This is a genomic window from Vreelandella sp. L-15 (genome assembly GCF_056857635.1).
The window spans coordinates 1-48,427 of record NZ_JBSXNN010000080.1 but is presented as its reverse complement, the minus strand read 5'-3'; the positions used below and the strand labels follow the sequence as shown (position 1 = coordinate 48,427).

42 protein-coding genes, 1 pseudogene and 1 riboswitch are annotated in these 48,427 nt (G+C 58.9%); of the genes and pseudogenes, 24 read left to right on the top strand and 19 right to left on the bottom strand.

Features of this window, described 5'->3' with window-relative positions; genetic code table 11:
• The 3 genes and pseudogenes from AC13CY_RS12110 to AC13CY_RS12100 all read left to right on the top strand — a co-directional run.
• Positions 1-589, top strand: a pseudogene (locus tag AC13CY_RS12110) (transposase); the annotation flags it as partial.
• Between the two features lie 248 nt (positions 590-837).
• Positions 838-2,217 (top strand): L,D-transpeptidase scaffold domain-containing protein, encoded by a 1,380-nt coding sequence (locus tag AC13CY_RS12105; protein WP_332102944.1) that lies wholly within the window; start codon positions 838-840, stop codon positions 2,215-2,217.
• A gap of 11 nt (positions 2,218-2,228) precedes the next feature.
• Positions 2,229-2,468 (top strand): hypothetical protein, encoded by a 240-nt coding sequence (locus AC13CY_RS12100; RefSeq protein WP_332102945.1) that lies wholly within the window; start codon positions 2,229-2,231, stop codon positions 2,466-2,468.
• 101 nt (positions 2,469-2,569) lie between these two features.
• Here AC13CY_RS12100 and AC13CY_RS12095 read toward each other — a convergent pair whose 3' ends face one another.
• Complete coding sequence (locus AC13CY_RS12095) at positions 2,570-4,264, bottom strand: peptidoglycan DD-metalloendopeptidase family protein (protein ID WP_172515529.1); 1,695 nt, start codon at positions 4,262-4,264, stop codon at positions 2,570-2,572.
• 593 nt (positions 4,265-4,857) lie between these two features.
• On the opposite strand from AC13CY_RS12095, the gene AC13CY_RS12090 reads away from it, so the two are divergent.
• Together AC13CY_RS12090 and AC13CY_RS12085 are read left to right on the top strand one after the other, a co-directional pair.
• The gene (locus AC13CY_RS12090) at positions 4,858-5,778 is read left to right on the top strand and encodes a LysR family transcriptional regulator (RefSeq protein WP_044628989.1); all 921 of its coding nucleotides are present in this window, start codon (positions 4,858-4,860) and stop codon (positions 5,776-5,778) included.
• Between the two features lie 81 nt (positions 5,779-5,859).
• On the top strand, positions 5,860-6,852 hold the full coding sequence (locus AC13CY_RS12085) for a glutathione S-transferase family protein (protein WP_044628990.1): 993 nt from the start codon (positions 5,860-5,862) through the stop codon (positions 6,850-6,852).
• A gap of 81 nt (positions 6,853-6,933) precedes the next feature.
• Here AC13CY_RS12085 and AC13CY_RS12080 read toward each other — a convergent pair whose 3' ends face one another.
• Positions 6,934-7,416, bottom strand: coding sequence for a PRC-barrel domain-containing protein (locus AC13CY_RS12080; RefSeq protein ID WP_044628991.1), 483 nt, complete (start codon positions 7,414-7,416; stop codon positions 6,934-6,936).
• Positions 7,417-7,999: 583 nt separating this feature from the next.
• Here AC13CY_RS12080 and AC13CY_RS12075 point away from each other — a divergent pair.
• The gene (locus AC13CY_RS12075; RefSeq protein ID WP_289143355.1) at positions 8,000-9,712 is read left to right on the top strand and encodes a DEAD/DEAH box helicase; all 1,713 of its coding nucleotides are present in this window, start codon (positions 8,000-8,002) and stop codon (positions 9,710-9,712) included.
• Between the two features lie 144 nt (positions 9,713-9,856).
• Complete coding sequence (gene nfi, locus AC13CY_RS12070; protein WP_089675325.1) at positions 9,857-10,579, top strand: deoxyribonuclease V; 723 nt, start codon at positions 9,857-9,859, stop codon at positions 10,577-10,579.
• On the opposite strand, the gene AC13CY_RS12065 is transcribed toward nfi, so the two are convergent.
• Positions 10,563-11,273, bottom strand: a complete 711-nt coding sequence (locus tag AC13CY_RS12065) for a glutamine amidotransferase (protein ID WP_089675326.1) — start codon at positions 11,271-11,273, stop codon at positions 10,563-10,565. The two genes, nfi and AC13CY_RS12065, sit on opposite strands and share 17 nt — an antisense overlap.
• Before the next feature lie 112 nt (positions 11,274-11,385).
• Between AC13CY_RS12065 and tpx the strand changes: the two genes are divergently transcribed.
• Positions 11,386-11,889 (top strand): thiol peroxidase, encoded by a 504-nt coding sequence (tpx, locus tag AC13CY_RS12060; protein ID WP_044628995.1) that lies wholly within the window; start codon positions 11,386-11,388, stop codon positions 11,887-11,889.
• Here the strand turns inward: tpx and AC13CY_RS12055 are convergent.
• Positions 11,886-12,554 (bottom strand): gamma-glutamyl-gamma-aminobutyrate hydrolase family protein, encoded by a 669-nt coding sequence (locus tag AC13CY_RS12055; RefSeq protein ID WP_044628996.1) that lies wholly within the window; start codon positions 12,552-12,554, stop codon positions 11,886-11,888. The two genes, tpx and AC13CY_RS12055, sit on opposite strands and share 4 nt — an antisense overlap.
• Entirely contained in the window at positions 12,547-13,545 is a 999-nt protein-coding gene (locus AC13CY_RS12050) for an amidoligase family protein (RefSeq protein ID WP_044628997.1), read from the bottom strand. The genes AC13CY_RS12055 and AC13CY_RS12050 overlap by 8 nt, the downstream gene beginning before the upstream one ends.
• Before the next feature lie 126 nt (positions 13,546-13,671).
• Between AC13CY_RS12050 and AC13CY_RS12045 the strand changes: the two genes are divergently transcribed.
• The gene (locus AC13CY_RS12045) at positions 13,672-16,098 is read left to right on the top strand and encodes a mechanosensitive ion channel domain-containing protein (RefSeq protein WP_483052579.1); all 2,427 of its coding nucleotides are present in this window, start codon (positions 13,672-13,674) and stop codon (positions 16,096-16,098) included.
• Here the strand turns inward: AC13CY_RS12045 and AC13CY_RS12040 are convergent.
• On the bottom strand, positions 16,015-16,446 hold the full coding sequence (locus tag AC13CY_RS12040) for a hypothetical protein (protein ID WP_058575949.1): 432 nt from the start codon (positions 16,444-16,446) through the stop codon (positions 16,015-16,017). The genes AC13CY_RS12045 and AC13CY_RS12040 overlap by 84 nt on opposite strands.
• 31 nt (positions 16,447-16,477) lie before the next feature.
• Positions 16,478-17,452, bottom strand: coding sequence for a DnaJ domain-containing protein (locus tag AC13CY_RS12035; protein WP_273682440.1), 975 nt, complete (start codon positions 17,450-17,452; stop codon positions 16,478-16,480).
• Between the two features lie 111 nt (positions 17,453-17,563).
• Here AC13CY_RS12035 and AC13CY_RS12030 point away from each other — a divergent pair, with 111 nt between their 5' ends.
• From AC13CY_RS12030 to AC13CY_RS12010, 5 genes are all read left to right on the top strand, one after another.
• Positions 17,564-18,973, top strand: coding sequence for a hypothetical protein (locus AC13CY_RS12030; protein WP_483052578.1), 1,410 nt, complete (start codon positions 17,564-17,566; stop codon positions 18,971-18,973).
• A 119-nt stretch (positions 18,974-19,092) separates the two neighbouring features.
• The gene (locus AC13CY_RS12025; RefSeq protein WP_483052577.1) at positions 19,093-19,872 is read left to right on the top strand and encodes a ThuA domain-containing protein; all 780 of its coding nucleotides are present in this window, start codon (positions 19,093-19,095) and stop codon (positions 19,870-19,872) included.
• On the top strand, positions 19,869-20,918 hold the full coding sequence (locus tag AC13CY_RS12020; RefSeq protein WP_427721872.1) for a Gfo/Idh/MocA family protein: 1,050 nt from the start codon (positions 19,869-19,871) through the stop codon (positions 20,916-20,918). The genes AC13CY_RS12025 and AC13CY_RS12020 overlap by 4 nt, the downstream gene beginning before the upstream one ends.
• Positions 20,919-20,981: 63 nt before the next feature.
• Positions 20,982-22,244 carry an ABC transporter substrate-binding protein gene (locus AC13CY_RS12015; RefSeq protein ID WP_483052576.1) on the top strand — a complete coding sequence of 421 codons (1,263 nt, stop codon included), beginning with the start codon at positions 20,982-20,984 and terminating at the stop codon, positions 22,242-22,244.
• Between the two features lie 84 nt (positions 22,245-22,328).
• Positions 22,329-23,312 carry a LacI family DNA-binding transcriptional regulator gene (locus tag AC13CY_RS12010; RefSeq protein WP_483052575.1) on the top strand — a complete coding sequence of 328 codons (984 nt, stop codon included), beginning with the start codon at positions 22,329-22,331 and terminating at the stop codon, positions 23,310-23,312.
• Between the two features lie 139 nt (positions 23,313-23,451).
• Here AC13CY_RS12010 and cdd read toward each other — a convergent pair whose 3' ends face one another.
• From cdd to AC13CY_RS11975, 7 genes are all read right to left on the bottom strand, one after another.
• Entirely contained in the window at positions 23,452-23,859 is a 408-nt protein-coding gene (gene cdd, locus AC13CY_RS12005) for a cytidine deaminase (protein WP_044629006.1), read from the bottom strand.
• A gap of 37 nt (positions 23,860-23,896) precedes the next feature.
• Positions 23,897-24,622 carry a purine-nucleoside phosphorylase gene (gene deoD, locus AC13CY_RS12000; protein ID WP_089675334.1) on the bottom strand — a complete coding sequence of 242 codons (726 nt, stop codon included), beginning with the start codon at positions 24,620-24,622 and terminating at the stop codon, positions 23,897-23,899.
• A 93-nt stretch (positions 24,623-24,715) separates the two neighbouring features.
• Positions 24,716-25,960: a phosphopentomutase gene (locus AC13CY_RS11995; RefSeq protein ID WP_089675335.1), complete on the bottom strand. Its 1,245-nt coding sequence runs from the start codon at positions 25,958-25,960 to the stop codon at positions 24,716-24,718.
• On the bottom strand, positions 25,960-27,312 hold the full coding sequence (deoA, locus tag AC13CY_RS11990) for a thymidine phosphorylase (RefSeq protein WP_089675336.1): 1,353 nt from the start codon (positions 27,310-27,312) through the stop codon (positions 25,960-25,962). Before deoA ends, AC13CY_RS11995 begins: the two co-directional genes overlap by 1 nt.
• On the bottom strand, positions 27,313-28,119 hold the full coding sequence (gene deoC / locus AC13CY_RS11985; protein WP_089675337.1) for a deoxyribose-phosphate aldolase: 807 nt from the start codon (positions 28,117-28,119) through the stop codon (positions 27,313-27,315).
• An 83-nt stretch (positions 28,120-28,202) separates the two neighbouring features.
• Positions 28,203-29,486, bottom strand: a complete 1,284-nt coding sequence (locus tag AC13CY_RS11980) for a NupC/NupG family nucleoside CNT transporter (protein ID WP_289110625.1) — start codon at positions 29,484-29,486, stop codon at positions 28,203-28,205.
• A gap of 34 nt (positions 29,487-29,520) precedes the next feature.
• Positions 29,521-30,366, bottom strand: coding sequence for an outer membrane protein OmpK (locus AC13CY_RS11975; RefSeq protein ID WP_062361391.1), 846 nt, complete (start codon positions 30,364-30,366; stop codon positions 29,521-29,523).
• A gap of 280 nt (positions 30,367-30,646) precedes the next feature.
• Between AC13CY_RS11975 and AC13CY_RS11970 the strand changes: the two genes are divergently transcribed.
• The 6 genes from AC13CY_RS11970 to cyoE all read left to right on the top strand — a co-directional run bounded on the left by AC13CY_RS11970 (position 30,647) and on the right by cyoE (position 36,599).
• Positions 30,647-31,414 carry a DeoR/GlpR family DNA-binding transcription regulator gene (locus AC13CY_RS11970; RefSeq protein WP_044629013.1) on the top strand — a complete coding sequence of 256 codons (768 nt, stop codon included), beginning with the start codon at positions 30,647-30,649 and terminating at the stop codon, positions 31,412-31,414.
• Positions 31,415-31,702: 288 nt separating this feature from the next.
• Positions 31,703-32,749 carry a ubiquinol oxidase subunit II gene (cyoA, locus tag AC13CY_RS11965; RefSeq protein WP_483052574.1) on the top strand — a complete coding sequence of 349 codons (1,047 nt, stop codon included), beginning with the start codon at positions 31,703-31,705 and terminating at the stop codon, positions 32,747-32,749.
• Positions 32,750-32,751: 2 nt separating this feature from the next.
• Positions 32,752-34,779: a cytochrome o ubiquinol oxidase subunit I gene (cyoB, locus tag AC13CY_RS11960; protein ID WP_483052573.1), complete on the top strand. Its 2,028-nt coding sequence runs from the start codon at positions 32,752-32,754 to the stop codon at positions 34,777-34,779.
• Complete coding sequence (gene cyoC, locus AC13CY_RS11955) at positions 34,779-35,390, top strand: cytochrome o ubiquinol oxidase subunit III (RefSeq protein WP_044629016.1); 612 nt, start codon at positions 34,779-34,781, stop codon at positions 35,388-35,390. Before cyoB ends, cyoC begins: the two co-directional genes overlap by 1 nt.
• Position 35,391: 1 nt before the next feature.
• Complete coding sequence (cyoD, locus tag AC13CY_RS11950) at positions 35,392-35,718, top strand: cytochrome o ubiquinol oxidase subunit IV (RefSeq protein ID WP_044629017.1); 327 nt, start codon at positions 35,392-35,394, stop codon at positions 35,716-35,718.
• The gene (gene cyoE, locus AC13CY_RS11945) at positions 35,676-36,599 is read left to right on the top strand and encodes a heme o synthase (RefSeq protein ID WP_253016901.1); all 924 of its coding nucleotides are present in this window, start codon (positions 35,676-35,678) and stop codon (positions 36,597-36,599) included. Before cyoD ends, cyoE begins: the two co-directional genes overlap by 43 nt.
• Positions 36,600-36,694: 95 nt before the next feature.
• Here the strand turns inward: cyoE and pta are convergent, their stop codons facing one another.
• Both pta and AC13CY_RS11935 read right to left on the bottom strand, forming a co-directional pair.
• The gene (gene pta, locus AC13CY_RS11940; protein ID WP_483052572.1) at positions 36,695-38,878 is read right to left on the bottom strand and encodes a phosphate acetyltransferase; all 2,184 of its coding nucleotides are present in this window, start codon (positions 38,876-38,878) and stop codon (positions 36,695-36,697) included.
• On the bottom strand, positions 38,875-40,059 hold the full coding sequence (locus tag AC13CY_RS11935) for an acetate/propionate family kinase (protein WP_335589747.1): 1,185 nt from the start codon (positions 40,057-40,059) through the stop codon (positions 38,875-38,877). Before AC13CY_RS11935 ends, pta begins: the two co-directional genes overlap by 4 nt.
• 153 nt (positions 40,060-40,212) lie before the next feature.
• On the opposite strand from AC13CY_RS11935, the gene AC13CY_RS11930 reads away from it, so the two are divergent.
• The 4 genes from AC13CY_RS11930 to AC13CY_RS11915 all read left to right on the top strand — a co-directional run bounded on the left by AC13CY_RS11930 (position 40,213) and on the right by AC13CY_RS11915 (position 44,129).
• Positions 40,213-41,133: an EamA family transporter gene (locus AC13CY_RS11930; protein ID WP_058575965.1), complete on the top strand. Its 921-nt coding sequence runs from the start codon at positions 40,213-40,215 to the stop codon at positions 41,131-41,133.
• Between the two features lie 131 nt (positions 41,134-41,264).
• Complete coding sequence (locus tag AC13CY_RS11925) at positions 41,265-41,774, top strand: porin family protein (protein WP_058575966.1); 510 nt, start codon at positions 41,265-41,267, stop codon at positions 41,772-41,774.
• Positions 41,775-41,959: 185 nt separating this feature from the next.
• Positions 41,960-43,021 (top strand): HlyD family secretion protein, encoded by a 1,062-nt coding sequence (locus tag AC13CY_RS11920; protein ID WP_074210920.1) that lies wholly within the window; start codon positions 41,960-41,962, stop codon positions 43,019-43,021.
• Positions 43,011-44,129, top strand: coding sequence for a DUF2955 domain-containing protein (locus AC13CY_RS11915; RefSeq protein ID WP_483052571.1), 1,119 nt, complete (start codon positions 43,011-43,013; stop codon positions 44,127-44,129). The genes AC13CY_RS11920 and AC13CY_RS11915 overlap by 11 nt, the downstream gene beginning before the upstream one ends.
• A 213-nt stretch (positions 44,130-44,342) precedes the next feature.
• Here the strand turns inward: AC13CY_RS11915 and thiC are convergent, their stop codons facing one another.
• The 3 genes from thiC to AC13CY_RS11900 form a co-directional block, all read right to left on the bottom strand.
• Positions 44,343-46,259: a phosphomethylpyrimidine synthase ThiC gene (gene thiC / locus AC13CY_RS11910; protein WP_483052570.1), complete on the bottom strand. Its 1,917-nt coding sequence runs from the start codon at positions 46,257-46,259 to the stop codon at positions 44,343-44,345.
• Between the two features lie 25 nt (positions 46,260-46,284).
• Positions 46,285-46,953, bottom strand: a complete 669-nt coding sequence (tenA, locus tag AC13CY_RS11905; protein WP_483052569.1) for a thiaminase II — start codon at positions 46,951-46,953, stop codon at positions 46,285-46,287.
• Positions 46,954-47,039: 86 nt separating this feature from the next.
• Positions 47,040-47,171, bottom strand: a riboswitch (TPP riboswitch).
• 91 nt (positions 47,172-47,262) lie between these two features.
• Positions 47,263-48,207 carry an integron integrase gene (locus tag AC13CY_RS11900; protein WP_213262290.1) on the bottom strand — a complete coding sequence of 315 codons (945 nt, stop codon included), beginning with the start codon at positions 48,205-48,207 and terminating at the stop codon, positions 47,263-47,265.
• Positions 48,208-48,427 lie beyond the last annotated feature (220 nt).

Genomic DNA, 48,427 nt, shown 5'->3' with positions numbered 1-48,427 from the left:
GATCGCCAAGGCCGTGGAGGCGGAGTTGAGCACGTTTCTGGAGCAATATGCCGACAAGACGCTGGAAGACGGCCGCCGTGTCGTCGTCCGCAACGGCTACCTGCCGGAGCGCACCGTGCAAACCGGTATCGGCGGCGTCGGGATCAAGGTGCCCCGCGTCCGTGACCGCAGTGGCGACGGGGTGACCTTCAGCAGCGCGCTGTTGCCGCCCTACCTGAAGCGGGCCCGCAGGATCGAGGAGCTCATCCCCTCGCTCTACCTCAAGGCAGTCTCTACCGGCGACTACCAGGACGCCCTGTCGGTCCTGCTGGGTGATCAGGCGAAGGCACTCTCGGCCAACACCGTGTCGCGTCTCAAGAAGCAGTGGGAGGACGAGCATACCGACTGGCAGAAGCGCGACCTGGCAGACCAGCGTTACGTCTACTGGTGGGCTGACGGCGTGTACAGCAACGTGCGCATGGATGACCGTCTGCCTGGGCAGCAAGGCGCAGTGCCTCGGGCGTGGCCCCTGGTGCTAACTGGAGTAACTGGTGGTGAAGAGGAGAAACGCCTGCGGGTGGTGCTGTTGCCACCTGGGAGAAAAAACTCGCCGCTTGAAGCGGGTAAGAAAGTAACACGATAGGTAAAGAAAACAGTACAGTGGTTATGCGTGAGCGAAAAAACATGGGTGCAATCCTGACTAAAGTGGCGAAAAAAGGGTACACACGTAGAGTCATAACGAGTAAACGTAAACGGCTATGATAAAAAACGCGTATCGGTACGGGAACAGCTGATATGACGTTAAGCAAAAAGAGTGAAGCCACACCACAACGCTGCATAGTAACGCAAGGAGGGGCGATGAACGACAATCAGCCACTAAGACGATGGGCGATAGGGGCCGCGCTCTGTCTGACGCTAACCTACCCACTGATGGCCACCTCAAGCGAACCCGCTAGCGAAGCGTTACAGCAAGCGCTGACACAGCGCATTCAGCAAAGCGGAGAAACGCTGCCGGTAGAGTCGTTTTACCAACTGAGGGATGGGCAGCCTGCTTGGCAGGCTATCAACCGTGTTGAAGCGCTGGTCAGCGCATTGAATAGCCTCGTGGATGACGGTTTAACGCCGAGTGATTATCAAGCCGCTTCGCTGTTGGATGATTTTCAGCTTAGCCAGCAGCTAGACGCCCAAGCGAAAGCAAGCTTCGATGTGCGCGCTACCCGTTCGCTGCTGTTAGCACTGGATCATTTATCGCTAGGTAAAGTGAACCCTAAAGACGTCGAGCCCAACTGGGACTTACCACGCCCTGAGCGGAGTTATGTACTTCCTCGGGTAGTGCAGGCGGTTGAAGAGGGTGATGTGCATCAGGCGCTGGCTTTCGCTCGCCCCGCATCTCCTGAGTATGCTCAGCTGCGCGAAGCGTTGACGCATTACCGCCGTTTGGCAGAGCAGGGCAGCGTGCCTTACTTACCGGGGCGTGAGGAGTCGCTGCGTCCCGGCGATATTGATGACGACGTTCAAACGCTACGCCAGCGCCTGACGCTATGGGGCGAGCCCCACCTGCTGGCAGCAGATAGTAGCGCTTACCCCATGGTCGACGTGCAGGCGTCAGGAGCTGACCCTCGCAGCTTCGACCGAGAGTTAGCGCAAGCGGTCATGCGTTTTCAGCGACGCCACCAGTTGCAAGAAGATGGCGTAGTGGGAGAGCGCACACGACTGGCACTGAACATGCCCGTCTCCGCACGAGTGAACCAATTGCGCATCAACCTGGAGCGCGCCCGCTGGATTCGCCCTTCGCTGGAGCGGGCGCCCAACGTATGGGTCGATATTGCAGGCTATCGCTTGCATTATACGCGCCCCAATGGCCAGCATTGGGATACCCGAGTGGTGGTGGGCTCGCCCAGCCGTGAAACGCCGATTATTCACTCCTCCATCAGCCATTTAACGGTTAATCCGAGCTGGACGATTCCGCCTACGATTATGCGGGAAGATGTGCTACCACGGATCCGCCGGGACGAGCAGTATCTGGCGCGGCAGAACATTCAGGTAGTGAGCCTATCTGGAGAAACGCTGGATGCGAGCACGATCGATTGGCAGCGTCCTGGAGGCGTGATGCTTCGCCAAGTGGCAGGGAGCAGCAATCCTCTGGGACGTGTCGTGGTGCGTTTTCCCAATAACGACATGATTTACTTGCAGATACCCCGGCAAGAGGGCTCTTTCAGCGTGAGCACAGGGCGCTGAGCTCTGGCTGTGTGCGGGTTGAGGGGGTAACGGAATTTGCCCAGCTCCTACTGCATGACAGCGGCAGCCGTTATCAACTCAATACGCTGATCGCGAATGGCCGCAGCGATCAAAACGTGAACTTGCCTAACCGTATTCCGGTAGCGCTGCACTATCTGACTGCTTGGCCCAACGGGCAAGGCGATGTAGTGTTTAGAGAGGATATCTATCACCGCGATGCGGCGCTGCTCGCAGCGCTCAAAGCAGTGTAAGTCGCTCGTCATTCATCACTACTGTTCATCACTACGGGTAGTATCAAAAAAGCCGCCCCACGTCGTGTGGAGCGGCTTTTTCGTATCGCCGTGGAGAGTACTTATTGGAGGCTTTCGTCGCTGTCGTTATCGCGCTCGTAGTTAGCCACGCTAATGGTGCCGGTTTCGCCACTCTCCAGCGCGGCCAACATCGGCTCGGCTTGGCGTTGGAACGCGATCAGCGTGTCGCCGCTTAGGCTAGTGTTCTCGGGCAGTTCGACCGTCATCGCGTTCACCGGCGTGTTATTGACGATGACTTCATAATGCAGGTGGGGGCCTGTGCTGCGGCCGGTATTACCGGACAGCGCAATACGATCGCCCATCGTGACGCGCTCGCCCTGGCTGACCAATGGTTGCGACAAATGCAAATAGCGGGTGCGGTAGCCGTTGTCATGGCGCACGACGATGTAACGACCGGCAGCGTGGTGGTTGCCGACACGCTCGACACGGCCATTGGCTGGCGCGGTGATAGGGGTACCAATGGGCATCGCAAAGTCGGTGCCGTTGTGCGGGCTCACTCGACCGGTGACCGGGTGTAGGCGGCGTGGGTTGAAGTTGGAGCTAAGACGATAATTACCTTCGAAAGGATGACGCGCAAAGGCCGGATCGAGGCTGCTGCCTTCGGGCGTGTAAAAATTATCGTCGGTGGTATTGCGCACGACGGTCAGGTCCATACGTTCGCCGTCATACTTAACGGCCAGTATACGCGAATCAAGTGTCTCGCCATCGATCATGTCAGATTCGACCAAGACCTGAAACTGATCCCCCCGGCGGCTGTCACGACGGAAGTCCAGCTTTTTTTGCAAGATGCGCGTAAGCTCTGTGACGGAGCTGCTGCTCAAGCCGGTGGCTTGGGCTGAGCGAGCAAAGCTGCCCGTTACGCTACCGGCATAAAGGCGCTGTACGGGCTCACCCTGACGTTCGATAGCCGTAATGGCGTATTGGTCACTATCCCGCTCTAGTAGAACGCCTTCGCGCGTGTTCTTCATCATGCGCAGTGCCAATAACCGGCCCGTTTCGTCCAACTGGTAGTCGAAGCTGTGACCTGCACGCCAATGCGTCAACATACGAGGATCGGGTAGGTCGTCCAGCAGGGCGAGCACTTCGCTGTACCCCAAGCCCAGCTCGTTTTGCGCTAACACGGCAAACGTCTCGCCAGGCTCGACGATATGAGTTTCCCACTCAGGAACGAACGGCTCTTCGGCTGCCAGCTCCAGTTCCAGGAACGAGACATCGTCCTCGTAGAGTTCGACCCCATAATCCTCGTAAGAAGTGGCATCAGCGATTTCGACGGAGTTGTCGACATTGAGCATGCCGCTTGTAATCGTGCCTAACACGATGGCCATATGAAGGGCACCGTCATCCAGTGCCCCCTCGTGCAGCGCTACCTGAGATTGGGCATCGCGTGGCTCAGCTTCACTCGCCATAGAGGCTTCTGCGCTGGTAATCACGTCGAGATCAACGATCTCGGTGGCTGCTAATTCACTTAAGGGGATATGTTCCCGGGTAGCGTCGAGCGCGCGCGAGGCACGGTCAATCGCTTCTGCAACGGGCGCTCGCTCTTGACGAAGCGAGGGGACGCCAGGCGCAGAGTCGCTAGGAAGCGGAACTAACACGCTTTCCAGCGGAGTTTGGGGTTGATTCAGGTCATCATAGGTCGTGATAAGTTTTTGTGCGCCCAGCACAGTGACCATGGTGGCCACGGGTAACAGTAATAATTTATGCGTGCGGGGCAGCGAATGAAGGATTCGCAACATGGGTAAATGGGCCGCCAAGTTCGTGAAATAAAAGTAACATGATAGTAAGCAAACTCGGGAACCATACCCCATGGAGGCAGGAGTGAATAGACTGTACATCTATACACAAAACATACTTTCGCTAAAAAGCGGAATTATTCAACTTGGGTGAGGATTTATGAACGCCGTTTGCTAACAAAAGTAACGTTGAACGTGCATGCTGGTGTGCGACGGCCCTCATTATTTTGCTCTTAACCATGGATGTAAGTTAGGCATTGCGAAAGCTGTTATACAGCTTGTGTCTAATTTAAAAGGCTTTTATCTCTTTTTGCGACTTTAATGAGCAGCCAAACAGGGTCTAAGTGAGAGGATCTACACCACGTTAGCAGCCTATACGATGATCATTACTCAAATAATTGAGGCAGCGTTAAAGATAACGAACAGGTTTTTTGTAATTTTTTGTATTTTTGGCGAGTGAGCTTTTGTCTTAGCGCGCTGCCGTTTACGCAGTGTTTGTCAGAGAACGAGTACTCGACGCTATTTCCTGGCATTCTAGTGGTATTTTTTCGAAGATGAAGTGGGTTGTTTCGCTGTATGGCGTCGAGGAAATCGAAATGTCTCGGGTAACACTAGCGCAGTGGCAGATGCTGGCCGCCGTGGTGGATCACGGTGGATTCGCACGGGCGGCAGAGGCTATCCACAAAAGTCCCTCCACGCTTAATCATGCGGTCCATAAATTAGAAGAGCAGTTGGGTATTCAGGTGCTTGAGCCGGTAGGTCGACAGGTACGCCTAACAGAAGCAGGCGAGCTGCTGCTTCGCCGTGCGCGCCAATTGATCGAGAGTGCGGAGTCACTGGAAGATGTAGCGTCGCGGCTTGCGGCGGGTTTAGAGGCTGAAGTGGTGGTGGCCATCGACCAAATTTTTCCTGCGGCTGCTCAGGCAAAAGCGTTGGAGCGCTTCTCTGACACCTACCCGCAGGTCAGAGTGCAGCTTCACGAGAGCGTGCTCAATGGCGGTACTGAAATGCTCTACGACGGCCGGGCGGACTTGGTGATTTCTGGCATCGAAGCGCAGGGATTTCTGGGGGAGCCGCTAGTGAATGTGCGTTTTGTGGCCGTCGCGCATCCAGGCCATGCGCTGCATCAGTTGGGGCGCTCGCTGGATTTGCGCGACTTGGCGCAGCATCGACAGTTAGTGGTGCGCGACTCGGCGCTACGCCAGTCTACCAACGCTGGCTGGTTAAAAGCCGAGCAGCGCTGGACGGTCGGGCATGTGAGTACGTCATTAGATATGCTGCGTCGCGGGCTAGGGTTTGCCTGGATACCGGAAACGCGTATTGCCGATGAGCTGGCCAGCGGTCAGTTGAAGCCGCTGCCGCTAAGCGCCGGGGGTATACGCGAAGTCCCCGTTCAATTGATCTTCCGTGACCGTGACCGCGCAGGCCCTGCGGCCCATGCCATGGCGGCAGCGTTAAAGCGGGCAGTAAAAGAAGTCTGCGAGCAACGTTCGATTCCCTCGAATGAACAGCCGTAAAACATGCGCTTGAGCCTGAATCAGTCGGGGGTATGCTGAACGTCAATCACAGTATAAAACGTTCAACGTAGGAGACGCCTGATGGGACTGCTTGTAAACGGTGAGTGGGTAGACCAGTGGTATGACACCAAAAAGCATGGCGGTGAGTTTGTACGTGAGTCCGCGCAACTGCGCGATTGGGTGGGCAGTAGTGAAGAGTCGCAAGGCGACAGTTATCCGGCCCAAGCGGATCGCTACCACCTTTATGTATCGCTCGCCTGCCCCTGGGCGCACCGTGCGCTGATCATGCGCAAACTGAAAGGTCTGGAACCGTTGATAGGTACTTCTCACGTTAGCCCACTGATGCTGGGCAACGGTTGGACATACCATCAAGACGAAGGCGCCAGCGGCGATCCGATCAATCACGCTGAGTTTCACCACCAGCTCTATACCATGACCAACCCGACCTACACTGGGCGGGTCACGGTGCCGGTATTGTGGGATAAACAGCGCAGCGCGATTATCAATAACGAATCCGCTGATTTGCTGCGTATCTTCAACCGAGCCTTCGATGAGCTGACAGGCAATAATCTGGATTTCTACCCAGAAGATCTGCGCAGCGTCATCGACGAAGTAAATGATGACGTATACGACCATATCAATAATGGCGTTTACAAATCCGGGTTCGCCACCGAGCAGCAGGTGTATGAGAAGCACGTGACCGCACTCTTTGATGCGTTAGAGCGCATTGAGAAGCGACTGGCAGAGCATCGCTACCTCGCGGGGGAGTGGCTCACCGAAGCGGATATTCGCCTCTTCACAACGCTAATTCGCTTTGACGCGGTCTACTTTGGCCACTTCAAATGCAATTTCAAACGCATTGAAGATTACCCGAACCTTTCCAACTACGTGCGTGAGCTTTACCAGTGGCCGGGTGTGGCGGAGACCGTCAATATGGATCATATCAAGCGACACTACTATTACAGCCACGACACGATTAACCCCACGCGTATTGTACCAGCAGGCCCGCTACTGGACTTTATGCGCCCGCACGACCGGGAGCGTTTGCCGGGACAGGGGATACGTCGCCGCTAAATGCTGTACGCTATGTACGAAAAAGGGCCATCCGCTTGGGTGGCCCTTTCCTATATTGCTGTGTATCAGCAAACAAACGTGTTACTCGTTGGCATCTATTGCTTCACGAGTAGACTGCCAAGCGCTCTGTGCACCTTCTTTAGTGGTTTGCCAAGCATCGCGTGCGTTCGCTTTGGTTTGTTCCCACCAGTCGCGATCATACGTTGGGAATGACTCCACTTCTTCAGATGTAGCTTCCAACATGATGCGATGCTCAGTGTCGCCATCGTTTTCAGTATGCGTTTCAAGCGTAAATTGGTCAGTGTTCACTACAATTTCGCGTCCGCCTAAGCCAAGTACAGCACCACTCTCGATTACGAGGGCTGAAATACGCATCTCTTCGTCAAACAAAATGTCATCGACTTCGCCAATCTCTTCGCCTGACCCATTGGCAAAGAACACTTCTGCATCAAGGATATCATCGGCAGAGTACATACCCTGCGGCTCTGTTTGCGCCTGAACATTAAAGGCCATACCGCCAAGCAGTGCCGTTGTAATTGCAGTCGTGAGGATTGATTTACGCATAGCTTCTCTCCATGTGGCTATAAAAGTAGCGTTTTAACGCTAACAATAATCTGATCCCAGTTCATGTGGATCACGCCTTGAAGTTTGTGAACGTCATCAGGCACCTCTCAGGTTAGACGACCCATACACAAGTGCAAGCTCGGGTATTGATATGGATTAAATTAAAAAGGCTGGTCAGAACCTATCGGCAGTGTTAGGATGCGCGCTCCTCGCATGTGTTGACCCCTCCATCATGACGATAAACGTTCTTCGCTGTCGCTGAGCCTCAATAGCCACGCTAAGCAGAAACGTTTGCGGGAACATCTCACCAGTTGCAGATGTTCATTGCTGTGAAGATGGCGCGCCTCCAGCATTTCACCAAACGGGTGAAATCGGCGCAGAAGGTCGCCACAGCGGTTGGCCCGCAAATGCGGTGTTGCCAACCGAATGCCAGGTGCGACCGGCGTCTCCGACTCCACTGATGACGATATCCGCGATGCGGAGCCTTGTTTTTTGCTGCACACCGTGACGTGCGGCATATGACAGAGTCAGAGACGCTTACGATGTTTTTTGCCGGTGATACCGGCCTACCAAGGTGTGATTAATGACCTCGATTTCTGTCACCTCGCCGAGCTTCGGTGATCTGGCTCTTTTGCCTGCCGTTCTGTCTGCTGTAGAAGCGCAGGGCTACGAAACTCCTTCGCCCATCCAGGCGCAGACCATTCCAGCATTGCTGGAAGGCCGCGATATGCTGGGTCAGGCACAAACGGGTACCGGTAAAACGGCTGCCTTTGCACTGCCGCTGCTGTCGCGTCTCGACATGCAGCGTCGCGAGCCCCAGGTACTGGTGCTGGCGCCTACCCGCGAACTGGCTCAGCAGGTTGCGGTTTCCTTTAGCAAGTATGGTCAAAACCTGCAGGGGCTCGAAGTGGCGACCCTGTGTGGTGGTCAAGAGTACCGTGAGCAGCTGGGCGCCTTGAAGCGCGGCGCTCAGGTCGTGGTCGGTACGCCCGGTCGTATCATCGACCACCTGGATCGCGGCAGCCTGAAGCTGGACGGTTTGTCTGCGCTGGTGCTGGACGAAGCCGACGAAATGCTGCGCATGGGCTTTATCGACGACGTAAAACGCGTGGTTGCCGATACCCCGAAAGATGCTCAGCGTGTGTTCTTCTCGGCGACCCTGCCGACTGAAATCGAGCGCATCGTCAACCGTTATTTGGTCAACCCGGTGAAGGTGGCGATCGAGTCGCGCACCACCACAGGTGAAAACATCGAGCAGCGCCTCGTGCGTGTCGACGGTGGTGCCAAGCTGGAAGCGCTGGCGCGTATTCTGGAAGTGGAGCCGGTGGATGCGGCCATCGTGTTCGTACGTACACGTGCGGCCTGTACCACGCTGGTCGAGCAGTTGACTGCTCGTGGCGTCAACGCCGCTGGCCTATCGGGTGATCTAGATCAGAGCCTGCGTGAGCGCACGATTACCCGCTTGAAGCGTGGCAAGGTCGATGTCCTGATCGCGACCGACGTCGCCGCTCGTGGTCTGGACGTTCCGCGTATCACCCACGTGGTGAACTACGACCTTCCCCAGGACGCCGAAGCCTATACGCACCGTATCGGTCGTACTGGCCGTGCGGGCCGCAGCGGTATCGCGATCACCTTTGCGGGCTTCCGTGAAGGCCGCAAGGTAGGCTGGATGGAGCAGGCAACGGGTCAGAAAATGACCGAAATGCCGCTGCCTGACGAAGCCGCTATCCGTGCGCACCGTGATGAAGTATTCCACCATCGCGTCGTGGCAGCCCTGACCAAGGGTGCCGAAGAGCAGCGCGCGCTGGTCGAGCGTCTGGTGGAAGAAGGTCACGACGCCGTCGAGCTGGCCTGTGCCTTTGCTGCCATGGCGCGTGCTGACGAAGCGCCGATTGGTCGTCTTCAGGCACCGCGCAAAGAGCGTGCCCCGCGCGATGGCGCACCGGGCAAGCCGGGCGGTGCTCGTCGCGAGCGCTCCAGCGCGCCCAGCGAAGGCATGACCCGCTACCGTGTTTCCGTTGGCCATAAAGACGGTGTGAAGCCGGGTCAACTGGTCGGCGCGCTGGCGAACGAAGGCGGCATTGAAGGCGCGCGTATCGGTCGTATCGATATTCGCAACGCTTTCTCGGTCGTTGAACTGCCTAGCGGTCTGCCGTCTACCATTCTGGCCAAGATGGCTCGTGCCCGTGTGGCCGGTCGCCCGCTGGAAATCAGCGAAGACCGTGCGCCTGAGCGTGCACCGCGCCGCCGTCGTGACGATGGTGACGCGCCGGTTCGCCGCCGCGAACGTGCGTAAACGCCTGCCGGGCGACTGATGTCGCCCTGGCTACCATCCCCCCATGCCCTTGGCATGGGGGGGGGTTTTTGGCTATCCTGAACGTCATCCTGGTGGCTCAGCGTCTGCTGGGCGCCAACCTCGAGCCACCCGCAAGGAGGCCGCATGGACGCCGCATTACACGATTGGAGCCTGACTCCCAAGCAGGCCATCGCACTCCAGTCCCAGCTTGCCAAGCAATTGGAAGCCGACGACCGTATCGACCCCGTGACGCACATCGCGGGGGTCGACATCGGTTTCGAAGAAGACGGCAGCATTACCCGGGCGGCGGTGGTCGTGCTGGCGTGGTCGCCGGAGCAGGCGCCGCCACTGACTGTAGTGGAGCAGGTGGTTCACCGGGAACCCACGCGCATGCCCTACATCCCGGGCCTGCTGTCGTTTCGGGAAATTCCGGCGGCGCTGGGAGCCTTTGCCCAGTTGAAAACACGCCCGCAGCTGGTCATGGTGGATGGGCAGGGCATCGCCCACCCTCGGCGGCTGGGCGTGGCAGCGCATTTGGGGCTGTGGCTGGACCTGCCGATCATCGGGATTGCCAAGTCGCGACTCACTGGGCGCCATGCCGACGTGGGAGAGGCCCGAGGCGATTGGGTACCGCTCATGGCCGGGCAGGAAGTGATCGGTGCCGTGCTGCGCTCCCGTGCTCAGGTCAAGCCAGTGTTCGTGTCTCCGGGGCATCGACTGTCGCTGGCGACTTCGCTGGACTGGGTCATGCGCTGCCTGGGCAAGACCAAGCTGCCAGAGCCAACCCGCCTGGCCGACCGGCTGGCATCGCGGCGCGACCAAAAGCGCGCTACAGCATCGCAAACGCACACTACAGCATCGCGATGAACCGGGTCAGCAGGCGCGTGGCGTCGGGGGTCTCCGCGACGTCTTGCAGCAGTTGATCCGGGTCTTCGCCCTGGTCGCGCAAGGCAGCGCGCTGGCGTTCGATATAAGCGCGCATCACCGGCGGTGAAAACTCGGGATGGAACTGGACGCTCCACTGGCGTGGCCCATAGCGCAGCGCCTGGTGGGCATCGTGGCAATTGTGCGCCAGGATGCTGGTGCCGGGGGGAAGCTGCATGACCGCCTGGGCATGGGTCAAGTGGGCCACGAAACACTCCGGGAGTTGCCCGAACAGCGGGTCCTGGCGGCCTGCCTGGGTCAGGCGCACGCTGCGTGTGCCGGATTCACGCCCCGCCGGGTGGTAATCACTCACACCGCCAAACGCAGCGGCCATCAGCTGGTGGCCGTAGCATACGCCCAGCAGCGGCAGGTCGTCCGCCAGTGCCTGCTGTAACCAGGGCTTCAGCGTCTCGCTCCAGGGGAGCTGCTCACTGACCATGCTGTGGGAGCCGGTAATGATGGCTGCCACGATATCCTCCGGCGGCTGGCTGGTGAGGCGTGCATCCCATACGTCGAGGGTCAGGTGGTCGGGCAGGGCGTCCTGCACCTGGTCGATGAACAGCTGTTCGAAATCCCCGTGCTGCTCCACCACTTCAGGGAAGGCGTCCCCGGTTTTAATAATGACTAAAGAGGCCATGGCATTCTCGTTATCGTATCGCGGCGGTGGAAAGATAGCCGAATCAGGTCATTACGCTGTAAGCTGAAACGTCTTGTTTAATTACCGTTTTACCATACATTAGGAGCTTGATATGCAACAGATTACTCGTGCAGGGCAGCCGATAGATGTAGCAGGTACTCTACCTGTCGTTGGGCAAGCTGCCCCGGCGATGACGCTGACCAACAGCGACCTGGAAGATGTCACGCTGGACACCTACCAAGGCAAACGTAAAGTGTTGAACATTATACCCAGTGTGGACACGCCCACCTGTGCGATGTCTACCCGGCGGTTTAATGAGCTGGCCTCCAGCCTGCAAGATACCGTTGTGCTGGTAGTCTCGGCTGACCTGCCGTTCGCCGCCAAGCGCTTCTGCGGAGCCGAAGGGCTGGATAACGTTGAGATGCTCTCCACCTTCCGTCATCGGGAGTTCCAGGAAGCCTGGGGCGTGGCGCTGTGTAACAACAGCATGGAAGGGCTGTGTGCCCGCGCGGTCGTTGTACTGGATGCGGACAACCGCGTGCTGCACAGCGAGCTGGTCAGCGAGTTGAAGAACGAGCCTGATTACGACGCGGCATTGGCTGCACTGAAAGGCTAGCGGGGCGCCTTGGCCGCCTTCACCAGCGCACGTATCAAACGCTGCTGGGGGCGGTTGAAGATTAGCCATTCGGGATGCCACTGTACGCCAATCAGAAAGTCGTGGGCTTCGGACTCAATCCCCTGCACTAGCCCATCTCTGTCTCTCGCGACGATTTTAATGCCTTTTCCCGCCTGGTTAACGGCCTGGTGATGCAGGCTGTTCACCCGACACCAAGTGACGCCCAGCAGTTGATACAGTTGGCTGCCGCCGACGATATCCACCGTTTTACGGGGCAGCACGGTACGCCGCCGCTTCAAGCCTTCATGGGTCGTATAAATATCGGGGTCCAGCGTGCCACCCAAATGTACGTTAATTAACTGAGCGCCCCGGCAGATGCCAAGCACCGGTGTGTTTTGCGGAATGAACCGATTCAACAAGCTCAATTCTAACTCGTCCCGGGCGGGATCCAAGCGCACGTCCAGCTGCACTTCGCCGCCGTATAGGTGCGCTTGAATGTCGTCCCCGCCGCCAATGATCAGGCCGTCCAGATGCTCTGGCAAGGGGCGGGAAGGGGAAAGCCGCAGCGGCCTGCCGCCGTGACGCCAGACGGCAAACCAGTCGAAGCACCAGGCAAGCTGGCTTTTGTAATCCGAGGTCGTGATGCCGATTAGGGGTCTAGACATGGCCAAACAGTCTGCGCTTGAGGCGCTGCCACCAGGGCTGGCGCTGTTCGGCCATGTACTCCTGGCAGCGGGCGTGAAGGTTGTCCTGATCGTGGGCCAGCTTCTCTACCTCCACCCAGCGGTTCCACTCCATTACGCTGCCCCAGCCCGGCTGCGACAGCTGCGCATTGGGCAACCGATAATGGAAGGTGGGCCGTGGCTTGGTCAACTGGCCGTGCAGCAGCGCGTGAGGGTGTTCCGGGCGCAGGTGGGCAAACAGCGGCAGCAGGTCCAGCTCGCGGTTACGGGTAGGATTATCGGCCAGGTAGTCGTCGATGAAGGTGTCGAGGTCCGGCTGGTAACGCAGATCCAGCACCTTACGGGCGTACTCCTTGGGAAACGGGTTGGCGTGCGGCAGCACTTCGCGGGTGATATCCACCTTAATTTCTTCACGCAGCCAATTGGCCAGCAGCAGGTAGGCGCGCATCATGGCGAGCAGGTACTCCACCTCCTGGCTTTCCACCTCAGGGTTCAGGTGTAGACCAAAACCATAGAGCAGGCTGGCATCGGTGCCTTTGGCGCCTTTTTCCCGCAGCGTTTCAAAGAGCGTATCGAGTGTTTCTAGCTCGTCCCAAGGAATAGGCGGGCAGACGATTTCGGTGGGCACCAAGCCGGTCACCATATCGCCGATTAGCTCGCGGGTTTTTTGGTGAAACTCTACTCGCCGCTGGTGCTGCTGGCGCGCCCATTCACTGTCGCTTTCATGGTGCTCTTCCAGCAGTGCTTTATCAGGGTGGGCGTATTGGGTATCCAGCTCAATGCCAAACTCTCCCCAACGTGTGCCTTCCACCTGTAGCCGATGAGGGCTGACCACGTTAAGCTCCCCACCAAATAGCGTGCGCACCAGCTCAGCCGTCTCGCGGGGCGGTAGCCCGGCAAACTCGATTTCAACGCCGACGCAGCGTGTTTGGCCATCTTTATTTACGCGTTTGGGTGGGGCTTGCAGCGTCATCTCGGTATCCTTGAGAGGAACGTTTGAAGGCTCAGCCTATCATAGTCACACGTTGAGGCTGAGCGTAATCAACGAAGTAAATGTTAATCACCGGTACCTGTGACCGGTCTATGTCGGGAGTAATGCGTGCGACAGCACTGGATAACCCAAATCATCGTAGGCGTAGTGCTCAGCATGCTGCTCAGCGCGGCGGCACTGGCGCAGAGTGTTTCCTTGCCTAACCTGACGGGTGGCGACTCGTCGGAACAGTCCGAGGTAAGTAACGAAGATTTTCAGCGCTCGCTTGGCAATGTGATCTCCATGCTTGAAAACGAGGAGCAGCGCACCGCACTACTGGATTCGCTGCGCGAGCTGCAGGTGAGCACCGAGGCCGCCGAGGAGGATGGCGTCGTTCGCCAGGGGTTGTTAGGCGCGCTGGCCGATACGCTAACCGACATTGGCGAACAGGCCCAGGCGGGAGATTCACCGATTGACGAGTGGTCACGCCAGCTAGTGCAGGGGGCGGATGACTTACGCGCTTTACATGAGGGCGCTGACCAAGGGGAGGTCATTCGCGCGGTGGCCGACGGCGCCGTGCTGGCCTTTGTATGGAGCGCGCTGTTGGTAGTGATGATTGCCTTTGGCCGCTTAGTCGCCACGCGACGCCACTGGCCGTTGGATCTTCCCCGCGACCCCAAAGCGTGGCTGCTGGCGGTGCACTTTTTACGTCGCATGCTGCCGTGGACCCTGGCGTTTGCCATCACGCTCGGCATTGGCCAAATTCTGCCCTACAGCCCTGGCCGTGCCGTGGTGCTTGTCGTGGCGTATATCTGCCTATGTGGCCGCGCGCTCTCGGTAGTGTTTGAGACCGTGATCGCCTTCTTCAGTCGGGGCCATCGCTTCCCGGCAGTGCAGGTGTTACAGCACAAAGCGCTACGTGGCCTGTTTGTGATTGGCGCGCTGATTGCCTTGGGCGATGCGGTGAACTCCACGCGCTTAGTAGAACTACTGGGCGCAGAGCTTTCCGGCTTGGTATCGGTGCTGGCGAACATGCTGGCAGCGCTGATATCGGCGCGCTTTATCTTTAAGTTTCAGCGCCCCATACGTCATCTGATTTGCAACCGGCCTTACAAGCAGCGCCGCGATGCCAGCGCCGCGGTTGAGATGATTCGTACCTTGGGAGGGCTGTGGCATATCCCGGCGCTTTTAATGGTTGGCGGCTCGCTGCTGGCGATTTTTATTACCGTGGGGGATGTGGGCACGGCCCTGGCGCGCTCGATTGTCTCTGCCAGTTTACTAGTGCTGACGCTAGTCGTGACCGGGCTGCTGCGCCGCCAAGCCGAGCGGCTCAACAAGCGCCGCCATCGCCGCCGCTTCAGTCAGTACCGCAAGCGTTTAGAGCGCTTTGGCTTTGTGCTGGCGCATATCTGCGCGTGGATGGTGTTTGCCGAACTCTCCATGCAGGTATGGGGAGGCTCGCTGTTTGGGCTGGGGCAGCAGGCGGTGGCCAGCGCCCGCATCGGGCAAGCACTGGTGAGCCTTGGTGCTACGGTTTTGCTGGCCTGGCTGGTATGGATTTTTGCCGATACGGCCATTCAGCGGGCGTTGACCTCTTCGGCTCGCTCCCGTGGGCGGCGCGTGAACCAGGCGCGGGCGCAAACCATCACGCCGATGATCCGCAACGTCATTTTCGTAGCGATTCTCATCATCGCGGTGATCGCAGGGCTAGCCAACCTTGGGGTGAACGTCACGCCACTGCTGGCGGGTGCCGGTGTGATCGGTCTGGCGATTGGTTTTGGTGCCCAAACCCTGGTGCAGGATTTAATCACTGGTATTTTTATTCTGATTGAAGACTCGTTGGCGGTGGATGACTTTGTGCAGATCAACGGCCATATGGGCACAGTAGAAGGGTTAACACTGCGCACCGTGCGGCTGCGTGACCTGGACGGCGTGCTGCACATCATCACCTTCAGTCGTATCGAATCGATCCACAATATGTCCCGCCAGTTCGGTATTGCGCTGATGCGTATTCGCATTCCTTACGATATGAAAATCGACGATGCGATTACCCTGATGCAGGAGACCGCCCAGGAGCTGCGCAAGGACCCGATGATGCGCCACTACATCTGGTCGCCGCTGGAGATGCAGGGCGTGCAGGGCTTCGAAGAGGGCTGCCCCATCCTGCGGATGCGTTTTCGCACCGCACCGGAAATGCAGTGGGATGTTTCCCGCGCCTTTAACCTGCTGCTGAAGCAGCGCATGGAAGCACAAGAGATCGACCTGGGCGTACCGCGTTTGAGTGTCAGCATGGAAGCGCGCTCTGAGTCGCGTATGGAAGACACCTCCGGCACCGATTTAAGCATGGAGCGGGGCGAGGAGAGCCGTTCTTCTTCCAATGAAGAGCCACATAAAAAGCCCGCGCCCCCGAAGCCCGCACCACGCCCCACTCAGGCGGAAATCCGTCAAGACGAGCGGGAGCGCCACGGCACGTCAGCCCAAGCCAAGCCCCAAGCTCAAGGCAAACCCCAAAGCGAGGCCTATGCCCGCCCCCACGGTGAAAACGGCGATGAGTAACCATGGCCCCCGCAGGCGACGCCAGCGGTTATAGAGCGAGACCGCGTGGCTGACGCGGTCAACTAGCTCATCGTGGCGGGAGATCGCGTTATCTGGCGGCAGCGAAAAATCATTGGCCACATCGCCCTGCCAATGGGCACCGTGGGTTAGGCCCAACCGGGCGCGCAGGCGCCCAATGTCGCTCAGGGTGTGGTGAAGGGTGTCGTAGGTTTCCCGGTGTGGGGCAACGGCGAGCACGGAGGTAGCATCCTGGCGTAGTGCGCTATTGGGGCAGCGGGCCAGGGCGCTCTTAATCTGCTGGTTGTTGGCATCCGGCGTCAGGGCGAGGCGTTGGTACAGGTCGCGCATAATCCAGGAAGTCTCTTTCCAAGCGTAGTGATTAGTAGGTTTGCATCAAATAATCATAGGCATTTTTGATGCGTTGAAAACGCGCCGACGCCAGAGCGACCTGGTGCTTGCTCTCGGAGTAGAAGCGGTCCGGGTGGTGTAGCTGAGCCATGCGCCGATATGCCCGGCGCACGTCAGCTTTGCTGGCACCGGGGGTTAACCCCAGCACGGCCAGGGCGCGGGTAGTGCGATCGGGAGGCGGTGGGCTGCTACGTTGCTGGCGTCGTCGTGACTCCTCTTGTCGCGCCTGTTCCTGGCGTGCTCGCTCCTGACGCGCTTGTTCGGCTCGGGCCTGTTCGGCGCTGGACTGCTCCGCCCGCGCTTTGGCACGGCGGGCGTCCTCTTTTTGCTGCTTTTTTTCCTGCTGCTTCTGCTTCTTTTCCTGCTGTTTATCGGCTTTGGCCCGCTGCTGCTGTTCAGCCTGTTCTTGCGATGCCTTCTCGCGTTGGGCGGCGTCGGCCTCTTCTTGCGCCTTCTGGGCGTAATAAGCCGGGTCGTGGGTTTGCCAATAGGCGTCGCGGCTTGGGTCTTCTGGTGGGCGCAAGGGCTGGCCGGTCAGCTCTTGAAAAAGCGTGCCCAAGGTGGCCGGCGCTACGTTTAGCAAATCGGCTAAAAAACGCAGGATATAATGGTTGGCAAGCGAGATATCGCCGTCGTCCGTGGCCACGGTAATCGCTTGGTGCATCACACTCAGGCTACGCTCTTTAGTACACTCTTTGCGTACCACCTCGGCGGCCAGCTGAATGGCGTGCAGGTCTTGGCTGTGGGCAATACTCATCACCGGCCCCAGTTCGTGTCCGTGGCGAAACTGCGATGTCACCTGGGCCAAGCGGCGACGCCGCTGGCCTTCCGAGACGTGCTGGCGGTGCACCAGCACCCAGCCCAGCAGTAGTAGTGTGGCCGTATCCACTTGGCTGCGGCTTTTGAGCAGCAGCAGCTCAAAGGGTGAAAAACGGGCGGTGGACATTCCCTAGCTCCAAGGCGAAATAGTAAACCGTAGCCTCTGTTTAGCAGACCACTATGGCGAGCTCACCATGGTATATCATCGTGTTTGGCAATGAAGTAGGAGATTCGTGAGGTGATCAACGTTGAGCGTAAAAATAGCTTCCAACTGCGCCTATCGCGGCGGCTAAAAGAAGAAACCTCGCATACGCTCGATGTGTATTTGTTCGTGCCCAAAGAGCTTGGGTTGAGCACTCACGTCATTTCCGAAGAGGCATTTTATCATGGTGCGATCAGTGTCTCGCGCACTTACTACAGCGACGAGTATCACTTGCCGCTGGTGCATAGCCGATTGGCTAGCCGTAACCAGTTGGGTAGCGACTCTTACCGCTTGAGCCTCAGCCTTTACGCCTATCAATACGTGGGGGCCTTGGAGCGCACCACCCAAGCCTTGCTGGCTGACGCCCGTAAGCTGCGTCGCGAGCCAACCGATGAGCCAGACGCCTGGAATGAGAAGGCCAACGCACTGACCGAACGGCTCGCGGAAATGAGTGACCTGAGTGACGGCATTCTCAAACGCCTGCGGCGTAACCCGCCCAGCGACGAGCGCCTTTATAAATACTTTGCCAATATCGACAACTACCTCTCCTGGTTCACCGAGCAGCAGCTATTAGCTCTAGTCGCGCATATGCCACGGGGCGGGCCGTTTGGTGATATCAAGCGGCGCTTTATTACCATTTGCCAGCGCGAAGGGGAGTACCGTCAGGCCCAGGAGTACAACGCCGAACGGGTCATGGAAGATCCGACTCGCATGTCGAATAAAATGCGTCTGCTGCGGCTCTTGATTGAGCAACCGATCACCCTCAAGCAGCGTGCCCTGGAGCTGGGTAGCGGCGAACAAAAGGCGGTCAAAGCGCTGGCCACGGCAGTGGTGATGGCGTTTGTGTCGCTGGGTGTTCTGCAGCTACGCAACGCCTTGGGGGATATTACCGCACTGTTTGTGCTGGCCATGGCGCTGCTCTATGCGCTGCGGGAAGTCTTCAAAGATGACCTGCGTAACACGCTATGGCGCTGGCTGCGCCGTGGCCGCCCCAAATGGCGTCGCCAATACATCGACCCCACCCGCAACGCCCTGGTAGGGCGGCAACTTGAGTGGTTCGACTACAAGCGCTATTCCGCTCTGGATGACGATATTCAGCAGATGCGGCGGCGCACCGTGGCCCAGCGTGACGAGGTAGTGATGCACTATCGCTCCAGCTCGCGCATGTCGCCAACGCGCTTTCTCAGTGGTTATGAACACACCCGCGAAACGCTGCATATCGACCTCTCGATGCTGACCCGCCTAATGAGCAAAGAGAAGCACCACATCTACCGGCTCAAAGATGGTCAGGCGGTGCGCGAGAGTGTGGAGCGGCGCCATCTATTCAACCTAGTGATACGTGAAACCGGCAGCGAGGACACGCCCTATCTTGCTCGTTGGAAGGTCGTGGTCAGCCGCTCGGGCATCGTGGATGTAGAACGCGTGGCGGAAAACACCGATAAATAATCTCTGTGGCACGACATTGAAGATGCGACTAAAAGCTAATAAGTAAACGTTTACTTTTTGCCCAGGCGCCGGTCGAAACGGCTGGTGAAGTCATACACGAACACGCTTGGGAGAGAGCGATGACACTGCGAGTCACCGTGTGGGGCGAGAACGTCCACGAGCAAACCAACGAGGTGGTAGCGCGCATTTATCCTACCGGGATGCACCAGTGCATCGCCGACGGTTTGAATGAGTCAGAGGCGCTGTCCGCTACCGCCGTCACGCTGCAAGACCCAGAACAAGGGCTCAGCGAAGAGACTTTGGAGAATACCGATGTGCTGCTGTGGTGGGGCCACGCCGCCCACGGCGACGTGCTGGAAGAGACCGTTGACCGGGTGCAAAAACGCGTGCTGCAGGGCATGGGCTTGATTGTGCTGCACTCCGGCCACTACTCGAAAATCTTCAAACGGCTGATGGGCACCACCTGCTCGCTGAAATGGCGAGAAGCCGGCGAGCGTGAGCGGCTCTGGGTAGTGAATCCTGGCCACCCCATCGTGCAAGGGCTCGGCGATTACATCGAACTGCCCCATACCGAAATGTACGGCGAGCCCTTTGCGGTACCCAACCCGGACGAAGTGATTTTCATCAGTGCCTTCGAAGGCGGCGAAGTGTTCCGCTCCGGCCTGACCTACAAGCGTGGCAACGGCAAGGTTTTCTACTTCCGCCCCGGCCACGAAACCTACCCGATCTACTACGACGAGCAGGTCAAGCGGGTGCTCAAAAATGCCGTTGTCTGGGCACAGCCGGAAGGCGCCCGTTGGATCGATAGCTGTCCCAACGTGCCCGCCGACCAGGCGCCCAACCCGGTCGAAATCAAAGGTGAAAGCCTGCATAAACCCGGCGAGGAGGGGTTCAAATGATCCGTATCGCGATTATTGGCGCCGGCAGCATGGCGGGCGAACACGCCAAGCACTATGGCCGCATCGAAGGTGTTGAGGTCGTGGCCGTTTGCGACCGAGACTATCCTAAAGCCCAAGCGTTTGCCGAGCGCCACGGCATTGCTGACGTGTATCAAGACCTGGACGACATGCTGGCCCGCGACGATATCCACGCGGTGAGCAATGTCACTCCGGATGGCGTGCACAAGGCCACGTCGCTGGCCGCCATTGCGGCGGGCAAACATATCCTGTGCGAAAAGCCCCTGGCTACCAACGCCGAGGATGCCCATGAGATGGCCGCCGCCGCCCAGGCCGCCAACGTCATCAACATGGTCAACTTGAGCTACCGGGACGCCCCTGCCATTCAGCACGCCCGCGCGCTCGTCACCGGCGGCGCCATTGGCACCGTGCGCCATGTGGACGCCAGCTACCGCCAAAGCTGGCTGGTCAGCAACGCCTGGGGCCGCTGGGACCAAGAGAGCCAATGGCTATGGCGGCTCTCGGAAGCCCACGGCAGCAAAGGGGTGCTAGGCGATGTGGGCGTGCATATCGTCGATTTCGCCAGCTTCCCGGTGGGCGATATCACTCGGGTGAACTGCGAGCTGACCTGCTTCGATAAAGCGCCGGATAACCGCATTGGCGACTACGTGCTGGACGCCAACGACACGGCGCTGATGCGCGTACGTTTTGCTAACGGTGCCATGGGCACCATCCAGGCGACCCGCTGGGCCACCGGCCACCACAACTCGTTAACGCTGAGCGTTCACGGTGATAAAGGCGCCATCCGCGTGGATCTGGATGCCTCCAAAGACGAGGTACAGGTGTGCCTGAACGACGATGTGCATCCTGCCCGCTGGAGCACGGTCAAGGCGCCGCCCACGCCCAGCATTTATCAGCGCTTTATCGAGAGCATTCGCACGGGGGAGAACGACCAGCCCGATTTTGCTCGCGGTGCGGCCATTCAAACCGTGCTGGACGCCTGTTTCGTTTCCAGCCTGGAGGACCGCAGCCTGGCAATTGCCAGTTGATCAGCAGATTTCATCGAGCATCTCTGACCGCAAGACACCCAATAACAAGATGAGGATTCCACGATGCGCTCAACATTGAAAACACCGTTGCTGCTGATGACGTTACTGCCTGTGGCACTGCCTGCTCTGGCCGCCGAGATCACCGTGGCCTGTGGCGATGGTGGGGCGGCGGATTTCTGCCCGGCGCTTGCCCAGCGCTGGGCAGAAGCCAACGGCCATCAGGTCAATATCGTCACCACGCCAGCTTCGCCTACGGAAAAGCTTTCGCTTTATCAACAGCTGTTGGGCAGCCAATCCCAAGATGTCGATGTGCTGATGGTGGATATCGTCTGGCCGGGCCTGCTGGCAGAGCAGTTGGTGGATTTGCACGATTACCTGCCGGAAGGCGCAGCGGAAGGTTTTATTCCCTCGCTGATGGAGAACAACACCGTGCAGGGCAAGCTGGTCGCGCTGCCCTGGTTTACCGATGCCGGGCTGCTCTACTACCGTCATGATCTGCTCGAGCAGTACGGCGCTGACGTGCCGCAGACGTGGCAAGCGCTGACCGACACTGCCCGGCGCATTCAAAACGCCGAGCGGGAAGCGGGTAACGAGCGCATGCATGGTTTCGTCTTTCAAGGGCGTGCCTACGAAGGGCTGACCACTAACGCGCTGGAGTGGGTGGCCAGCTACGGCGGTGGTACGTTCGTGGATGCCGAGGGGCAGGTCACGGTTAACAACCCCCAGGCGGTGGAAGCCCTGGCGCTAGCGGCCTCTTGGGTGGGGGATATCAGTCCAGAAGGTGTGCGTAACTACATGGAGGAGCAGGCTCGCGGCGTATTCCAGGCGGGCAACGCGGTGTTTATGCGCAACTGGCCCTACGTGTGGTCGCTGGGGCAAGCGGACGGCACGCCGATCCAGAACAAGTTTAGCGTAGCGCCGCTGCCCAGCGGGCCAGAAGGGCAGTCGGTGGCAACGCTGGGCGGTTGGAACTGGGCGGTGTCCCGTTACTCGGATGAGCCGCAGGCGGCCGCTGATCTGGTGGCTTATCTCACCGCCGAAGCCCAGCAAAAAGCCCACGCCATTGAGTTTGGCCGTAACCCCACGCGCCCAGCGCTCTATGAGGACGAAGACGTGCTGGCCGCGCAGCCGTTTATCGGCGAGCTATATGAGACGGTGATGAACGGCGTGCCGCGCCCGGCCAGCATTACCGGCGATGCCTATCCGCGGGTCTCCAACGCGATCTTCAACCGCGTGCACGATGCGCTGTCCGGCAGTATCACGCCGGAGCAGGCGGTGCAGCAGTTGGATAGCGAGCTGGCGCGACTGGGGCGGCGTGGCTGGTAGCGCAAGCGGCATTAGCGTCCGTGCATTCAGCGATTTTCGGCCCCGCTTTTTGTACAATCAGGGCCCGACTGGCTGAGGCATGGCATGAAACAGAACAAACCGAGCGCGCAAACCGCCACCATTCGTGAAATTGCCCGGCGCGCCGAGGTCTCGATTGCCTCGGTAAGCCGGGCGCTGAACGGCAAGCCGGGGATCAGCGACGCGCTGCGCGACAAAATCCTCACCATCAGCCGCGAAGTGGCCTATCAGCCCAGCGCGGCGGCGCGGCAGCTCATCAGCGGCAAAGCCGCCGTCGTAGGAATCTCCCTTGGGCGGCAAGATATCGAGCTGCGCCCTTACTATATTCTGCTCTACCAGCACCTGACCGTCGCGCTGCACCAGCAGGGCATGGTGCCGATCTTTTTCCACCACGACCAAACCCATGAGCTGCCCGAACGGGCGGGCGCGGCGATTTTGCTAGGGGAAACGGGTGAAGACGAGCGCCCAGGCGTGCTGCGCGCGGCGGACATACCGTTTGTACGCATTGGCAATGCGGGGGAAGGCTTTTCGGTGGCTCCGGACGATGTCTCCGGGCTATACCAGATCACTCAGCATCTGATTCAACAAGGGCGAACGCGGATTGCCTTTGTGGGCGGAGAGTTGGACGTACCGCGCCCCCACAGCCGCCTTTCCGGTTACCAGCAAGCGATGGCAGAGGCAGCGCTTAGCGAGCAGCTACTCAGCCTGCCCTATCGGTTTACGTCCGACTCGCTCACTAGCTACCGCTACCTTAACCGTATTCTCAACTACGACGATCCACTACCGTTCGATGCGCTGGTCTGCGCTACCGACGAGCTGGCGCTCGGCTGTGTCGCCGCGCTGGAAGATCGCGATATTCGTGTGCCCGAAGACGTGGCCGTTACCGGCTTTGACGACCTGCCTACCTTAGCTACAGGCTTAACCACCGTGCGCCAGGATATTGCGGCCATTGCGGCGATGAGTGTCGAGCTGTTGAGCGAAGCGCTGGCGAGAAAAGCGCCCCGGCACGTGTCGCTGCCGGTGGCGCTTGTGTTGCGAGAAACGAGCTAAGAAGACCCCGATTTACTATTACGCTTGTCCATACTGCGTTGAAATTAACCTCAAAATGCTCATTTACTATCTGTAAACTCCGCTTTTTCGGTTAATTTCGCCTTGTCTGGCCTGCGCTCATAACGTAAATCATGGCCTTCTAACGCCCCGGCAACTGCTCCGGCCCAAAAGCATCGGGCAGCAGGCTGTCCATGGTGTAGGTTTTTAGCACCTCACCCTGCTTGGAGAGCACCATGATTTGCGTGCTGGGGGTGGCGAACTCGCGAATGCGCTGGCGGCAGTCGCCGCAGGGCGTGCAGAGATGCTCGCCAGGGCCCATGACGTATACCTTGGCAAGCTCGCGCTGGCCAGCGGTAATCATGGCGGAAATGGCCGAGGCTTCGGCGCATAGCCCTTTGTAGTGGGCGACTTCCACGTTACTACCGGCAAACTGCTGACCATCCGGGCACTCCATGACCGCTGCAACCGGGTGGTTGGAGTAGGGCGCGTAGGCGTTGCCCAGGGTGGTCAACAGCGTGTCTACCAGGGCCTGATCCGCTTGGCTCATGGCGTTATCCTCTCAGTGGGCGCTTGATTCCAAGCGGTTAAGCGCTGGCAGCGTCGTCGCGTAGAACGGTGTCGAGCGCAATCACCATCATGTCGTTGAAGGTGGTTTGACGGTCGGCGCTGGAGAGCGAGTCGCCTTTCAGAATGTGGTCAGACACGGTGCAGATGGTCAGTGCGCGGGCACCGAACTCAGCTGCCACGCCGTACAGGCCAGCGGCTTCCATCTCGACGCCGACAATGCCGTAGCGCTTCATCAGCTCGGCCATGTCGGTTTGCGGGTTGTAGAACAGGTCCGCCGAGAAGATGTTGCCGACTTTCACGGCGACGTTCTGCGCTTTGGCGGCCGCCACGGCGTGGCTGGCCAGCTCGAAGTCGGCAATGGCGGCCAGGTCGTGGTCATTGAAGCGCATGCGGTTCACTTTGGAGTCGGTGCTGGCGCCCATGCCAATCACCACGTCGCGCACGTTGACATCGTCGCGTACCGCGCCGCAGGAGCCGACGCGAATGATCGACTTCACGCCGTAATCGGTAATCAGCTCTTTGGCGTAAATGGAGACGGAGGGGATGCCCATACCGTGGCCCATTACGGAAATCTCGCGGCCTTTGTAGGTGCCGGTGTAGCCGAACATGCTGCGCACGTCGTTTACTTGGCGCACGTTCTCCAGGTAGGTATCTGCGATGTACTTGGCGCGCAGCGGGTCGCCGGGCATCAGTACAGTATCGGCGAAATCGCCCTTCTCGGCATTGATATGTGGGGTAGCCATGGAACACTCCTCTCTAAAAAATGTTTGGCCTGAATAACCCAATCAGTGGCATTCAGGCTGTGCACATCAGCGTGCTAATGGGGTTGTCGGCTTTTATGCCGCGTTCGGTAAAAAGCTCTCGCCATCGGCCATGGCGTCGACGGCAAAGAAATCCGCCAGGGTTTGGCCAATGTCGGCAAAGGTGCCGCGCTCGCCCAGCGGGCCGGGGGCGAAGCCTGCGCCGCGCACCATGATCGGCACGTATTCGCGGGTGTGCTCGGTGCCTTCCCAACTAGGGTCGCAGCCGTGGTCGGCGGTGAGCAGCAGCAGGTCGTCGTCGTTAAGGGCGGCAAGCAGCTCCGGCAGGCGGGCATCGAAGTGCTCCAGCGCAGCGGCGTAGCCCGGAACGTCCCGGCGGTGGCCATAGACCGAATCGAAATCGACGAAGTTGGTCATGATCATGGTCGGGCGGTCACTGGTTTCGTTGGCGGTGCGCGCCACTTCCGCCAGGGTGGCCTCCATCAGCGCGTCGTGGCCGCTGGCTTTGACCTTGTGGGTAATGCCGCAGTGGGCGTAGATGTCGGCGATCTTGCCAATCGACACCACTTCACCGCCGGCTTCAGCCAGCTTTTGCAGCACGGTGGGGGTCGGCGGCTCGATGCTGTAGTCGCGGCGATTGCCGGTGCGGGCAAAGCTTTCGCGGTCGTCGCCGATAAACGGGCGGGCGATAACACGGCCAATGTTGTAGGGCTCCAGCAGCTCGCGCACGGTTTCGCACAGCGCATAGAGGCGCTCCAGGCCAAAGTGCTCTTCGTGGGCGGCAATCTGGAACACGGAGTCGGCCGAGGTGTACGCGATCGGTTTGCCGGTGGCGATATGCTCTTCGCCCAGGCGCGCAATAATCTCGGTGCCCGATGCGTGGCAGTTGCCGATCACGCCCGTTAAATCCGCTTCCTGAACAATGCTATCCAGCAGTTCCAAGGGGAAACTGTTGGTTTTGTCGAGAAAGTAGCCCCAGTCAAAGCGCACCGGCACACCGGCAATTTCCCAGTGGCCGGAAGGGGTGTCTTTCCCGCTGGAGATCTCTTTGGCGTGGGCGTAAGCGCCGTTCAACTGCTCGGGCAGGCTGACGCCTTCCGCCACGCTACCGGTGGCATCCCGGTGGGCGTGGAACAGGCCGAGCGCGGCCATGTTAGGCAGCTTCAACGGGCCGGAGCGCTCGGCGGTATCTGCCTCGCCACGGGCGCAGGCCGCGGCGATGTGGCCCAGGGTGTCGGCACCTTGGTCGCCAAAGGTAGCGGCGTCCGGCGCGCTACCGATTCCAAAAGAGTCGAGTACTAAAACAATGGCACGGCGCATTAGGCTTCTCCTCGGAAGGTCTCTTGCAGCAGTGTGTCGGCGGTGGCTTCAGCGTCACCGATGGTGACCGCCGCGCGTAGCTGGGCGGCGGCACGGGCGGCGGCCTCTTCGGTGCGGGCGTGGACGATGGCCAGCGGGCGCTGGCTATCCACGCGGTCGCCGATTTCGACGATATCGCTAAACCCGACGCTGTGGTCGACGCTGGCGTCGTTACGCAGGCGACCGCCGCCCAGTTCCACCACGCTCATACCTACGGCGCGGGTATCGAAGCGCTGTACGATACCGCTCTGCTCGGGGTACACCGCTTGAATCACCGGGGCGGTGGCCAGGTAGCTGTCCGAGCGCTCCATAAAGTCGGCGGGGCCGCCTAGTTCGCGCACCATGCGGGCGAAGACTTCCGCCGCCGCGCCAGAGGTGAGCGCTTTATCGAGCTTGGTGAGGGCTTCTTCGCGGTTAGCCACCAGCTTACCCGCAATCAACATCTCAACGGCGAGTTCGCGGGTGACTTGCATCACGCGGCTGTTGGCGCGCTCGCCGCGCAGTAGCGCCAGGGTTTCGACGATCTCTACCGCGTTACCGGCGCAGGGGGCCAGCGGTTGGCTCATATCGGTGAGCAGCGCGGTGGTGGGCGTGCCCGCTTGGGTCGCGACATTGGCGATACTTTTCGCTAGCTCGCGGGATTTTTCCGGGGTGGGCATAAATGCGCCGCTGCCGACCTTAACGTCCATGACCAGGGCGTCCAGGCCAGAGGCCAGCTTTTTACCCAGGATGGAAGCGGTAATCAGCGGAATGGATTCCACGGTGGCGGTCACGTCGCGCACGCCGTAGATGCGCTTATCCGCCGGGGCGAGGTTGCCGGTTTGGCCGATAATCGCCACACCGGTGGATTTTACGACATCGCTGAAGCGCTCGGGCGCGGGGTAGGGGTCGTAGCCGGGGATTGATTCCAGCTTGTCCAGCGTGCCGCCGGTGTGGCCCAGGCCACGGCCAGAAATCATCGGCACGAACGCGCCGCAGGCAGCGACCCAGGGGCCGAGCACCAGCGATACCAGATCGCCCACGCCGCCGGTGGAGTGCTTGTCCACAATCGGGCCGGGCAGGTTGAGGGAATCCCACTGCATGACGTGGCCAGAATCGCGCGTCGCGGTGGTCAATGCCACGACTTCTTCGCGGCTCATGCCGTTTAAAAACACCGACATGGTGAAGGCGCCAATCTGCGCGTCGCTGATGCGGTCGTCGGCGATGCCCTGTACGAAGGCTTTGATCTCTTCAGCGGGAAGCGGCTGGCCGTCGCGCTTCAGGCGAATCAGTTCTTGGGGGAGCAGGGCGTGGTGAGATGCGTTTGACGACATTTAGTAGCCTCCATTGGTCGCGGCATCGGCATTGCCGTTTAGCGTGTTCAGTAGGTTCGTCAGTAGGCTGGATGCACCGAACCGGAAGTACTCGGGCGTCACCCACTGCGGGCCCATGATGTCGGCAGCCAGCGCCAGGTACTGGGCCGCTTCTTCGGCGGTGCGAACGCCACCAGCGGCTTTGAAACCGACATTTTTACCGCTGGCTTTGATGGCTTTTAGCATGATCTCGGCGGCTTCCAGGGTAGCGTTGACCGGTACTTTACCGGTGGAAGTTTTGATAAAGTCCGCGCCACCTTCGATGGCCAGCTCGCTAGCGCGTTGGATAAGCGCAGGCTCTTTGAGTTCGCCAGATTCGATGATGACTTTTAGCTGGGCTTGTCCGCCGCAGGCGGCTTTACACATTTCTACCAGCTCGCGGCCGGTCTCTTCATCGCCTGCCATCAGCGCACGGTAAGGAAACACCACGTCGACTTCGTGAGCGCCAGACGCCACGGCTTCGCGGGTTTCACGGGCAGCGCCCATGATATCGTCGCCGCCGTGGGGGAAGTTGGTGACCGTGGCGATCTTGACTTGGCTCTCCAGCTTGTGGGCGCTGAGCGCGCGGGCAGCGGTGACGATGAACTGCGGATAAACGCACACCGCCGCCGGGTTGCCGAACGGCGTCTTCACCTGCTGGCACAGCGCTTCGATCACGCTGTCGGTGTCGCTGTCGTTCAGGCTGGTCAAATCCATCAGCGTCAACGCTTGGCGAGCGGCTTGGGTGAGTTGGGCTTGAGTGAGCTGGGGGAAGGCAGTCGCGTTCATGAAATTCTCGCAAATCGATAAAAGACAAAACGGGCACTGCGAAAACATAGCAGCGCCCGTTGAATGGTGTGGTGCTCGCTGCGTTAAGCCGTCAGGTTGCCAAGCGCAATAAAGAAGCCAGCAATGGATGCCGACATCAAGTTAGAGAGCGTACCGGCCAATACGGCTTTCACACCGAAGCGGGCAATCTCTTTGCGGCGCGTGGGCGCAATGCTACCCAGGCCGCCCAGCAGAATCGCAATGGACGACAGGTTGGCAAAGCCACATAGCGCAAAGGAGAGAATCGCCATGGTGTGCGGGGTCATCATCTGACCCGTTGCCGCCACCACCTGTTCCCCATCGATATAGGGGGCCAGGTTGATGTAGGCCACGAACTCGTTGACCACCAGCTTCTGGCCGATAAATGAACCCGCCAGGGTTGCCTCTTCCCAGGGCACGCCGAGCAGGAACGCCAGCGGCGCAAACAGCCAGCCGAGAATCAGCTCGAGGCTCAGCGATTCAAAGCCGAACCAGCCGCCAACGCCGCCTAAAATGCCGTTGATCAGCGCGATCAAGCCGATGAACGCCAGCAGCATGGCACCCACGTTGGCCGTCAGCATCAGGCCGGAGGTCGCGCCGGACGCCGCGGCATCCAGTACGTTGGTAGGCTTGTCGTCCTGCTCTTTCAGCTCTTCATCGACCTTGGAAACGCTGTCGCTATCTTCCACGTTCTGGGTTTCCGGCATGATCAGCTTGGCGAACAGCAGGCCGCCAGGCGCCGCCATGAACGAGGCCGCCACCAGATACTCCATGGGAATGCCCAGCGCTGCGTAGCCTGCTAGAACGGAACCGGCTACCGAGGCTAAGCCGCCACACATCACCGCAAATAGCTGCGAAGGCGTCATGCGGGCAATAAATGGGCGTACGACAAGCGGAGCCTCGGTTTGGCCCACGAAGATATTGGCGGTCGCAGAGAGCGATTCGGTGCGCGAGGTGCCCAGTGCTTTTTGCAGTGCGCCGCCCAGAATCAGAATGACCCACTGCATGATGCCTAGGTAGTAGAGCACGGCAATCAGCGACGAGAAGAAGATGATGACCGGCAGTACTTTGATAGCAAAGACAAAGCCGACGTTTTCCACATCGGCTAGGCCGCCAAACAGGAAGCCGATACCGTCGTTAGCAAACACCAGTACCTGGCTAACACCGGCGGAAATGGTTTGCAGCACCGCCTGGCCGAACGGCACGTAGAGCACGAATGCACCGATACCGGCCTGGATAGCAAAAGCACCCAGTACGGTGCGCAGCCGAATCGACTTGCGGTCATAAGAAAAAATCAGGGCGATGGCCACCAGGGTGACCATACCAACCAAGCTCATGATGAGGGTCATGGGAGTACCTTCGGATCGTGAGGAGTGGGAGCGATTACAGCAAGTTCAACTTAACTGAGTAGATCATCGCATTTTGGTAAGCGTCCGGGGTACCCAGTTTATTCTCTGAGTAGCGGTACTGCACGCCCGTGGTGATCAGATCAGACGGGTGCCACCACAGGCTCAGTGCGCCGTTGGTACCTACGCTGCCTGCTTTATCGCCCACGTAGTTCTGGGTCAGGTACTCGTCATCACGGCCGAAGGTCTGCTCGTGCCAGTTGATCACGCTGAAGTTTTGGTTCAGAGCGGTGAAGTCGTAGCCCGCGACCCAGCCAGCCATAAAGCCGTTCATGCCAGTGTAGCTATTGCTCTGTACCCGCGCGGCGCCGATGAACGGTTTGAACCATAGGCCGTTATCGAACGTGGTGCGGTAGCCAAGACCCAGAATTTGGTCTTGCTCGCGAAGTTCATAGCCGTAGTCGCGGAAATCGTACAGGTGGGCGTACAGCGAAAGTGGGCTGTCACCCAGGTAGATGTGCGAGGTCACTTTACCGGCGGTACGGAAGTTGTCTTTACCGCCACTGGCTTGGTCGAACTGATCGTTGGTGGGGTTCTCGAAATCGAAGAAGCCGTAAAATTCACCCCAGCTAAAGCCAACGCCGCCTTCGATTTCAACATACGTAAAGTCGCTTTTCGCTGCGTTGCTAGCAGTGCGCGCTTCGGTGCCGTTCGACCAGTCGAGATAGTTGACTGAGACGTTGGCAAACGACCAAAGGCGGTCAAGGGTGTGCGGCTCGGCATCGTCGGCAAACGCTGGAGTTGCCAAGGCAGCACTTGTCAGTAAAACGCCAGCGCCAAGCGTGACGAACGAAGAAGAACGAGAGTGGGATAAAGCAGTCATGGAAGCCTCAACAGGGTTGTATTACGGTACCAGAGCAACTGGCGTACCGACGTTGTGGGTCGTGTAGGCTGGCGTAATGTTAAAATTATAACATTGAGTGTTATTTTTTTAACGTTGATTTGCAAGCATTGTCACATCAACGCTGTTTAAATGTGATAAGCGCATCATGGCGGAGTCTAACGCTGTGTCGCAGTGGAAATCAGTAAGGGGCTGACGCAGCATAGGTAGCCCAGTTGGGTCTAACATCGATAACAACATGCATCATAAGGAGATGCCTGCTATGAATGACCGGAGCGCACAGCGCATGGCGATGTTGCAAGAAGCGTTGGCTAGCGGGGGAACACTGCATCTTCGCGATGCCGCCGAGCTGTGCGGAGTCTCCGAAATGACCATTCGTCGGGATCTTTCAACGCAACCTTCAGCCATTAGCCTGCTGGGTGGGCGGCTAGTGATGGCAAGCTGCCCCGGCGTGACGCCGGTATACGACCTTACTGAGCAGCAATCGAGCCACTATCAGGTCAAACAGCGTCTTTGCCAGCGTGCGGCCAGCTTTATTGAAGAGGGCGACACGCTGTTTATCGACTGCGGCTCGACGTTGATTCCACTGCTCAGCCAGCTAAGCCGTTTTCATGAATTAACGGTGGTCACCTATGCCCTTAACGTTGCCAACGCCGTGGCAGCGCTGCCCAATGTGCGCCTAGTGCTGCTGGGCGGGCTGTTCTACGCTTCCTCCCAATCATTTGGCAGCGACGGTATGGGCGCAGCTATCGAGCGTTTGGGCATCAATAAAGCGCTGATCTCCGCCGCTGGGGTGGATTGCGAACGGGGAGTAAGCTGCTTCCATTTTCATGAAGTCGGGCCTAAGCAGGCGGCGATTGCCACCGCGATGCAGCGGCTTTTGATTGTCGATGCCAGTAAGTTCGGCGTGGTGCGTCCGGCCTATTTTGCCTCGCTGGAGGATTTCGATATCGTCGTCACCGACGATGAGCGAGCCCCTGGCCTGCTGGAGCGCCATCCACTGCCCACCTTGAGCGTCACGCTCGCCTAAACAGAGAGGATGCTGCTTGGCACCCAACGGGTGCGCAGGGTGCGGCATAACGTCTCTTTCTGATTGACCCAGATCAATAGAAAATACTTTAGTCTTAGTTGATGCACGCAAGGTGCACGGCCAAGGCTCGCCACCAACCCCTAAGGTGGCGCATATTTTTCCCGGAGCAACGCAGTTGCGCTCACTGTTCTGGGAAAAGTATGGGGTGATAGTTAGCTTGCTACTTAGTTGGCTACACGTCCGCCAAGCAGCAGGCTGTTTTAGACAACTCTCTGATGAGATCACACCATGCAACTACCTACCCACTGGCGCAGGCGAGGCACTTTTGTGCTCGTCGTATTGTGCTTGCTGTTAACGGGCTGCAGTTCTGCATTGCTGGATCCCAAGGGGCAGATTGGCGTTGAGCAGCGCTCGCTGATTCTGACCTCCTTTGGGCTGATGCTGATTGTGGTCATTCCGGTGATTGTGATGACGCTACTGTTTGGCTGGCGCTACCGGCGCAGCAATAGCGTTGCCAAGTATCTGCCGGACTGGGCGCACTCCAATGCCATCGAAGCGGCCGTTTGGACCGTTCCCTGCTTGATCATTGCCGTTCTGGCGTTCCTCACCTGGAAAACCTCCCACAGCCTAGACCCCCACAAACCGCTTGAGAGCGACGTGGCGCCCATGGAGATTCAAGCCGTGGCGCTGGATTGGAAGTGGCTGTTCATCTACCCCGAGCAGGGCATTGCCAGTGTCAATGAAGTGGCTTTCCCGGTGGATACGCCGGTGCGCTTCCGAGTGAGTTCTGGCTCGGTAATGAACGCGTTCTTCATTCCACGTTTAGGCAGCCAGATTTACGCCATGGCGGGCATGGATAACGACGTTCACCTGATTGCCGACGAAGAGGGCGTCTACCCCGGCCGTTCCACCAACTACAGCGGCGCTGGCTTCTCTGGGATGACCTTCGATGCCCACGTCACCTCTCCGGCGGAATTCGATGCCTGGGTGGAAAACGTGCGCACAGCCGATGACACCCTAACCTTCCCTGAAGGCTACAACGCCCTGGCAGAGCCGAGTGAATACCACCCGGTGGAGTACTTCTCGGCGGTCACGCCCGAGCTGTATGAGTCGATTGTCAGCAGCTTCCACGGCGGTGACGGCAGTGGGCACGGCGGTCATGCAAGCCACGGTGACGCCATCAGTGATGCCCACGATAGCCACGGTGAATCCAGCGAGCTAGAGAGCGCCAGCGCGTCTCAACAGCAGGCCGCGATCGGCCACGTTACCAATCAGCATGCGGGTGATGAACACGCCATGGGCGGCCATCCCACAAGCGTTGAAGCGGGGGGTTAAGCATGTTTGGAAAACTCACGTTAGAAGCCATTCCATACCACGAACCGATCATTATGGTCGTTGCCGCCTTTATGGCGATTGGGGGTACCGCGCTACTAGGCGCACTGACATACTACCGAAAATGGGGCTGGCTGTGGAACGAGTGGTTCACCTCCGTTGATCACAAAAAGCTCGGCATTATGTACTTTGTGGTGGCCTTGGTGATGCTGCTACGCGGCTTTGCCGATGCGATTATGATGCGTACCCAGTTGGCCATGGCGGCCGGTGGGGCTGCTGGTTATCTCCCTCCTGAACACTACGATCAGATCTTTACCGCCCACGGCGTAATCATGATCTTCTTCGTTGCGATGCCCATGGTCATCGGCCTGATGAACCTGGTGGTGCCGCTGCAAATCGGCGCCCGCGACGTTGCTTTCCCGTTTTTGAATAACCTGAGTTTCTGGCTGTTCGCTGTCTCGGCGATTTTGGTCAATATTTCCCTCGTGGTAGGGGAGTTCGCCAAAACCGGCTGGCTCGCTTATGCGCCTTTATCGGGGATAGAGTTTAGCCCTGGGGTGGGGGTCGATTACTGGATATGGGCACTGCAAATATCCGGGATAGGCACCACGCTCACCGGCATTAATTTCTTCGTTACCATTCTGAAAATGCGCACCAAAGGCATGACCCTGTTTCGCATGCCGATTTTTACCTGGACGTCGCTGTGCGCCAACGTCCTGATTATTGCCTCGTTCCCGATTCTGACTGCGACCATCGCGCTGCTAACGCTTGACCGCTACTTCGGTATGCACTTCTTCACCAATGACTTTGGCGGCAACATGATGATGTACGTCAACCTCATCTGGGCCTGGGGCCACCCGGAAGTGTACATTCTGATCCTGCCCGCCTTTGGCGTGTTCTCGGAAGTCATCGCGACCTTCGCCCGTAAGCGCCTGTTCGGTTACAAGACCATGGTGTGGGCCACCGTGGCCATCACGCTGCTGTCGTTCATCGTCTGGTTGCACCACTTCTTCACCATGGGCGCCGGGGCCAACGTCAATGCCTTCTTCGGCATCATGACGATGATCATTGCCATCCCCACCGGGGTGAAGGTGTTCAACTGGCTGTTTACCATCTTCCGCGGCAGCCTGGAGCTGACCTCGCCAGTGCTATGGACCCTGGGCTTCATCATCACCTTTACCCTAGGCGGTATGACCGGCGTGATGCTGGCGCTGCCAGCAGCCAACTTCGTCCTGCACAACAGCCTGTTCGTGATTGCCCACTTCCACAACGTGATCATTGGCGGCGTGGTGTTCGGCATGATGGCGGGCCTGACCTACTGGTTCCCCAAAGCGTTCGGCTTCACGCTGAGCGAGAAGTGGGGCAAGCGCTCGTTCTGGTGCTGGTTCATCGGCTTCTACGTCGCGTTCATGCCGCTCTACGTGCTGAGCTTCTTCGGTGCCGTGCGCCGTATGCAGTCCTACGCGAATCCTGAGTGGCAACCCTGGATGATTCTGGCCTGGGTAGGTGCCGTGATCATCATGATGGGGATTGCCTGCACCATCATTCAGTTCTGGGTCAGTATCCGCGACCGCAAGCTGAATGCCGACCTAACCGGCGACCCCTGGGATGGTCGCACGCTGGAGTGGTCCATCTCGTCGCCTGCACCGTTCTACAACTTCGCGCGCCTGCCGGAAGTCGGCGACATCGACAGCTTCTGGTCGCAAAAGCAGCGTAGCAACGAGCAGTTGGACGAAGCGCCCTACACCGATATTCACATGCCGCGCAATACCGTGGCGGGTCCGGTGATTAGCTTCTTCGCGCTGATTCTAGGCTTTGCGCTAGTGTGGCATATCTGGTGGTTGGCAGCCGTGGGTGCATTGGGCATCGTCGTCAGTTTCATCGCCCGTGTATTCAACGAAGATATCGACTACTACGTGCCCGCTGCCGAAGTAGAGCGCATCGAGCGCGCGCACGAAAAGCGCAAAACGTCTGCGTCGAGCAGCGCAGCGTCTGACCGTGAACAGACCAACTATGTGGAGGCACGCGCGTAATGGCCACCGATACTCTACATCATGGCGCCGCGTCCGAGCCCCATGAGCACCACGACGCGACCGGCACGAAAGTATTTGGCTTCTGGGTCTACTTGATGAGTGACCTGGTGATCTTCGGGTCACTGTTCGCTACCTACGCCGTGCTGATGAAAGGCACGGCCGCCGGGCCAACGGCGGCAGATATTTTTGAGCTGCCCTTTGTGCTGGTCGAAACCTTCCTGCTGCTGTTCAGTAGCTTCACCTTTGGTATGGGCGTACTGGCGATGAACGCCGAGCGCGTCGGCCAAGTAAAAGCGTGGCTGGCGATCACCTTCTTGCTCGGTGCCGCGTTCGTCGGTATGGAAGTGTACGAGTTTCAGCACTTGATTCATCAGGGCTACGGCCCTGATCAGAGCGCGTTTCTCTCGTCCTTCTTTACCCTGGTCGGCACCCACGGCCTCCACGTGACCGTTGGTTTGGTGTGGATTCTAGTGATGCTCGTGCAGCTTTCGACCAAGGGCATCACCCCGATGACACGTCCGCGGATTCTGTGCCTGAGCCTGTTCTGGCACTTCCTGGACATCGTGTGGATCTGCGTCTTCTCGTTCGTTTATCTGATGGGAGTGCTGTGACATGAGTCATTCATCATCTTCAACGTCTTCCCACGGCAGCGTTAAATCGTATGTGACGGGGCTTCTGCTATCTTTAGTGCTAACCGTGATTCCGTTCGCGGTCGTTATGAGCGGTGCGTTGAGCACCGCCACGACGGTGGTGGTCATCGCTATAACAGCCGTGCTGCAGATTTTGGTCCAGCTGGTCATGTTTATGCATATGAATACCAAAGCCGACGAAGGCTGGAACGTGATGTCCTTCGTTTTCACACTGACGATACTCGTCCTGGTGGTAGGGGGCTCGTTATGGATCATGCAGCATCTGCATCTCAACATGATGATCGGCTAAACGTGGCACCGAGCCGCTGGCGCGACGTGCTGGCGCTCACTAAGCCGGGGATCATTGGTGGCAACTTGATTGCGACCTTGGGCGGCTACTTTTTAGCCGCTCACGGCACCTTCGATTGGGTCACCTTTGCCTCGGTGATGATGGGCATTGCCCTGGTGATTGCTTCGGGCTGCGCCTGTAACAACGTCATCGACCGGGATATTGATGCACTGATGGCGCGTACGCGCCATCGCCCTCTGGCCAAGGGGCGCATCTCGATCACCCAGGCGCTGGGCATTTCAGCGCTGTTGGGGGTGGCCGGTGTTGTCTGCTTGGCGCTGGGCACCAACGGGTTGACGGTGGCGCTGGCGGTAATCGGCTGGGGCGTCTACGTGGGGGTGTATAGCCTCTACATGAAGCGCCACTCCGAGTACGGCACGCTGGTGGGCAGTCTCTCTGGCGCCATGCCGCCGGTAGTGGGGTACTGCGCGGTCACGGGGCAGTTCGACAGCGGCGCGTTCATGCTGCTGGTGATTTTCTGCTTGTGGCAAATGCCGCACTCCTACGCCATCGCGATTTTCCGCTACGCCGATTATCGCCGTGCGTCGATACCCGTGCTGCCGGTGGTTCACGGTATCAAACGTGCCAAACACCATATTCTGGGCTATATCGTGGCCTTCATTCCCGCGTCACTGGCGCTGGTACTGGCCAGCCAAGCGGGCGCAGGCTACCTGTGCGTGGCGCTCACCATGGGGGGCTACTGGCTCTACTTGGCGCTGTGTGGCTATCGATTAGAAGACGACGTGCGCTGGGCGAAGAAAGTATTCGGAGTGTCGATTTTGACTATCACCGCCATGAGCTTAGTGATGGTGCTGGAGGCGATGGTACCCATGTGGGCGTGATACCTCCGAACAATTAAACCTGACGCAAAACCAAAACGCCCCGAACAGTTGACCGTTCGGGGCGTTGCTTTTAGCGCGTATAGACCGGTGAGTACTTAGCCTTCCCGCTGACTGGCCTGGATCGCGGTGAGGGCGATGGTGTAGACGATGTCATCCACCAGAGCGCCGCGCGACAGGTCGTTCACCGGCTTGTTCAAACCCTGCAGCATCGGGCCGACGCTGACTACCCGGGCGCTACGCTGAACGGCTTTGTAGGTCGTGTTGCCGGTGTTGAGATCGGGGAACACGAACACCGTTGCCTTGCCCGCCACGGGGGAGTCGGGGGCTTTCTGCTTGCCCACGCTTTCGATGGCGGCGGCGTCGTACTGCAGCGGGCCGTCGATAGCGAGATGCGGTGCGCGCTCCTTGGCGATGCGGGTCGCTTCACGCACTTTATCCACATCCGCACCGGTGCCGGAGTCGCCAGTGGAGTAGCTGATCATTGCCACGCGGGGCTCGATGCCAAACGCTTCAGCAGAGCGGGCGCTTTGCAGGGCAATTTCGGCAAGCGTTTCGGCATCCGGGTCTGGGTTCACCGCGCAGTCGCCGTACACCACCACCTGTTCCGGCAGCAGCATAAAGAAGATCGAAGAGACCTGGTTGTACTCAGGCGCCGTTTTGATTAGCTGAAACGCCGGGCGAACAGTGTTGGCGGTGGTGTGCACCGCCCCTGACACCAGCCCATCGACTTCATCCAGCTGCAGCATCATGGTGCCCAGCACTACCGTATCTTGAAGCTGTGCTTCGGCGGTTAGCTCGTTCAGTTTGCCGCGTCGACGATCCACCATGGGGCCGATGTAGCGGGCGCGGGTGCTTTCCGGGTCGATGATGGTCAGCGCATCGGGCAGCGTGAGGCCACGGTGATGGGCGACGCTCTCGATATCTTCCCGTTTGCCCAACAGCACGCAGTCGGCAATGCCGCGACGCTGGCAGATGATCGCCGCTTCGATGGTGCGCGGCTCGTCGCCTTCCGGCAGCACGATGCGCTTTTTGGCTTGCTGAGCAAGCTTCACCAACTGGTGGCGGAACGCCGAGGGTGAGAGGCGGCGGGTGTAGCCACGGCTCAGCTTGGCTTTCAGCCACTCCAAATCCATGTGGGCAGCCACGTAGCGGGCCACCTGCTCGGCGCGCTCGAAGTCATCCATGGGGATTTCGGTGCTGAGCTGGCTCAGGTTCTGCGCCGTGGTCAGGCTGTCGGTTTCTACCGCCAGCACCGGCAAGCCGGTTTTCAGCGCTGGGCGGCACATCTCGATCATGCCCTCGTTGGGCAAGAAACCGTTGGTGAGCAAAACGCCCGCCAGCTGGGTGCCGTTCATGGTGGCCAGCGCGGAGGCCAGCACCACATCGTCACGGTCGCCGGAGGCCACGACCAAGCTGCCCGGGGTGAAGATATGCAGCGCATTGGCCGCACTTCGGGCGCACAGGCTGGTAGATAGCACGCGGCGGCTGGCGGCTTCGCCTTCGTTGAGCATCTTGGCATTCAGCGCCCGGGCCACGTCCAGCGTGCGCGGGGCACTCAGAGTTTTGCTGTAAGGCACTACGCCAATCAGGTGGAAGCGGTCGGTGGCCAGCGCCGGGGAGTAGCGGCGCAGCTCGTTGAGCACCGGCTCTTCCAGCTGCGGTTTGATGGTGCCCGGCGCGGCCGAAAGGTCATCTTCCTGGCCGTAGGGCAGGTTCTTCATGCGCATCAGAATGCCGCCCAAGGTGCGGCTAGAGCTAACGCCGCCAAAACTGCGGGCGTGCATATCCAACTCTTCGGCCAGCGCCTGGGGTTCGTTGAGATCCCCGGTGCCCACCAGAATGATCCGTGCGTTCAGCGCATGCGCGAGCTGCGCATTGGTTTGGGTAGCGTAGGTGGTGTGCTGGGTCGGCACCACGCCTTCCACCACGATCAGATCCAGCGCGCTGCCGTCTCGGTAGGCCTGCTGCACCACCTGCTCGTAGAGCTCGATGACGTTTTCCATCAGCTCGTCGGTTTGGTCGTCGCGCAGCAGCCGCTCCAGGCGTGCCTGGGAAATAGGCGAGGGCGGGCGCTGGTTCAGCGTCCGCGAGACCAGCGCCGTCGAGCGGTCAAGGCCCGGGCCGTTCAGCTCGTTCTGCATGAACGGCTTCAGAAAGCCGGCTTTCAGGCCAATGGTGTCCAGCGCCTGAATCAGGCCCAGACAGGCCGAGGTCAAGCCTGCCCCCATGCTGGTGGGGACAAGCAGAATGGCTTGGGGTTGCTCGGGGGAGCTGTTCATTCAGGGGTCTCCACGCAGTGGCGGGTTTCCATGGCAATGCGGCCCTCTTCATCGGTGGGGATCACCCACACTTCCGGGCCTTGATGACCAGCGCTATCCAGCTTGCCCTCTTTGCCACGGATGGTGGCTTCATTGGCCGCTTCATCTAAGCTGAAACCAAAGTGGGGCAGCAGGGCCAGCACTTCACGACGTACGATAGGCGAGTTTTCGCCAATACCGCCAGTGAAGATCACGCCGTCTAACTTAGGTAATGCACAAGACAGCGCCGCCAGGGATTTGGCAATGCGGTAACAGAAGACGTCCAGCGCCAACTTGGCGCCAGGGTGCCCGGCCATGGCTTGGTCTTCTACTTCGCGCATATCGTTGGTCAGGCCGGAAAGCCCCAGCAGGCCGCTCTGCTTGTTCAGTACGTTATCGATTTCATCTAGCGACCAACCTAACTGGCGGTGCAGATGCGCATGCAGGCCGGGATCCACGTCGCCGCTGCGGGTGCCCATCACCAGGCCTTCCAGCGGGGTAAGGCCCATGCTGGTATCCAGGCTCTGGTTGTTCCACACGGCGCTGGTGGAGCAGCCGTTGCCCAGGTGAGCGGTAAGCCAGCCGCCTGCGCCACGGCTGCTCAGCTCGCCAGCGCGCTGGCTAACAAAGGCGTGGCTGGTACCGTGAAAACCGTAGCGGCGAATGCCGTGCTCGGTGTAAAGCGCTTCCGGCAATGCGTAACGGTAGGCGCGGGGTGGCAGCGTTTGGTGGAAGGCGGTATCGAATACAGCTACTTGCGGCAGTTCTGGAAACACCTTGCGGGTAGCGGCAATGCCCGCCAAGTTAGCCGGGTTATGCAGCGGTGCTAAGGCAGCGGTGGTCTCGATGGCCTCGATCACACTGTCATCGATCAGCGCTGCTTGGGTGAAGTGCTCGCCACCATGAACGATGCGGTGGCCCACGGCCCCCGGTACGCGACCTTCCAAACGCTGAAGAATGGCGTTCAAGGCGTCGGCGTGGTCAGCATTCGGCAGCGGTTGGGTAAAGCTTTCACCGGCGCTGTCTTTACCTTTCAAGCGGGCGTCGCTGCTGCCTAAGCGCTCCGCTAGCCCGGCCAAGCGTGGTGCCTGCGGGTCCGCATCGATCAAAGCGTATTTAATAGAAGAAGAGCCACAGTTAATGACCAGCACCGGTGCGTTCATAACCACCTTTGTAACGTAATGAGGAAGTTAAGGGAATAGACTTTAGTTTAACATGCTGCGACGCGGAAAATCAGCGAAGAATTTAGTTAGCCTTCTATGTAAAATGTCGGCATCCTGTTCCTTATATAACCAATCGTGAGCCGTTTTGTTCCTATGTCCTCAATTTCAAGCCCCACACTGCTACCCCGACATCTCGCTATTCTGCTGATGATGACGGTGGCGACGATGTTCGCTGCTAACCACGTCTCAGCTCGGCTGGCGTTTGATAATGGCACAGGATTGCTCTTAGCGGTGTTGATGCGCTCAGGCGTGGCTTGCTTGATTCTGCTTTCCTTGGTGATTCTTCAGAAAAAACGCCTTTGGCTGCCTCCGGGAGCGTGGCGCTGGCAGCTCGCGGTGGGGCTTCTTATTACGCTGCAAAGTGTCAGCTTATATTCCGCCGTGGCGCGCTTGCCGGTGGTGATTGCGCTGCTGCTAGTGAATACCTTTCCTATTCAACTGGCGCTGATTAGTTGGGCGCTGGGCGGCCCTCGGCCATCGCTGCGCAGTTGCTTGATTATGGGCACCATTCTGATTGGCCTGTTGGTGGTGCTGGATATTCCTAGCTGGGTGGCCAACGCCGATGCCATGGGGCCGGAGTGGCTGGCAGGCATTGGCTTTGGTCTGTTTGCCGCGTTCGCGTTTGCCTGTGCGCTGTGGGTGACCGAGCATCGCTTGGCCGGGGTAGGCAGCACGCTGCGCAGCCTGCTGACTATGCAAACCGTGTTTATCGCCATGATTATTGGTGGGTTTTTAGGGGCGGTGCCGGGCGGTATGAGCCTGCCGGACAACAGCACCGGCTGGGTAGGTCTAACGCTGCTGGCGTTGCTGTACGGTAGCGGGTTCTCGATTCTGTTTATTTTCGTACCCCGGCTGGATATGGCCCGCAACGCACCAGTGATGAATTTCGAGCCGGTGGCGTCGCTGCTAATTGCCTATCTGGTGCTTGGGCAAATGCTCAGCCCTAGCCAGCTAGTGGGAGGCGCGGTGGTGGTCGGAGGTATTGTCGTGCTGAGCCTTTCCAAAGGGCGCTAGAAAACGTCATCAACAGTGCAAGAAAAAAGGAAACTCGATGCAAGCATGAGAGGGTCAATTGCGTTATTCATGGGCTTGGGCAATACTGCAAAAGCGTAAGGAAACACTGTTTTTTAACTGAGGTTTACCCCATGAAGATGACCGTCTTATCACTGACCTCCGCAGCGCTTCTGTTAGGTGCAGGTGCGTTTGCGGCATCCGCCCAAGCCCAAGAATCTTTCCAATACCCACAAGGATACGTGGGTGGCGATGCCATGTTTTGGAGCCTCAACCCTGACCGTGGCGACTCCCGTGACGATGTCGGCCTACGCCTGCGCGGTGGTGCCCAATTCAACGATTATTTCGCCCTCGAGGGCCACCTAGGCACCGGCGGTTCGGATCGCGGCGCCGATCTAGACCATCTGGCGGGTGCGTATGCTAAAGGCATCCTCCCGGTAGCGCCCAACTTCCGTCTTTACGGTTTAGCGGGTTTCTCCGAGGTCGAGATCAGCGATAATCGCGAAAGTGGTCTCTCTTACGGCGCGGGTGCCGAGATGGATATTGCTAACAACGTCTCGATTGGTGCCGACTACATGCGCTACCTGGACGAGTCCGCCTACGATTTCGATGCGGCGAGCGTAGGCCTTCGCTACCGCTTCTAACACGGCAAGCGTTTAGCGCTTATTCATCAAGGGAATAGGACCCCGCTGACCGAGCACAGACTCGGCAGCGGGGTTTTTTTACGATTATTGTTAGCGTGCTAATAAATTTGTTAGACTAAGGTATTCCATCTAACGCTACCCCGAGTGCACGTGACCGCTTGGGGGCCAGTGAACGAGTAATACCCATGACCCCTGATCAACGATTTACCCGCTGGGTGAAAATAGCCCTGGCGGCGTTTGTAGTGCTGTTCGTCTATTTCTTACTCGCCGATAGCTTTATGCCCATGACTCCGGAAGCGCGCGCGATGCGGCCCGTGACGCGTATTGCGCCGGAGCTCAGCGCGCCGGTGAAAGACGTGGTGGTGCGGGACCATCAGCGGGTGAACGCGGGCGATGTGCTGTTTCAGCTAGATACGACACCGTTCGAGCTGGCACGCCAGCAGGCTGCGCTGAATCGCGAGCAGGCCGAGCAGGAGAACGCTCGGCTAACCGCCGAATTGGCGGCGGCGCGAGCCTCGCTGGCATCAGCTCAAGCCACGTTCGAAGAGCGCAGCGGTGAGCGCCACCGCGCTGAGGCGTTGTTAGGGCGGCAGGGCATCTCCCGCCAGCAGTACGAGCAGCAAGTGGCCGCCGAGCATACGGCCCAAGCTGCCGTGGCGTTTGCCCGCGCGCAAATCGATAGCCTAGAAGTGCAGCTAGGTGAAGAGGGCGACGCCAACCTGCGGCTGCGCCAGGCCGACAATGCGCTCGCCCAAGCCGAGTTAAACGTGGCCCGTGCCACGGTAAGAGCGCGGGAGGCGGGCGAAGTCACCAACCTGCAGCTACAGCCGGGGGATTACGTACAGGCCGGCCAGCCCGCCGTGGCGCTGGTGGCCAGCCGTGTCGACGTCGTGGCCGATTTTCGCGAGAAAAGCTTGCGCCACGTGAAGGAAGGCGACGAAGCAACGGTGGTGTTCGATGCGCTGCCGGGACGACTGTTGGCAGGCCACGTGAGCGCGTTCGATGCCGGTGTGCGGGAAGGGCAGCAAGTGGCCGACGGGCAGCTGGTGGACATTCCGACCTCCGACCGCTGGGTGCGCGATGCCCAGCGGGTGCGTATTCACATCACGCTGGACGAGCCTTTGGGCGAGCTTCCGCCCAGCGGCGCGCGGGCCACGGTGCAGCTAGTGCCCGGCGAGCACGCGCTGGCCAAGCCGTTTGCCTGGCTGCAGGCTCGGCTCGTGAGCTGGCTTCATTATGTCTACTAAATCGCCTACTCAATCAAGTGCGCGTACGGGAACATCCGCTACGCGCTCAGTGCCCGCTTCCTCGGCGCTCAGTCAGAATGGGTTTAGCCAGAACGGACTTAGCCAAAACGGACTGCGCCAGTGCCTGCGGGTCGCGGGCGGCGGCACCTTGGGGTTCATCATCAGCCAATTGATGGGCTGGAATTACGGCGTCTTCTTTACCGTATTCCCGATGTTCTTGCTGGGGTTGGTGCCGGTGCTGAATGGCTCGATCATTCGCCAGTTTCTCTCCAACGTGAGCCTCAACGTGCTGGAGGTGAGCCTGGTGGTCGGGCTGTTAAAACACATGCCCGTGGTGATGACGCTGGTAGTGCTGGGGCTGTTTTTGCTGCGTTTCAACTTAATGGCCAAAGGCCCGCTGTTTCTGTTTGGTGCCAACGGCGTGTTGACGCTCAGCATACTGCTGCACTTCGCCAGCTACTCCAGTGTGGATTTGAGCGACCTGTTGGCCAGCAACCTCATGGCCAGTGTGCTGGCGGTGTTCATCGCCATGCTGATGTACACCCTGTTCCCCGATAGGGAACCCCGCCAACCGCCACCCAGAGGCAGCAAATCGACGGCGCAAATCCGCCATGAAACCCTGATTGGCGGCATCACCGCCACGCTTTCGTTCGTAGTGTTTCAGGTGCTCGATCTGCGCGGGTCGCTCTCGGCGCAAATGGCCACCATCTTGATTCTGTTTACGCTGGGCTACTTTGGCGCGCAGGTGTCGGCGGCCAAGCGCGCGGTGGGCACGCTTTTGGGCTGTAACCTCGCGCTGGTGATGCAGCTGGCGCTCTACACCCAAAGCCACCACTTTGTGCTGGTGATTCTGCTTTATTGGCTGGGTTTGATGCTGTTTGCGCGGGAGCACATCTTGGAAGGCGGCGGTTCCGGCATCGGGTTTGGCGGGCTCACCACCATGGGCATTCTGTTCGGCCAGTCGTTGGGGCCACAGCAGGACTTGGTCTACAGCGCGCTGTATCGCTTTTCGTCCATGAGCATAGCGCTGATCGGCACGCTATCGGTGATGATTTGTCTGCACTATCTGCTCAACCGCTGGGAACCTACTCGCCTGCTCGAAAAGTAGTTGAGGTAATTTTTTAACGAGGCACTACGCTGAAAAGAGCCGCCGGGAAAGCCAAAGAAGCCGCCGGTAAGGCCACCGGCAGCAGCAAAGCCGAAGTCAAAGGCAAAGGCGATGCCAAGGAAGGGGCCAAGAAGAACAAGAAGAAAAAGTGATGCTTGTTGCGCAAAAGGAACAACCGGAGCCCATGATGGCTCCGGTTGGGGTGTCACAGGGCTACACCTCCTGGTACAGCGCGCTGCCTTCCCGGCGGAACTTCTCCGCCTGCTCCTGCATACCGCGCTTCACTGCTTCGGCATCGCTTTCGCTGGCGTTTTCCGGGGTGCGGTCGCGGTAGGTGTCACGTACTTCCTGGCTGATCTTCATGGAGCAGAACTTCGGCCCGCACATGGAGCAGAAGTGGGCTACCTTGGCGGAGTCTTTGGGTAGGGTTTCGTCGTGGTATTCACGGGCGGTGTCCGGGTCTAGCCCCAGGTTGAACTGGTCTTCCCAGCGGAACTCGAAGCGCGCTTTAGAGAGCGCGTTATCACGGCGCTGCGCCGCCGGATGGCCCTTGGCCAAATCCGCCGCGTGGGCGGCAATCTTGTAGGTGATGATGCCGGTTTTTACGTCATCTTTATTGGGCAGGCCCAAGTGCTCTTTCGGCGTCACGTAGCAGAGCATGGCGCAGCCAAACCAGCCGATCATCGCGGCACCAATGCCCGAGGTAATATGGTCGTAGCCGGGGGCGATATCGGTTACCAGCGGTCCCAAGGTGTAGAAGGGCGCTTCGTCGCAGTACTCCAGCTGCTTATCCATGTTCTCTTTCACCAGGTGCATGGGCACATGGCCAGGGCCTTCGATCATCACCTGCACATCGTGCTTCCAGGCAATGTGGGTGAGTTCGCCGAGGGTTTTCAGCTCCGCCATTTGCGCTTCATCGTTGGCATCGGCAATCGAACCGGGGCGCAGGCCGTCGCCGAGGGAGAACGCCACATCGTACTGCTTGCAGATCTCGCAGATCTCTTCGAAGTGGGTGTACAGGAAGCTCTCCTGATGGTGATACAAACACCACTTCGCCATGATGGAGCCGCCACGGCTGACGATACCGGTGACGCGGTTGGCGGTGAGCGGCACGTAACGCAGCAGTACCCCGGCGTGGATAGTGAAGTAATCCACCCCCTGTTCCGCCTGCTCGATCAGCGTATCGCGGAAGATCTCCCAGGTGAGGTTTTCGGCAATGCCGTTGACCTTCTCCAGTGCCTGATAAATGGGCACCGTGCCAATCGGCACCGGCGAGTTGCGGATGATCCACTCGCGGGTTTCATGGATGTTCTGGCCGGTGGAGAGATCCATGATGGTATCCGCACCCCAGCGGATGCCCCAGGTCATCTTGTCTACTTCCTCTTCAATGGAAGAGGTGACCGCCGAGTTACCCAGGTTGCCGTTGATCTTCACCAGGAAGTTGCGGCCAATGATCATCGGCTCGCTTTCCGGGTGGTTGATGTTGTTGGGAATGATTGCCCGGCCACGGGCCACCTCATCGCGCACGAACTCCGGGGTGATCTCCTTGGGCAGGCTAGCGCCGAAGCTCTGGCCCGCATGCTGATGGCCCAGAATGCGCTCTACCTCTGCCGTACCCAACGCCTGGCGGCGCTGGTTTTCCCGCAGGGCGATGAACTCCATTTCCGGCGTGATGATGCCCTGGCGGGCGTAGTGCAGCTGGGTCACGTTCTTGCCCGCTTTCGCCCGGCGGGGTGTGCGGCTTAAATCAAAGCGCAGCTGGGCAAGGGTGGGGTCGTTGGCGCGGCGCTGGCCGTACTGGCTGGTGGGGCCATCCAGAAACTCAGTGTCGTTGCGCTCTTCGATCCAGGCCCGGCGTAGCTCCGGCAGGCCCTGGCGCAAATCGATGTTGGCGCTGGGGTCGGTGTAGGGGCCGGAGGTGTCGTACACCAGCAGTGGCGGGTTCTGCTCATCTGCGCCGCTGGTTTTGGTGGGCGAGAGGGTGATTTCCCGAAACGGCACGCGAATATCCGGCCGCGAGCCTTCCACGTACACCTTGCGCGAGCCGGGCAGCGGCGCCACGGCGGCGGCATCGACCTGGGCGGTTTCGGCTAAAAAGTGTGCGGTGTTGCTTTTGACGGTCTTGGTCATGACGGTTGCTCTATGTTGTAGGAGATTATTCAGAAAGGTCTAAACCCATCTGCCAGAAGTCGATTTCCAGACGGGTGGCATCGCGGAAGATTTTGCTTAGCTCAGCAAAGCGGGCGGGGGTGACATCCGTCAAGCGGGCATCGAGCCACGCAAGCTCCGCCTGCATGGCGGCCTGGAACTCCTCGCCTTCGTACATGGCGATCCAGGCATCAAACGGGTTTTGCGCGCCGCGCAGCGTGGAAGGCTGCGCGTTCAGCCAGTTGGCGATTTCGCCGTAGCCCACCAGGCACGGGGCCAGCGCCACGTGCAAATCGAGCAGGTCGCCGCGGTTGCCGGTATCCAGCACATAGCGGGTGTAGGCCAGCGTAGCGCGGGCTTCGGGGAGTTCGGCAAGCTCCTGCTCGGAAATCCCCCACTCCTGACAAAAGCCCACGTGCAGGCCCAACTCCACGTCCACGATGGCTTTCATGCCTTCGTGGGCTTGGCGTAGATCTGCCAGGGTGGGGCTTTTGTAAGCGGCTAGCGCATAGGCGCGGGCGAAGTGGATCAAGAACAGATAATCCTGCTTCAGGTAGTGGCGAAACGATGCCTCAGGCAGCGTGGCGTTGCCCAGCTGGTGCACGAAATCGTGCTCGATGTAGGCGCGCCAATCTTGCTGGCAAGCAGTGGTGAGATCGGTAAAGCGGTAGCCCATATTGGATGCCTCCGGTGGTACAGCGAACCGGCGCACGGGCGAAGGGAGAGTGAGTTGGGGCAAGGTATCAGGTGAACACGGCGCACCCCCAACCACCGCTTGATTCCTACGCCGGTACTAGCCGGATCAGGTTCAACGGGCCCCGCCGTGACGACTTGCTGCAGCAGCCAGCCGTATAGCGATCTCAGCCGGTTCCACCGGCACCCCGTCAAGCAGTATTCAGCGCAGTGTAGGAGGCGAGAGGGGGAGATGCAAGGGGCGTTAGCTTGATCGAACACACGGGGTTCATGGAAGCATAACTGCCCTTCACTAACCCAATGGACTTCTGACACCCGCAAACCCATTGCCTAGCACATGGGTATATATTTGGGTGGTCTCGATACTTTTATGGCCCAGCAGCTCTTGAACAGTGCGAATGTCAGTACCTTGGCTTAGTAGCTGAGTGGCGAAACTGTGCCGCAAAGAGTGGCATGAGCCAGGGCGTGTTAAAGAAGATGAGCGCATGGCATATTTGACGGCTTTTTGGACGGCAGAGGCATGAATGTGATGTAGAACGACGCGCCCCCTCTCATCGAAGCAAGGCCTAGAGGAAGGGAAAAGCCACTGCCATGCAAGTGAAATACCCGCGTTCGGGTATTTACGGTCCAGAGCATATGGCAGTGACACAGGAGTAGCGTTGGCTTCAAGGCGAGCGTTCAGTTGTTGTTCTGCCATTTGTATATGCGTATGTAATGGCTGGACGCAAGAAGGCGGCAGTAGCGTGGTGCGGTCTTTGTTGCCTTTGCCTGCATACACCGTGATGATTTGCCTTGAGAAATCAATATCTTTGACGCGAAGCCGACAAGCTTCGGAGACACGTAAACCTGAGCCGTACATAAGTGAGGCCATGAGAAGCATAGAGCCAGACAAGTGCTGAAATACCTCCATTACTTCCTGATGGGAAAGCACCACTGGTAAGCGCTGAGGGCGCTTAGCTCGGCTAAATTGACCAATCTCGCCAAGCGGCTGGTCCAGCACATGGCGATAAAGGAAGACGATGGCATTGAGTGCTTGATTCTGTGTAGCCGCTGCCACGTGCCTTTCGATTGCCAGATACTCCAAAAATTGCCGTACTTCATGACCTGTTAGCGTGGCAGGGTGACGTAAGTTGTTGAACCGAATGTAAAATCGAATCCAGTAACAATAGGTTTTTTCGGTGCGTAAGCTATAGCGCTTGACCCTCATGGTTGCCTTGACGCGTTCCATCAGTTTCATGGGAGAATGCCTTAATAATGCTGTATGTAAAAACAGTATTATTGAGGCGAGCAAAACGCGCAAGCCTGCGAATTTTGGCTACATCGCCAAAATTCTCTTTGCACGCTGTAGAATCAATGAGGTAGATTCAATTTGGTGGCTATGAAACCTCAGTCATTGTGATGTCACGTTCATTGAGGTTTCATGGCAGGGCGTATAATCACTGTTAGGCTTTTCAGAG

Bases quoted from the DNA above. Each gene is read 5' to 3' on its own strand.
- AC13CY_RS12105 (WP_332102944.1), top strand. From the start codon at position 838: ATGAACGACAATCAGCCACTAAGACGATGGGCGATAGGGGCCGCGCTC.
- AC13CY_RS12095 (WP_172515529.1), bottom strand. From the start codon at position 4,264: ATGTTGCGAATCCTTCATTCGCTGCCCCGCACGCATAAATTATTACTG.
- AC13CY_RS12090 (WP_044628989.1), top strand. From the start codon at position 4,858: ATGTCTCGGGTAACACTAGCGCAGTGGCAGATGCTGGCCGCCGTGGTG.
- AC13CY_RS12085 (WP_044628990.1), top strand. From the start codon at position 5,860: ATGGGACTGCTTGTAAACGGTGAGTGGGTAGACCAGTGGTATGACACC.
- AC13CY_RS12080 (WP_044628991.1), bottom strand. From the start codon at position 7,416: ATGCGTAAATCAATCCTCACGACTGCAATTACAACGGCACTGCTTGGC.
- AC13CY_RS12075 (WP_289143355.1), top strand. From the start codon at position 8,000: ATGACCTCGATTTCTGTCACCTCGCCGAGCTTCGGTGATCTGGCTCTT.
- nfi (WP_089675325.1), top strand. From the start codon at position 9,857: ATGGACGCCGCATTACACGATTGGAGCCTGACTCCCAAGCAGGCCATC.
- AC13CY_RS12065 (WP_089675326.1), bottom strand. From the start codon at position 11,273: ATGGCCTCTTTAGTCATTATTAAAACCGGGGACGCCTTCCCTGAAGTG.
- tpx (WP_044628995.1), top strand. From the start codon at position 11,386: ATGCAACAGATTACTCGTGCAGGGCAGCCGATAGATGTAGCAGGTACT.
- AC13CY_RS12055 (WP_044628996.1), bottom strand. From the start codon at position 12,554: ATGTCTAGACCCCTAATCGGCATCACGACCTCGGATTACAAAAGCCAG.
- AC13CY_RS12050 (WP_044628997.1), bottom strand. From the start codon at position 13,545: ATGACGCTGCAAGCCCCACCCAAACGCGTAAATAAAGATGGCCAAACA.
- AC13CY_RS12040 (WP_058575949.1), bottom strand. From the start codon at position 16,446: ATGCGCGACCTGTACCAACGCCTCGCCCTGACGCCGGATGCCAACAAC.
- AC13CY_RS12035 (WP_273682440.1), bottom strand. From the start codon at position 17,452: ATGTCCACCGCCCGTTTTTCACCCTTTGAGCTGCTGCTGCTCAAAAGC.
- AC13CY_RS12025 (WP_483052577.1), top strand. From the start codon at position 19,093: ATGACACTGCGAGTCACCGTGTGGGGCGAGAACGTCCACGAGCAAACC.
- AC13CY_RS12020 (WP_427721872.1), top strand. From the start codon at position 19,869: ATGATCCGTATCGCGATTATTGGCGCCGGCAGCATGGCGGGCGAACAC.
- AC13CY_RS12015 (WP_483052576.1), top strand. From the start codon at position 20,982: ATGCGCTCAACATTGAAAACACCGTTGCTGCTGATGACGTTACTGCCT.
- AC13CY_RS12010 (WP_483052575.1), top strand. From the start codon at position 22,329: ATGAAACAGAACAAACCGAGCGCGCAAACCGCCACCATTCGTGAAATT.
- cdd (WP_044629006.1), bottom strand. From the start codon at position 23,859: ATGAGCCAAGCGGATCAGGCCCTGGTAGACACGCTGTTGACCACCCTG.
- deoD (WP_089675334.1), bottom strand. From the start codon at position 24,622: ATGGCTACCCCACATATCAATGCCGAGAAGGGCGATTTCGCCGATACT.
- AC13CY_RS11995 (WP_089675335.1), bottom strand. From the start codon at position 25,960: ATGCGCCGTGCCATTGTTTTAGTACTCGACTCTTTTGGAATCGGTAGC.
- deoA (WP_089675336.1), bottom strand. From the start codon at position 27,312: ATGTCGTCAAACGCATCTCACCACGCCCTGCTCCCCCAAGAACTGATT.
- deoC (WP_089675337.1), bottom strand. From the start codon at position 28,119: ATGAACGCGACTGCCTTCCCCCAGCTCACTCAAGCCCAACTCACCCAA.
- AC13CY_RS11980 (WP_289110625.1), bottom strand. From the start codon at position 29,486: ATGACCCTCATCATGAGCTTGGTTGGTATGGTCACCCTGGTGGCCATC.
- AC13CY_RS11975 (WP_062361391.1), bottom strand. From the start codon at position 30,366: ATGACTGCTTTATCCCACTCTCGTTCTTCTTCGTTCGTCACGCTTGGC.
- AC13CY_RS11970 (WP_044629013.1), top strand. From the start codon at position 30,647: ATGAATGACCGGAGCGCACAGCGCATGGCGATGTTGCAAGAAGCGTTG.
- cyoA (WP_483052574.1), top strand. From the start codon at position 31,703: ATGCAACTACCTACCCACTGGCGCAGGCGAGGCACTTTTGTGCTCGTC.
- cyoB (WP_483052573.1), top strand. From the start codon at position 32,752: ATGTTTGGAAAACTCACGTTAGAAGCCATTCCATACCACGAACCGATC.
- cyoC (WP_044629016.1), top strand. From the start codon at position 34,779: ATGGCCACCGATACTCTACATCATGGCGCCGCGTCCGAGCCCCATGAG.
- cyoD (WP_044629017.1), top strand. From the start codon at position 35,392: ATGAGTCATTCATCATCTTCAACGTCTTCCCACGGCAGCGTTAAATCG.
- cyoE (WP_253016901.1), top strand. From the start codon at position 35,676: ATGGATCATGCAGCATCTGCATCTCAACATGATGATCGGCTAAACGTG.
- pta (WP_483052572.1), bottom strand. From the start codon at position 38,878: ATGAACAGCTCCCCCGAGCAACCCCAAGCCATTCTGCTTGTCCCCACC.
- AC13CY_RS11935 (WP_335589747.1), bottom strand. From the start codon at position 40,059: ATGAACGCACCGGTGCTGGTCATTAACTGTGGCTCTTCTTCTATTAAA.
- AC13CY_RS11930 (WP_058575965.1), top strand. From the start codon at position 40,213: ATGTCCTCAATTTCAAGCCCCACACTGCTACCCCGACATCTCGCTATT.
- AC13CY_RS11925 (WP_058575966.1), top strand. From the start codon at position 41,265: ATGAAGATGACCGTCTTATCACTGACCTCCGCAGCGCTTCTGTTAGGT.
- AC13CY_RS11920 (WP_074210920.1), top strand. From the start codon at position 41,960: ATGACCCCTGATCAACGATTTACCCGCTGGGTGAAAATAGCCCTGGCG.
- AC13CY_RS11915 (WP_483052571.1), top strand. From the start codon at position 43,011: ATGTCTACTAAATCGCCTACTCAATCAAGTGCGCGTACGGGAACATCC.
- thiC (WP_483052570.1), bottom strand. From the start codon at position 46,259: ATGACCAAGACCGTCAAAAGCAACACCGCACACTTTTTAGCCGAAACC.
- tenA (WP_483052569.1), bottom strand. From the start codon at position 46,953: ATGGGCTACCGCTTTACCGATCTCACCACTGCTTGCCAGCAAGATTGG.
- AC13CY_RS11900 (WP_213262290.1), bottom strand. From the start codon at position 48,207: ATGAAACTGATGGAACGCGTCAAGGCAACCATGAGGGTCAAGCGCTAT.